At 71.9% G+C, this 57,671-nt stretch carries 48 protein-coding genes (2 of these 48 only partly in view); 19 read left to right on the plus strand and 29 right to left on the minus strand.

The window, feature by feature from the left end:
• From sigM to murJ, 3 genes are all read right to left on the minus strand, one after another.
• On the minus strand, positions 1–349 hold the 5' end (the start) of the coding sequence (gene sigM / locus Q2K19_RS11345) for an RNA polymerase sigma factor SigM (RefSeq protein WP_302770275.1). It extends 350 nt beyond the left edge of the window; the window shows 349 of its 699 coding nt (coding positions 1–349); its start codon is at positions 347–349; its stop codon lies off the left edge, out of view.
• Between the two features lie 4 nt (positions 350–353).
• Positions 354–1,967, minus strand: coding sequence for a protein kinase family protein (locus Q2K19_RS11350; protein WP_302770277.1), 1,614 nt, complete (start codon positions 1,965–1,967; stop codon positions 354–356).
• Positions 1,968–2,394: 427 nt separating this feature from the next.
• Positions 2,395–4,140 (minus strand): murein biosynthesis integral membrane protein MurJ, encoded by a 1,746-nt coding sequence (gene murJ, locus Q2K19_RS11355; RefSeq protein WP_302770280.1) that lies wholly within the window; start codon positions 4,138–4,140, stop codon positions 2,395–2,397.
• A 129-nt stretch (positions 4,141–4,269) separates the two neighbouring features.
• On the opposite strand from murJ, the gene Q2K19_RS11360 reads away from it, so the two are divergent.
• Positions 4,270–5,730, plus strand: a complete 1,461-nt coding sequence (locus Q2K19_RS11360) for a CCA tRNA nucleotidyltransferase (RefSeq protein WP_302770282.1) — start codon at positions 4,270–4,272, stop codon at positions 5,728–5,730.
• A gap of 66 nt (positions 5,731–5,796) precedes the next feature.
• On the opposite strand, the gene Q2K19_RS11365 is transcribed toward Q2K19_RS11360, so the two are convergent.
• Together Q2K19_RS11365 and Q2K19_RS11370 are read right to left on the minus strand one after the other, a co-directional pair.
• Entirely contained in the window at positions 5,797–7,293 is a 1,497-nt protein-coding gene (locus Q2K19_RS11365; protein WP_302770284.1) for a flotillin family protein, read from the minus strand.
• 27 nt (positions 7,294–7,320) lie between these two features.
• Positions 7,321–7,866, minus strand: coding sequence for a hypothetical protein (locus tag Q2K19_RS11370; protein WP_302770286.1), 546 nt, complete (start codon positions 7,864–7,866; stop codon positions 7,321–7,323).
• Between the two features lie 105 nt (positions 7,867–7,971).
• Here Q2K19_RS11370 and Q2K19_RS11375 point away from each other — a divergent pair, with 105 nt between their 5' ends.
• Entirely contained in the window at positions 7,972–8,451 is a 480-nt protein-coding gene (locus Q2K19_RS11375) for a methylated-DNA--[protein]-cysteine S-methyltransferase (protein WP_302770288.1), read from the plus strand.
• Between the two features lie 62 nt (positions 8,452–8,513).
• Here Q2K19_RS11375 and Q2K19_RS11380 read toward each other — a convergent pair whose 3' ends face one another.
• Both Q2K19_RS11380 and Q2K19_RS11385 read right to left on the minus strand, forming a co-directional pair.
• Complete coding sequence (locus Q2K19_RS11380) at positions 8,514–9,593, minus strand: inositol-3-phosphate synthase (protein ID WP_302770291.1); 1,080 nt, start codon at positions 9,591–9,593, stop codon at positions 8,514–8,516.
• A 23-nt stretch (positions 9,594–9,616) separates the two neighbouring features.
• Positions 9,617–10,255 carry a PadR family transcriptional regulator gene (locus tag Q2K19_RS11385; protein ID WP_302770294.1) on the minus strand — a complete coding sequence of 213 codons (639 nt, stop codon included), beginning with the start codon at positions 10,253–10,255 and terminating at the stop codon, positions 9,617–9,619.
• Positions 10,256–10,429: 174 nt separating this feature from the next.
• Here Q2K19_RS11385 and Q2K19_RS11390 point away from each other — a divergent pair, with 174 nt between their 5' ends.
• From Q2K19_RS11390 to Q2K19_RS11405, 4 genes are all read left to right on the plus strand, one after another.
• Positions 10,430–10,894 carry a DUF5318 domain-containing protein gene (locus Q2K19_RS11390; RefSeq protein ID WP_302770297.1) on the plus strand — a complete coding sequence of 155 codons (465 nt, stop codon included), beginning with the start codon at positions 10,430–10,432 and terminating at the stop codon, positions 10,892–10,894.
• A 194-nt stretch (positions 10,895–11,088) separates the two neighbouring features.
• Positions 11,089–13,899, plus strand: coding sequence for a transglycosylase domain-containing protein (locus Q2K19_RS11395; RefSeq protein WP_302770299.1), 2,811 nt, complete (start codon positions 11,089–11,091; stop codon positions 13,897–13,899).
• 120 nt (positions 13,900–14,019) lie between these two features.
• On the plus strand, positions 14,020–15,543 hold the full coding sequence (locus tag Q2K19_RS11400; RefSeq protein WP_302770302.1) for a glycosyltransferase family 87 protein: 1,524 nt from the start codon (positions 14,020–14,022) through the stop codon (positions 15,541–15,543).
• Between the two features lie 63 nt (positions 15,544–15,606).
• Positions 15,607–16,140 carry a DUF2690 domain-containing protein gene (locus Q2K19_RS11405; RefSeq protein WP_302770303.1) on the plus strand — a complete coding sequence of 178 codons (534 nt, stop codon included), beginning with the start codon at positions 15,607–15,609 and terminating at the stop codon, positions 16,138–16,140.
• 361 nt (positions 16,141–16,501) lie between these two features.
• On the opposite strand, the gene Q2K19_RS11410 is transcribed toward Q2K19_RS11405, so the two are convergent.
• The 5 genes from Q2K19_RS11410 to Q2K19_RS11430 all read right to left on the minus strand — a co-directional run bounded on the left by Q2K19_RS11410 (position 16,502) and on the right by Q2K19_RS11430 (position 22,852).
• Positions 16,502–17,320: an AfsR/SARP family transcriptional regulator gene (locus Q2K19_RS11410; RefSeq protein ID WP_302770305.1), complete on the minus strand. Its 819-nt coding sequence runs from the start codon at positions 17,318–17,320 to the stop codon at positions 16,502–16,504.
• Between the two features lie 516 nt (positions 17,321–17,836).
• Positions 17,837–20,704, minus strand: coding sequence for a carbohydrate-binding protein (locus Q2K19_RS11415; RefSeq protein ID WP_302770307.1), 2,868 nt, complete (start codon positions 20,702–20,704; stop codon positions 17,837–17,839).
• Positions 20,695–21,309 carry a hypothetical protein gene (locus tag Q2K19_RS11420; RefSeq protein WP_302770309.1) on the minus strand — a complete coding sequence of 205 codons (615 nt, stop codon included), beginning with the start codon at positions 21,307–21,309 and terminating at the stop codon, positions 20,695–20,697. Before Q2K19_RS11420 ends, Q2K19_RS11415 begins: the two co-directional genes overlap by 10 nt.
• A gap of 344 nt (positions 21,310–21,653) precedes the next feature.
• Positions 21,654–22,553 carry an IS3 family transposase gene (locus Q2K19_RS11425; protein ID WP_302770355.1) on the minus strand — a complete coding sequence of 300 codons (900 nt, stop codon included), beginning with the start codon at positions 22,551–22,553 and terminating at the stop codon, positions 21,654–21,656.
• A complete protein-coding gene (locus Q2K19_RS11430; RefSeq protein WP_446839671.1) occupies positions 22,550–22,852 on the minus strand; it encodes a transposase in 303 nt (100 codons plus the stop codon). The genes Q2K19_RS11425 and Q2K19_RS11430 overlap by 4 nt, the downstream gene beginning before the upstream one ends.
• A 299-nt stretch (positions 22,853–23,151) precedes the next feature.
• On the opposite strand from Q2K19_RS11430, the gene Q2K19_RS11435 reads away from it, so the two are divergent.
• Complete coding sequence (locus Q2K19_RS11435) at positions 23,152–27,102, plus strand: SGNH/GDSL hydrolase family protein (RefSeq protein ID WP_302770359.1); 3,951 nt, start codon at positions 23,152–23,154, stop codon at positions 27,100–27,102.
• Complete coding sequence (locus Q2K19_RS11440) at positions 27,099–27,593, plus strand: hypothetical protein (protein WP_302770361.1); 495 nt, start codon at positions 27,099–27,101, stop codon at positions 27,591–27,593. The genes Q2K19_RS11435 and Q2K19_RS11440 overlap by 4 nt, the downstream gene beginning before the upstream one ends.
• Positions 27,594–27,643: 50 nt before the next feature.
• On the opposite strand, the gene Q2K19_RS11445 is transcribed toward Q2K19_RS11440, so the two are convergent.
• Complete coding sequence (locus tag Q2K19_RS11445; protein WP_302770364.1) at positions 27,644–29,854, minus strand: hypothetical protein; 2,211 nt, start codon at positions 29,852–29,854, stop codon at positions 27,644–27,646.
• The gene (locus Q2K19_RS11450; protein ID WP_302770367.1) at positions 29,851–30,633 is read right to left on the minus strand and encodes a deoxyribonuclease IV; all 783 of its coding nucleotides are present in this window, start codon (positions 30,631–30,633) and stop codon (positions 29,851–29,853) included. Before Q2K19_RS11450 ends, Q2K19_RS11445 begins: the two co-directional genes overlap by 4 nt.
• 674 nt (positions 30,634–31,307) lie before the next feature.
• Here Q2K19_RS11450 and rpsF point away from each other — a divergent pair.
• The 4 genes from rpsF to rplI all read left to right on the plus strand — a co-directional run bounded on the left by rpsF (position 31,308) and on the right by rplI (position 32,949).
• Positions 31,308–31,598: a 30S ribosomal protein S6 gene (gene rpsF, locus Q2K19_RS11455; RefSeq protein ID WP_302770370.1), complete on the plus strand. Its 291-nt coding sequence runs from the start codon at positions 31,308–31,310 to the stop codon at positions 31,596–31,598.
• 81 nt (positions 31,599–31,679) lie between these two features.
• Entirely contained in the window at positions 31,680–32,207 is a 528-nt protein-coding gene (locus Q2K19_RS11460; protein WP_198940427.1) for a single-stranded DNA-binding protein, read from the plus strand.
• A 41-nt stretch (positions 32,208–32,248) separates the two neighbouring features.
• Entirely contained in the window at positions 32,249–32,488 is a 240-nt protein-coding gene (rpsR, locus tag Q2K19_RS11465; RefSeq protein WP_013289355.1) for a 30S ribosomal protein S18, read from the plus strand.
• Positions 32,489–32,502: 14 nt separating this feature from the next.
• A complete protein-coding gene (gene rplI, locus Q2K19_RS11470; protein ID WP_302770410.1) occupies positions 32,503–32,949 on the plus strand; it encodes a 50S ribosomal protein L9 in 447 nt (148 codons plus the stop codon).
• A gap of 83 nt (positions 32,950–33,032) precedes the next feature.
• Here rplI and Q2K19_RS11475 read toward each other — a convergent pair whose 3' ends face one another.
• On the minus strand, positions 33,033–34,580 hold the full coding sequence (locus Q2K19_RS11475; RefSeq protein WP_302770412.1) for a hypothetical protein: 1,548 nt from the start codon (positions 34,578–34,580) through the stop codon (positions 33,033–33,035).
• A 392-nt stretch (positions 34,581–34,972) separates the two neighbouring features.
• Here Q2K19_RS11475 and dnaB point away from each other — a divergent pair, with 392 nt between their 5' ends.
• Positions 34,973–36,376 (plus strand): replicative DNA helicase, encoded by a 1,404-nt coding sequence (gene dnaB, locus Q2K19_RS11480; RefSeq protein WP_302770414.1) that lies wholly within the window; start codon positions 34,973–34,975, stop codon positions 36,374–36,376.
• 21 nt (positions 36,377–36,397) lie between these two features.
• Here dnaB and Q2K19_RS11485 read toward each other — a convergent pair whose 3' ends face one another.
• The 5 genes from Q2K19_RS11485 to Q2K19_RS11505 all read right to left on the minus strand — a co-directional run bounded on the left by Q2K19_RS11485 (position 36,398) and on the right by Q2K19_RS11505 (position 42,168).
• Positions 36,398–37,081 (minus strand): maleylpyruvate isomerase N-terminal domain-containing protein, encoded by a 684-nt coding sequence (locus Q2K19_RS11485; protein ID WP_302770417.1) that lies wholly within the window; start codon positions 37,079–37,081, stop codon positions 36,398–36,400.
• Between the two features lie 79 nt (positions 37,082–37,160).
• Positions 37,161–37,547 (minus strand): TFIIB-type zinc ribbon-containing protein, encoded by a 387-nt coding sequence (locus tag Q2K19_RS11490; protein WP_302770420.1) that lies wholly within the window; start codon positions 37,545–37,547, stop codon positions 37,161–37,163.
• A 23-nt stretch (positions 37,548–37,570) separates the two neighbouring features.
• Complete coding sequence (locus Q2K19_RS11495; protein ID WP_302770423.1) at positions 37,571–38,203, minus strand: phosphoribosyltransferase; 633 nt, start codon at positions 38,201–38,203, stop codon at positions 37,571–37,573.
• Positions 38,204–38,260: 57 nt separating this feature from the next.
• Positions 38,261–39,550 (minus strand): glycosyltransferase 87 family protein, encoded by a 1,290-nt coding sequence (locus Q2K19_RS11500; RefSeq protein WP_302770426.1) that lies wholly within the window; start codon positions 39,548–39,550, stop codon positions 38,261–38,263.
• A 77-nt stretch (positions 39,551–39,627) separates the two neighbouring features.
• Positions 39,628–42,168, minus strand: coding sequence for a putative bifunctional diguanylate cyclase/phosphodiesterase (locus tag Q2K19_RS11505; RefSeq protein WP_302770429.1), 2,541 nt, complete (start codon positions 42,166–42,168; stop codon positions 39,628–39,630).
• A 536-nt stretch (positions 42,169–42,704) separates the two neighbouring features.
• Here Q2K19_RS11505 and moaC point away from each other — a divergent pair.
• From moaC to Q2K19_RS11525, 4 genes are read left to right on the plus strand one after another with little or no spacing between them, the layout of a single operon-like run.
• Complete coding sequence (moaC, locus tag Q2K19_RS11510) at positions 42,705–43,196, plus strand: cyclic pyranopterin monophosphate synthase MoaC (RefSeq protein WP_302770432.1); 492 nt, start codon at positions 42,705–42,707, stop codon at positions 43,194–43,196.
• Positions 43,193–43,663, plus strand: coding sequence for a MogA/MoaB family molybdenum cofactor biosynthesis protein (locus Q2K19_RS11515; protein ID WP_302770435.1), 471 nt, complete (start codon positions 43,193–43,195; stop codon positions 43,661–43,663). The genes moaC and Q2K19_RS11515 overlap by 4 nt, the downstream gene beginning before the upstream one ends.
• A gap of 37 nt (positions 43,664–43,700) precedes the next feature.
• Positions 43,701–44,960: a molybdopterin molybdotransferase MoeA gene (locus tag Q2K19_RS11520; RefSeq protein ID WP_302770438.1), complete on the plus strand. Its 1,260-nt coding sequence runs from the start codon at positions 43,701–43,703 to the stop codon at positions 44,958–44,960.
• The gene (locus tag Q2K19_RS11525) at positions 44,957–45,388 is read left to right on the plus strand and encodes a molybdenum cofactor biosynthesis protein MoaE (protein ID WP_302772426.1); all 432 of its coding nucleotides are present in this window, start codon (positions 44,957–44,959) and stop codon (positions 45,386–45,388) included. The genes Q2K19_RS11520 and Q2K19_RS11525 overlap by 4 nt, the downstream gene beginning before the upstream one ends.
• Before the next feature lie 3 nt (positions 45,389–45,391).
• Here the strand turns inward: Q2K19_RS11525 and Q2K19_RS11530 are convergent, their stop codons facing one another.
• Positions 45,392–46,828 carry a glycosyltransferase 87 family protein gene (locus Q2K19_RS11530; RefSeq protein ID WP_302770441.1) on the minus strand — a complete coding sequence of 479 codons (1,437 nt, stop codon included), beginning with the start codon at positions 46,826–46,828 and terminating at the stop codon, positions 45,392–45,394.
• Positions 46,829–47,032: 204 nt separating this feature from the next.
• The gene (locus Q2K19_RS11535; RefSeq protein ID WP_302770444.1) at positions 47,033–47,578 is read right to left on the minus strand and encodes a DoxX family protein; all 546 of its coding nucleotides are present in this window, start codon (positions 47,576–47,578) and stop codon (positions 47,033–47,035) included.
• Positions 47,579–47,713: 135 nt separating this feature from the next.
• Here Q2K19_RS11535 and Q2K19_RS11540 point away from each other — a divergent pair, with 135 nt between their 5' ends.
• Positions 47,714–48,259, plus strand: a complete 546-nt coding sequence (locus Q2K19_RS11540; RefSeq protein WP_302770447.1) for a GNAT family N-acetyltransferase — start codon at positions 47,714–47,716, stop codon at positions 48,257–48,259.
• A 10-nt stretch (positions 48,260–48,269) separates the two neighbouring features.
• On the opposite strand, the gene Q2K19_RS11545 is transcribed toward Q2K19_RS11540, so the two are convergent.
• On the minus strand, positions 48,270–49,505 hold the full coding sequence (locus Q2K19_RS11545; RefSeq protein ID WP_302770450.1) for an ATP-binding protein: 1,236 nt from the start codon (positions 49,503–49,505) through the stop codon (positions 48,270–48,272).
• Positions 49,506–49,643: 138 nt separating this feature from the next.
• Entirely contained in the window at positions 49,644–50,171 is a 528-nt protein-coding gene (locus Q2K19_RS11550; RefSeq protein ID WP_302772428.1) for an LppU/SCO3897 family protein, read from the minus strand.
• Between the two features lie 280 nt (positions 50,172–50,451).
• On the opposite strand from Q2K19_RS11550, the gene Q2K19_RS11555 reads away from it, so the two are divergent.
• A complete protein-coding gene (locus Q2K19_RS11555; RefSeq protein ID WP_302770452.1) occupies positions 50,452–51,471 on the plus strand; it encodes an EamA family transporter in 1,020 nt (339 codons plus the stop codon).
• Here the strand turns inward: Q2K19_RS11555 and Q2K19_RS11560 are convergent.
• The 5 genes from Q2K19_RS11560 to Q2K19_RS11580 form a co-directional block, all read right to left on the minus strand.
• Entirely contained in the window at positions 51,453–54,644 is a 3,192-nt protein-coding gene (locus Q2K19_RS11560; protein ID WP_302770454.1) for a UvrD-helicase domain-containing protein, read from the minus strand. The two genes, Q2K19_RS11555 and Q2K19_RS11560, sit on opposite strands and share 19 nt — an antisense overlap.
• Positions 54,645–54,738: 94 nt before the next feature.
• On the minus strand, positions 54,739–56,085 hold the full coding sequence (locus Q2K19_RS11565; RefSeq protein ID WP_302770456.1) for a metallophosphoesterase: 1,347 nt from the start codon (positions 56,083–56,085) through the stop codon (positions 54,739–54,741).
• A 20-nt stretch (positions 56,086–56,105) separates the two neighbouring features.
• The gene (locus Q2K19_RS11570) at positions 56,106–56,351 is read right to left on the minus strand and encodes a MoaD/ThiS family protein (RefSeq protein ID WP_302770458.1); all 246 of its coding nucleotides are present in this window, start codon (positions 56,349–56,351) and stop codon (positions 56,106–56,108) included.
• 3 nt (positions 56,352–56,354) lie between these two features.
• The gene (moaA, locus tag Q2K19_RS11575; protein ID WP_302770460.1) at positions 56,355–57,371 is read right to left on the minus strand and encodes a GTP 3',8-cyclase MoaA; all 1,017 of its coding nucleotides are present in this window, start codon (positions 57,369–57,371) and stop codon (positions 56,355–56,357) included.
• Positions 57,368–57,671, minus strand: partial view of a fructosamine kinase family protein gene (locus tag Q2K19_RS11580; protein WP_302770462.1) — the end only. 611 nt of this gene lie beyond the right edge of the window; 304 of the gene's 915 nt are visible here — the last part of the coding sequence; the start codon falls outside the window, past its right edge; the stop codon is at positions 57,368–57,370. Before Q2K19_RS11580 ends, moaA begins: the two co-directional genes overlap by 4 nt.

Raw genomic sequence — 57,671 nt, forward strand, 5'->3', positions numbered from 1 at the left:
TGTGCCGGCCGGGTTCCCCGTCGGTGTGCACGCCGTCCGGCAGCGGCACCGTGGCGTGCGTCTGCCGCCGCCGCATCCGGTCCACGCAGGCGTTCACCACGATCCGGTGCAGCCAGGTGGTGACCGCCGAGTCACCCCGGAACCGGGCGGCCGCGCGGTGCGCGGAGAGCAGGGCGTCCTGGAGGGCGTCCGCCGCTTCCTCACGATCGCCGAGGGTACGCAGGGCCACCGCCCAGAGGCGGTCCCGGTGCCGGTGGAACAGCTCGGTGAAGGCGTCCCGGTCGCCGGCGACGTGCGCCCGCAGCAGGTCCAGGTCGGACCCGCCGGCCACCGGGCCGTCCCCGGTCACCGGTTCACGAGCCCTGGACCGTGATTTCCTGGACACCGATCTTGTAGCCGCTGCCGTCGTCCTTCTTCGGCAGCTCGGTGATCCAGAAGAGCAGGTACTGGTACTTCTGCTCCGGGTCGAAACCGTCGAACGTCATCTTGACGCCGTCGTGCTCCTCGATCGGCTGCCCGATCGCGGTCTTGTAGGCCGTGAAGAGCTGCTTGTCACCCGAGGAGGTGGACGGGAACTCGGCGCTGCCGGCGACCAGCCTGGCCGAGGCGCCGGGGGCGGAGAGCACCGCCTGCAGCGACTTGACGGTGTGCGGGGAGCCCAGGTCGATCCAGACCCCCATGCCGCGCTTGAAGTTGCCGAAGTTGGCCTTGGTGTAGGTGTCGGTCTCCCAGCCCTCGTCGAAGCTGCCGTCGATCACCTTCTCGGCGTCGCCCAGCTCGTCACGGCTCCGGCTGTCCGGGTCGATGATCCGGACGTCCTCCACGTGCAGCTGGCGGACCGCCGGCGCGGCCGGGGTGGCGTCGTTGGACGCGGGGGCGCTGCTGGAGGGGCGGGCCACCGGCTCGGGGTTTTCGCCCTTGTCGTCGCCGCCCAGCGCGCTGATCCCGATGAGCAGCCCGACCAGGGCCACCGCCAGCAGGCCGGCGATGCCCAGGGTGACCTTGCGCCCGCCGGTGGAGGCCAGCGGCGAGGGCTCGTCCCCGGTGTCGGCGGTGAAGCGCAGCGGGCCGGCCTGCTCCAGGAAGTGCTCGTCGGCCGGGATGTCCAGCCGGCTCAGCTCCGCCGCGAGCACGTCCGACGACGGCGGGGCGATCTCCGGGTCGAGCAGGTCCATGGTGAGGTCGTCCAGGTACGCCGGCACCCCGGCGCGCACCTGGCGGGGGGCGGCGATGGCGCCGCTGGCGTCGCGGACCGCGTCCGGGAGGGCGGCCCGGCCGTGGCCGGCGGTGGCGCCGTGCAGCGGGGCCTCGCCGTGCGGCCAGTGACCGGTCAGCGCGAAGTAGAGCACCCCGCCGACCGCCCGGACGTCGTTCTCCTGGCTGTCCGCGCCGTCGGTGCGGGCGTCGGCCAGCACCACCCGGCCGTCATCGCTGATCATGGCCGTGCCGGGGTGGACGTTGCCGTGCACCATGCCCGTGGCGTGCACCGCGGCGAGGGCGCTGGCGACGGCGTTGCCGATGGCGGTCGCCCGGGCCGGGTCCAGCGGCCCGTCCTCGGCCACCAGCTCGCGCAGGGACTGGCCGTCCACCCACTCGCGGACCACGTACGCCCGGTCGGCCTCGTCGATCGCGTCGTAGACGCCGACCAGGTTCGGGTGGATCACCCGGCTGGCCGCCACGGCGGCCTGGAGCATCTCGGTGGCGGAGTCGCCACCCGGGTAGCGGAGGACCACCGCGACGGGACGGCGCAGCACGACGTCGACCCCGCGCCAGACCAGCCGGCCCGCGCTGTCGTTGTTGATGTGCTCGACCAGCTCGTACCGCTCGGCAAGGACCTCACCGGCCGTGGGAGCACCGAAGGTCATGACCGGAGGTGCACTTTCCTCCGCCTCCTGACCCTCGCCGACCTGGGTCACCCGTCCTCCCTCGGTGATCGTGTCGATCGATGGACCCGTGCTGCTGGGCATGTGGCTTCCCGCTCTGCCTTCGAAGGAACCGGCAGACCGGTGTAGACGCCCGCGTCGACACCTGCCGTACCCGTCGAGAGCGACCTTACCCGGGATGCCCGGTTCTCCGACATGTCATCTTCCCGCCGCAACCGCCGGTACGCCAGTGACCACGGCGCCCGGCCGGGCCTCGGCCGGGTCCTGCCTCGTCACTGACGACACGCTCCAGCCAATCTAGAGGTTGACGGCAAGTAGTCGGCGCAGGGGCGCACCGGTGTGGCGGCCGCGCGACCTGTCTGCAGGTTCCTCCGGTCGGGTCAACCAGCCCTCGTACTTACGGTTGGTTGTCCACAGGCCGAGGGGCTGCACTGGGCGGTGAAAGCCGGAGTTATCCACAGCCGTATCCCCAGGCTGGTGATCCTCGTTCACCGTCCGTCATCGCGGCCGGTCAGCGGCCAAGCCGGCGGCGCACCATGCCGACCACCTCGGTGATCTCGCCGATCCGCAGCACCATGGCCAGCCCGAGGTACGTCGCGCCGATCACGGCGCCGCCGATCACCAGTTGGACGGCGGCGGCGAGCCAGCTCAGGTTCGCCGGATCGCCGGGCAGCAGCTTGACCACCAGCAGGCCGACCAGGGCCGCGCCCAGCGCGGCGACGACCACCCGGCCCATGGTCCGCATGATGCCGCCCAGCCCGATCCGGCCGACCCGGGGCCGCAGCAGCAGCGCCGAGATCACCGCCGCCGCGACGTACGAGATGGCGTTGCCGAGCATCATCCCGGCCGCCGCGAAGGTGGCCGAGAAGGCGAGGAAGAGGCCGACCTGGAGGATCACCCGGAGCACCACCACCGGGATGTTGACCAGTGCCGGCGTCCGGGTGTCCGGCAGCGCGTAGAAGGCGAAGGTGAAGAGCTGGCTGATCGCGAACGGCACCAGGCCGACCGCCGCCACCAGCAGCACGGTCGAGGTGGCCACCGCGTTCTCCCCGGTGAAAGCGCCGTACCGGAAGATCACCACGGCGATCGGGCCGGCCAGCACCGCGTAGCAGACGGCGACCGGGGCGAGGACCGCGGTGACCATCCGGGTGCCCCGGGACAGGTCGGCGGTGACGTCGCGGAACCGGCCCTCGGCGGCGGCGGCGCTCATCCGGGGCATCAGCGCGGTGATGATCGAGACGGCGATGATGCCGTGCGCCATCATCAGCAGCAGGAAAACGTTGTTGTAGATCAGCAGGCCGGCGTTCGCGTTCTTTCCGCTGGCCGCCCGCGTGAGCAGGTTGACCACCACGAAGAGGCCGAGCTGGTTGACCCCCACGTAGCAGAACATCCAGCCGCCGAGCCGGGCCAGCTCGCGCAGGCCCAGTTCGCGGAAGTCGAAGCGCCACTTCCACCGGAAGCCGACCTTGCGCAGCGCCGGCAGCAGGCCGGCGGCCTGCACCGCCACGCCGAGCAGGGTGCCGCCGCCGACCAGCAGGATCCGCCCGGCGGTCATCTGGTCCGGCCGGAGCGCTTTGGCCCCGTAGACCCCGATGTAGAGGCCGAGGACGCCGACGACCACCAGGTTGTTGAGGATCGGTGCCCACATCGGGGCGGCGAAGTGCCCCCGGGTGTTCAGCACCGCCGCGATCAGCGCGCTCACGCCGGTGAAGAAGAGCATCGGCAGCATCAGGTAGGACAGGTCGTTGACCAGTCCGGTGTACGCGGCGTCCTTGCCGCTGGCGTAGATCGCGGTGATGACCGGGGCGAGGATCACCGCGATCAGGGCGGCGGCGGCCAGGGCGAGCACGGCCAGGCTGAGCAGCCGCTGGGCGTACGCCTCGCCCCGGTCCGGGTCGGTCTTGCGGCGGCGGACCAGCACCGGGATCAGCACGCTGGTGAGCACCCCACCGAGCAGGAACTCGTACACCTGGTTCGGCAGGAACTGGGCGGTGGTGTACGCGTTGCCGACCGCGTTGCCGAGGGCGGCGCCGATCATCAGGTTGCGGACGAAGCCGGTACCCCGGCTGACCAGGCTGCCGATCGCCATCACCGCGCTGTTCGCGGCGGCGCTGGTCTCCGCGACCACCTCCTGCGGCGGCGCCGTGGCCTCGACGCCCGGCTGGTTCAGCGGCTCGGCGGAGATGAAGGTCGCCTCGTCGTCCGGCGGCTGGCCGCCGCCGTGCGCGTTGGCGCTGCGGTAGAGCCCGCCGCTCATCTCCAGCCTCCAAGGGGTACGTCGGAGCCGGACGTCCGGGCCCGCACACCCGAGACACTAGCCAACCTCGACCGCGTACCCGCGCCCGGCGCAGTTCCACCCGTCGAGGCCCGATAGGCTGGCGATCCCATGTCCGAAGCCTCCGCATCCCACGCCGCCGACCGCCGTGAGCTGACCACCGCCCAGCGCAACGCCGTCGCCGAACTGCTCCGCGTCTCGCCGGTCGCCGACGAGCTGGGCCGGCGCTTCGCCAGGGCCGGTCACGAACTGCACCTGGTGGGCGGCTCCGTCCGGGACGCGCTGCTCGGCCGCCTCGGGCACGATCTCGACTTCTGCACCGACGCCCACCCCGACCAGACGCTGGCGGTCATCCGGGGCTGGGCCGAGTCGATCTGGGAGACCGGGCGGGAGTTCGGCACCATCGCCTGCCAGCGCGACGGGCTCACCCTGGAGATCACCACCTTCCGCGCCGAGGCGTACGACCAGGTGAGCCGGAACCCGATCGTCGAGTACGGCACCAGCCTGGTCGACGACCTGAAGCGCCGGGACTTCACCGTCAACGCGATGGCGGTCAGCGTCCCCGAGCATCGGTTCACCGACCCGTACGGCGGCCTGGCCGACCTGGCCGCCAAGGTCATCCGTACCCCGGGCACGCCCCGCGAGTCCTTCGGTGACGACCCGCTGCGGATGCTGCGCGCGGCCCGGTTCGCCGCCCAGCTCCGCTTCACGGTCCACCCGGACGTCCGCGAGGCGATGACCCGGATGGCCGCCGACCTGGACCGGATCACCGCCGAGCGGATCCGGGACGAGTTCACCAAGCTGCTCTGCGGCGCCGATCCGGTCACCGGGCTGCGGCTGCTGGTCGACACCGGGCTGGCCGAGCACTTCCTGCCCGAGCTGATCGGGCTGAAGCTGGAGATCGACGAGCACGCCCAGCACAAGGACGTCTACGAGCACACGCTGACCGTGGTCAGCAACGCCGTGTCGATGGAGGAGGACGGCTGCGACTTCGTGCTGCGGATGGCCGCCCTGATGCACGACGTCGGCAAGCCGGCCACCAAGGCCGTCGGCGCGGACGCCCGGGTCAGCTTCCACCACCACGAGGTGGTGGGCGCCCGGCTGACCAAGGCCCGGATGAAGGCGCTGCGCTACCCCAAGGACGTCACCGCGCAGGTGGTCAAGCTGGTCGGCCTGCACCTGCGCTTCTACGGGTACGGCCGGGGCGAGTGGACCGACTCGGCGGTGCGCCGGTACGTCACCGACGCCGGTGACCTGCTGCCCCGCCTGCACAAGCTGACCCGGTCGGACTGCACCACCCGCAACCGGCGCAAGGCGGCCCAGCTCGCCGCCGACTACGACGCGCTGGAGGAGCGGATCTCCCGGATCGCCGCCGAGGAGGACCTGGCCCGGGTCCGCCCCGACCTGGACGGCAACGCGATCATGGAGCTGCTCGGCGTACCGCCGGGGCCGATCGTGGGGAAGGCCTGGCAGCACCTCAAGGAGCTGCGGCTGGAGCGCGGCCCGCTGGACCGAGCGGAGGCCGAGGCGGAACTGCTGCGCTGGGCCCGGGAGCAGGGCATTCCCTCCTGACCACGGTTGAGAAGGCCCCCCGGTACAACGCCAGGCGTTAACCGGGGGGCCTTCCTCACCTGCCGGTCAGGCGTCGACGGCCGGCTTGGTGGCGCCGTTGCGGTGCGCCCCGCCCAGCTTGGCGAGCAGGCCGGCCAGGTCGATGCCGGTGAGGTCGCTGCCGAGCTGGAGGCCCTGCGCCACGTTCCCGGCCACCGACTTCGTCAGCGAGGACGCACCGTCGGTCGAGATCACCGTCATCTTGTCGATGGCACCGATCGGGGCGCTGGCCGCCTCGACCACCTGCGGCAGCACCTTGACCAGCAGGTCCAGCACCGCCGCCTCGCCGTACGCGGCGAACGCCTCGGCCTTGCGGGCCATCGCCTCTGCCTCGGCCTGCCCCTTGGCCAGGGTGGCCGCGGCCTCGGCCTGGCCCTCGCGCTCGATCGCCTCGGCGATCGCGCTGCGCCGGCGCTGCTCGGCCTCACCCTCCTTGGCGCCCTCGATCGCGTTCGCCTCGGCCAGCGCGGCCCGGCGGGCCCGCTCGCCCTCACCGGTGAGCCGGGCCTGCTCGGCGGCGGCCTGGGCGGCGGCGATGGTGGCCTGCCGCTGCGCGTCGGCGGTGAGCACCGCCGCGTTGCGGGACGCCTCGGCCTCCTGCTCGACCTTGTAGCGGGCCGCGTCGGCCGGCTTGCGCACCTCGGTGTCGAGCTGGCGCTGCTTCAGCTCGGCGTTCCGCTCGGCCACCTTCTGCTGCTCGGTGAGGATCGCCTGGTCCCGCTCCGCCTGGGCGAGCGGGCCGGCCGCCGCCGACTTCGCCTTGGCCGCGTCGATCTCCGCCTGGATGGCGGCCTGCTTGAGCGCCAGGTTCCGGTTCGCCTCGGCGATGGCCTCCTCGGCGAGCAGCCGCTCCTGCTCGGCCTGTTGCCGGGCCCGCGCCTCGGCGATGGCGGCGTCCTTGAGCACCCGGGCCGCCTCCGGCCGACCCAGGTCCTGCAGGTACGAGCCCTCGGCCAGGATGTCCTGGAGCTGGAAGGTGTCCAGCACCAGGCCCTGGTTGGTCATCGAGTGCTCGGCCTCCTCGGCGACCGCGCTGGCGAACGCCGCCCGGTCCCGGATGATCTCCTCGACGGTGAGCCGGCCGACGATCGAGCGGAGGGCACCGGCCAGCACCTCCCGGGTGAAGTTGTCGATCTCGTCCTGCTGGTGCAGGAACCGCTGGGCGGAGGCGCGGATCGCGTCCTCCGTGCCGCCGACCTTGACGATCGCCACGCCGTGCAGCTCGGTGCGGATGCCCTGCTTGCTCACCGCGCCCTTGATGCCGACGTCGATCCGGCGGCTGGACAGGTCGAGCGACTGGAGCTTCTGCACCACCGGCAGGACGAAGACCGAGGCGCCGAGCACGACCTTCTGCCCGGACATGTCGGTGGAGCGGCCGCCGTCGGCGGTCTGGGTGGTGCGGCCCTTGCGGCCGGTGACGATGAACGCCTCGTTCGGGCCGGCCACCTTGATCCGGGAGAGCACGAAGAGGACGAGGAGGACGGCGAGGAGGACCGCGCCGCCGATGGCGACGAGCAGGGGCATGGGAGTTCCCGTCTGTGCGAAGGGGGTTCAGTAGGTCTCGACGTGCACGCTGGTCTCGCTGAGGGCTTCGACCACGAAGATCCGGGCGCCGACCGGCAGCGGACGGTCGGCGCGGGCGTTGAGCTTGACCGGCTGGCCGGCCAGGCGGATCCGGACCTCGCCGTAGCCCTCGGCGGGGACCGGGGTGACCACCAGGCCGGTCGCGCCGACCAGGTGGTCGCGGGTGGGGGTGGCGTCGGTGCGCATGTTCCGGGCCGCCCGGCTGAGCCGGGCCGCCAGCCACGCGGTGGGCGCCGCGGCGAGCGCGCCGCCGGCCGCCGCCGCCGCGATCATCCCCGGGGTACGCCCACCGACCAGTTCGTTGACGATCGCGGCGCCGAAGCCGAACGCGCCGGCGAATCCGGCGACCGCCTCCAGCGACACCGGACCGTCGACGTCCGGATGGCCGATGTGGAGCAGTCCTCCGCCGACCAGGGCGAGGGCCAGCACCCCGACCCCCGCCCCGCCGATGATCAGAAAGATGAGCGTCCCCGTGGCCACGACCTGCACGGTATCGACATCGTGCAACGTCACGGGCCGGCCGAACGGTCAGCGTGGCGCGACGGTCCACCCAAGATCGACCAGCTCGCTACCCGGGCGGTGCGGACTTCGTCGCACCGCGGGAGAAGAATGGGAACCATGCGTTGGACCGTGCTCGACTCGCCGATCGGGGAGTTCTCCGTCGCCACGGACGGCGAGGCCGTCCGTGCGGCGCACTTCGGCCGGGTGGAGTCGGCCACCGAGCAGCCCGGCGACGCGGTGGCCGGCCGGGCGCTGGCCGAGCTGCGTGCCTACTTCGCCGGGGAGCTGACCGAGTTCACCGTGCCGGTCGGGGTGACGCGCGGGTCGGAGTTCGAGCGCGCGGTGTGGCGGGAGATGACCCGCATCCCCTACGGCGAGACGCTCACCTACGGCGAGGTGGCGAAGGCGGTCGGTGACCCGGGGGCGGCCCGGGCGGTCGGGGTGGCCTGCAACCGCAACCCGGTGCCGGTGATCGTGCCCTGCCACCGGATCGTCGGGGCGGGCGGCAAGCTGGTCGGCTTCGGCGGCGGGCTGCCGCGGAAGGTGACGCTGCTGGAACTCGAAGCGGCGGTGGCGCTCCAGCGCGCCTGGTCCTGACGTAGGCCGACGAAAGAGGCCGGGTCCGCACGGACCCGGCCTCTTTCCTACGTGTCAGCGCGTCAGCGCTCGACCTCGCCCTTGATGAACGCCTCGACGGCGGCGTGCGCGTCGTGGTCGGCGTACTGCTTCGGCGGGGACTTCATGAAGTACGAGGAGGCGGAGAGGATCGGGCCACCGATCTTCCGGTCCAGTGCGATCTTCGCGGCCCGGACGGCGTCGATGATGACACCGGCCGAGTTCGGCGAGTCCCACACCTCGAGCTTGAGCTCGGCGTTGAGCGGGGTGTCACCGAAGGAACGGCCCTCCAGGCGGATGTACGCCCACTTGCGGTCGTCGAGCCACGGCACGTGGTCGGACGGCCCGATGTGCACGTCGCTCTTCTGCATCTCGTGCGGGATCTGGGAGGTCACCGACTGGGTCTTCGAGATCTTCTTGGAGACCAGGCGGTTGCGCTCCAGCATGTTCATGAAGTCCATGTTGCCGCCGAAGTTGAGCTGGTACGTGCGCAGCAGCTCGACCCCGCGGTCCTCGAAGAGCTTCGCCAGGGCGCGGTGCACGATGGTGGCGCCCACCTGGCTCTTGATGTCGTCACCGACGATCGGCAGGCCCGCGTCCTCGAACTTCTTCGCCCACTCCGGGTCGGAGGCGATGAAGACCGGCAGGGCGTTCACGAACGCGCAGCCGGCGTCGATCGCGGCCTGGGCGTAGAACTTGTCGGCCTGCTCGGAGCCGACCGGCAGGTAGGAGACGACCACGTCGACCTGCGCGTCGCGCAGCGCCTGCGCCACGTCGACCGGCTCCGAGTCCGACTCTTCGATGATCTCGCGGTAGTACTGGCCGAGACCGTCGAAGGTCGGGCCGCGCTGCACGGTGACGCCGGTCGGCGGCACGTCGCACAGCTTGATGGTGTTGTTCTCGCTGGCCACGATGGCCTCGGCGAGGTCCATGCCCACCTTCTTGGCGTCCACGTCGAACGCCGCGACGAACTTCACGTCCGAGACGTGGTAGTCGCCGAAGGTGACGTGCATGAGACCCGGGACGCGGTCGTTCGGGTCGGCGTTCCGGTAGTACTCCACGCCCTGCACGAGGGACGAGGCGCAGTTACCCACACCGACGATGGCGACGCGGACGGAGCCCATAGCGTCTGCCTCCTTCTTCTTCATCACGGCCGCTCTTTCCTGGACTCTCCAGGCGGGGGCGGGCTGTCGTTATCTCGTCGGCCGCCGGCCGTCCCGGGTTCCGGGACCGTCGGGGCTCGGCCGGAGCGCTCGTTGGCGATGAGCTCCTCCAGCCAGCGGACCTCGCGCTCACAGGCGTCGAGCCCGTGGCGTTGCAGTTCCAGCGTGTACGCGTCGAGCCGCTCGGCTGCCCGGCCGAGCACATCACGAAGGCCTTCGCGACGTTCCTCGATCTTCCGACGGCGACCTTCCAGGATCCGGAGCCGGGTGGCCTGGTCGGTCCGGGCGAAGAACGCGAAGTGCACTCCGAAGCCCGTGTCGTCGTACGTCTCGGGCCCAGCCTGCGCTATGAGCTGGGCGAAGCGTTCCTTGCCCTCCGCGGTAATGGTGTAGACCACGCGACCGCGTCGGCTCGTCAGGGCGGGAACCTCCTCGGCGGTCGCGGGTGTCTCGGCGGCTTCGGTGATCCATCCCGCCGCCTGCAGCCGGCGCAGGGTCGGGTAGAGCGAGCCGTAGCTGATCGCCGCCCGGATCGCGCCGAGCTTGGCGGTCAACTCCTTGCGCAGCTCGTAGCCGTGCATCGGAGCCTCCTGCAGGAGGCCGAGGATGGCGAACTCGAGCACGGGCCACCCCTTCTTACCCCCGGCGCGGAGCCGTAACCGCCGCGATGTATCGGACCGATACATCGCACGTTAGCGGAGACCGATGATCAGGGCAAACCCCCGGTTTCGAGAAGGTGTCATCACGGATCGTGACGGTGGTCGCCTCGTCCCGCCGGACCGCGTACCCTTTGCCGCATGCGTACGCAGCGCCAGGTCGTCGACTACTCGCTCCAGAAGCGAGCGGTGCTGCGTGAGCTCCTCGCCGGCCGGACCGGTACGTACGACGTCTGCGACGCCTCGCCGTACCTGAAGAACGCCGCTCGCTTCCATGGCGAGCCGACCGAGGAACGCTGCCCGATCTGTCGCAGCGAGAACCTCATCCACGTCCACTACATTTACGGAGACGAACTCAAGCAGTCCGCCGGCCAGGCGCGTACCCGGGCCGAGTTGCCCGTCCTGGCGATGACGCTGCGTGAGTTCCAGGTCTTCGTGGTGGAGGTGTGCCCCGGGTGTGCCTGGAACCATCTCGTCGAGCAGTACCTGCTCGGCCGGGACGGGCTGGCCGGCGGCGCGGAGGACGGGTCGGAGCAGGAGGCGGTGAGCGGCTCGTCCGCGCCGGCAGGTTCGACCCCTCGTCGAAGGCGAGAGGCGCAACGGTGAATTCGGCTGTCCCGGTCGGCCCCCGCTCCTCCGGCGGGTGGCATACCCGACAGCTGCCAAGTCTGATTGGTCCGATTAGCTCGGATTTGACGGCTGCGCCCCGGCACGCCCAGGGTGTAGCGTCTCGTGTTCCATCTCACGGCAACCCGGTGGCGGCGCGACCGCGCCCCACCGCGACCGGCAGGGTGTGAGGAATGAACTACGGCGATCCCAGTTCTTCGCGTGGGCGGGCCCAGATCCCGGGCCCGAACGGTGACCCCGGTTCCGGAGGGAGCCCGCGCGGGAACGGTTGGTCATCCGGGTCGGAGCACGGTGCCTCGGCCCGCGCCTCCGCGACGCCGCGTGGCGGATCGGGCGGGCGCGCCTCCGTCGGCGGTTCCGCCCCGGCACCGCACGGCGCCGCCGGCTCCGCCTCGGTCGGTCGAGCCGGCCCGGGCCGCGCCTCGGTGCCCGTCTCGCCGGCCCCCGGTGGCGCCTCCGGCCGAGCCGGTGCCGGCCGCGCCTCGGTTCCGGTCTCCCCGGCAGGTCCCGCCGGGCGCGCATCGGTCGGTGCGGCCAGCGTGGGTACGGCTGGCCGGGCGAGCGTCGGCTCGGCGGCCGTCGGCGGCCGGGCCACGGTGGCCCGTGCCGGTGTCCCCGGCATGGCGGGCGGCGGTCCGGGTGGCCCCGGTGGCCCGAGCGGCCCGGGCCGGGGTGGTCGCGGCGGTCGCGGTGACGACCCGAACGCGGCGGCCCGCGCGAAGAAGCGCCGCCGGATCAACATCCTGATCGCCGGCTTCGCGGTCTTCATCATGCTCGCCGGCATCGGCGTGGTCGGCTTCACCTGGTACTCGACCAACGTCATCCTCCCCGAGGACACCATCCCGCCGCTGTCGACCACCATCTACGACAACACCGGCAAGGTCGCCATCGCCAAGATCGGCGACCAGAACCGGCAGCTGGTCACCATCAACCAGATCCCGGAGTGGGTCCAGCACGCGGTGGCCGCCGCCGAGGACCGCAACTTCTACCGGCACTCCGGGGTGGACTACAAGGGCATCGTCCGGGCCGCCTGGAACAACTTCACCGGCGGCGACAAGCAGGGTGCCTCGACCATCACCCAGCAGTACGCCCGCAACGCTTTCGACAACCTCAACCAGGACACGTACGGGCGCAAGGTGAAGGAGGCGATCCTCGCCTCCAAGCTGAACGACAAGTACGACAAGCCGACGATCATGCAGCACTACCTGAACGTCGTCTATTTCGGCCGCGGCGCGTACGGCATCCAGGCGGCGGCGCAGACCTACTTCAACAAGGACGTGTCCAAGCTGACCGTGGCGGAGGCCGCGGTGCTCGCTGCGGTGATCAAGCAGCCCGAGCCGAGCGCGACGCACCGTGGCTACGACCCGGCAATCAACCCGGAGGCCGCGCTGGACCGGTGGAACTACGTCATCAACGGCATGATCGCCGAGAAGTGGCTGGATGCGCCCAACATGCCGACGCACCCCACCGAGTACCCGACGAAGACCCTCAAGAAGCCCACCAAGAACAACGGCGCGGACTTCGGCGTCAACACGCCGTACGGCAACGTGATCAACTACGTCTCGCAGGAAATGCGCGAGATGAACCTGTGCACGAGCGATGAGGCCGCGGCCACTCCGGAGAAGCCGCTCTGCTCGCAGGCGTTGAGCCGGGGCGGTTACCGGGTCACCACCACCATCGACACGAAGACGCAGGAGGCGGCGCTCGACGCGGCCCAGCGGGCCAGGAAGGGCTCCGAGCTCTACAAGCAGCCGGGGAACCTGATGGCGGCTGTGGTGTCCATCGACCCCAGGAACGGTGAGGTACGCGCGTACTACGGCGGTGACAACGGCACCGGCACGGACTTTGCCGGCAAGAACGTCGATGGCGGTGTGGTCAGCGGTGGTCACTCCCCGGGTTCGAGCTTCAAGATCTATACCCTGGCAGCGGCGCTCGAGAATGACATCTCCATCAAGTCACGCTGGAAGGGCAAGTCGTTCAAGCCAGAGGGCTTCGATAATCCGATCAGCAACGCCGGCCACGACGCCTCCTGTGGCGACTCCTGCACCCTTGAGCAGTCGACACTGAAGTCACTCAACGTGCCGTTCTACTACATCACCGAGCAGATCGGCCCGGACAAGGTGCTCGACATGGCCAAGAAGGCCGGTGTCACGATGATGTGGGGCGACAACCCGGTGAAGGAATACGACCTCACCAAGGCCGACCCGAAGAAGCTGGCGCCAGCGCCCTTCTACCACGTGCTCGGCTACGGCCAGTACCCGATCACCGTGCTGGACCACGCCAATGGCGTCGCCACCTTCGCCAACCGTGGTGTCTACAACAAGGCGCACTTCGTCAAGAAGGTGCAGAAGCAGGACCCGAAAACGGGCAAGTGGGTGACGGTCGGCGGTGCCACGCTGAAGCCGCAGCAGCGGATCAGGAAGGACGTCGTCGCGGACGTCACCTCGGTGCTGGAAAAGTACCCGGCCGCCGTCAACCGTCGGCTCGACGACGGCCGCAAGGCCGCCGAGAAGACCGGTACCTGGGAGCTCGGCGACCCGAAGCAGCCCTTGGCCAACGGTGACGCCTGGATGATCGGCTACACGCCGCAGCTCGCCACCGCCGTCTGGGTCGGCAACAAGGATAATCGCAAGGCGATCAAGGACAAGAACGGCAACAACATCAGCGGCGCCAGCATGCCGGGCGCCATCTTCCAGCGCTTCATGAACGAGGCTCTCAAGGGCCAGGAGAAGATGGACTTCCCGGACGCTGCGCACGTCGGCAAGGACGACACCGGCAACGGTGAGATGCCGCAGCCCGAGCCGACGTTCCCGCCGCAGCAGCCGGGCTGCGACCCGCTCGGCCTGTTCTGCCCGGGCGGCGGTAACAACGGCGGCAACACCGGACCGGGCACCCCGACCGACCCCCGTGGGCCGGGCGGCGGCGGCAACGGCGGCACCGGTGGGGGCATCCTGCCCAGCGAGCCACCACGCCAGACGTACTGACGGCAGCGCCGGACGGCGGCGGTCGGGCCCCTTGGCCCGGCCGCCGTCGCCGTTTCCGGGTACCGGAATCTCCCGCCGGGACAGGACGGGGAGGCCCGACGTACGGCAGGATGCCTCTCCATGAGCACCCAGTCGACCGGGACCACCGACCACCCGTCCCGCTCGGACGGCTTCGTCCGCGGGGCCTCCGAGTTGATCGGCGGTCCGCTGGGCGACCACGCGGTCGCCCTGGATCGGCCGGCCGGCCGCGAGGGCCGGTTCTGGACCGCCGCGCGGATCGTGCTGGCCCTGGCCTGCCTGACGCTCGCCCTGCACTGGGTGCAGAAGTCGCCCTGCCAGGACGGCGCCTGGCAGAACAACACGCAGTACACGCGGATGTGCTACACCGACGTGCTGGCGCTCTACTACGCCGAGGGACTCAACAAGGGCAAGGTGCCCTACGCCGACCACCCGGTGGAGTACCCGGTGCTGACCGGCTACTTCATGGGGGCGCTCGGGCTGCCGGTGCACGCCCTCGGCGCGGACGACCCGAGCATCAACCAGGGGCAGTGGTTCTACAACCTCAACGCCCTGGTGCTCAGCGCGCTCGGCGTGGCCACCGTGGCGGTGATCCTCGCCCTGCGCCGACGGCGACCGTGGGACGCGGCGCTCTTCGCGCTCTCCCCCGCGCTGCTGCTCACCGCCACCGTCAACTGGGACCTGCTCGCCGTCGGGCTGGCCACGCTGGGGCTCCTGGCCTGGGCGCGGACCAGAGCCGACCTGACCGGTGCCGTGCTGGCCGCCCTGGCCGGGGTGCTGATCGGACTCGGCGGCGCGGCGAAGCTGTGGCCGCTGTTCCTCCTCGGGCCGATCCTGGTGCTCGCGATCCGCGCCGGCCGGGTCTGGGCCGCCCTGCTCTCCATCATCACGGCCGCGGCGACGGTGGTGCTGGTGAACCTGCCGGTGGCGATTCCCTACTGGCAGAGCTGGTACCGCTTCTTCGACCTGAACACCACCCGCCCCATCGACTGGGGCACCCTCTGGTACATCGGCCGGTACCTGGACGGCAAGATCAGCCCGTCGAGCCCCGGTGACCTCGGGCCCTTCGAATGGCTGAACGCCAACATCCCCACCCTGAACTGGGTGTCGTACCTCCTCTTCGGACTGGCGTGCCTCGGGGTGGCCGCGCTGGCGCTGTTCGCGCCGCGCCGGCCCCGGCTCGCGCAGCTCGCCTTCCTGGTGGTCGCCGCCTTCCTGATCTTCAGCAAGGTGTGGTCCCAGCAGTTCGTGCTCTGGCTGCTCCCGCTGGCCGTCCTCGCCCGGCCGCGGTGGGGCGCGTTCCTGGCCTGGCAGATCGCCGAGGTCTGCTACTTCGCCGCCTTCTACGGCGAGCTGCTCGGCACGGCCACCAGCCGGCCGGTGTTCCCCGAGGGCGTCTTCGTGCTGGCCGCCAGCCTCCGGCTGATCACGGTGGCGGTGCTCTGCGGCTTCGTGATCCGGGACATCCTGCACCCCGAGCGGGACGCGGTCCGCACCACCTATTCCGACGACCCGGACGGCGGCGTCCTCGACGGTGCCGAGGACGTGGCGTGGCACCCTCGCCGGCGCCACGGCCGTTTCGGCAGCCCGGCTGGTCCGGACGAAGTGCCGATGATGAGCAGGTGATGATACTTCGATGACTTCCTACAGCAGGCTACCGGCATCCCCTTGAGCTAGCCGGAGGTTGTAATGCTGAAGAAAAGACTCGTCGAACTCGGTGCGGCGCTGGCGTTGTGCCTCTCCGCCGCCGTCGCCGCCCCGCAAGCCGCGTCGGCGGCCCCGGCGCCCACGGCGACCGGTTCCGCCACCACGATCCGCGCAGCGGATCTGGATCCGGCGAAGGCCACCATGATTGCGGCGAGCACGCTGGCCACGTCCGGCTGCGGGTCGTCCTGTGATGGCAGGAACCCCGCCACCTACAAGATCTACTACAACGGCTCCGACTACTACACCTGCGCTGAGGACGCCATCACCGCGGCGCAGAACACGAGTGGCATCAACCTGGAGCTGCGATACAGCCCACGTTGCCGTACCGCCTGGGCCCGGGTCAGCTCCGACTTCTACTACCCGACGGTCCGGAGCTACTACTCCGACGGACGGGTCCGAACCTCGTACAGCGGCTTCGCGGGCTCCTATTACACAATGATGGTCAACGACGCGGGCCTGCTGGCCCGCGCGGAGGCGACCGCCGGTTCTGGGACGTGGTACACCTCCAAGTACTGAGCCCGGCGGCAGGGCCGGGCACACCGGCCTGCAGGGCAACACCGCGGAGTTGAGCGTTCTGGCCGGGGCAAGCGGATCGCCGTACCCGGCGTGGTGGAGTGAATGGCAACGGGACCTCTGGGAGATCGGGTTAGCTCTTCACGAGCTTTCCGTTCACCAGAGGTCCCGTTGTCGACTCAGTACCTACATTTCAATGCGTCGATGACGTGCTGGAGTAGACCAGAACCGTTGCAGCGCCCCGCAGACGCGGCAGACCTGCTGAGGCAGGGCCTGCCGACGGCGGTCGAGTCACTGGTTCGGCCGCCGCCGTCGTCGTCTCGGGTGTAGCCCCAATGGCGGACCCTGCCGCAGATGGCTTCGCTCAAGCCAGGGCCGTGGTCAGGATGGACAGCGCGCGCGTCGTCTCCGTCAGGGCCCGACGCAGCGCCTCCGCTGCCTCCCGGTCGAGCTGGACGCCGGCTTGCGGCGTCATCTCTTGGCCGACGAGGGTCCGCCGCTCGAGTTCGTTGACTGCGGCGCCGGGTGCGATGCCCAGGTCTGCGTCGAGCCGATGCCGTAGATCACGGATGACGGCGAGAGCCTCCGCCGTCCGTCCTGCCTCATGCAGCGCCTCTGACAGTCGGCAATGCAGGCCCTCATGATAGGGGTGACCGGCGATCCAGGACTGTAACTCCGGGATGGTCGCCACGCAATTCCCCCGGCCGAATTCGAGAGCCACCAGGCTCTCGATCGCGCGGAGACGGGATTCCTCCCAGTGAACCGCATCCACCTGTAGGGCGGTGGAGTGGACGTCCTCCATCGCGTTTCCGCGCCACAACATCAGGCCTTGCCGAAGGATGGCGATGGCATGTGCCGTTTGGCCGCGCCGCCGGGCGACCTCCGCCTCGGCGCAGAGCCGCCGAAACCTCAGGCCGTCCACGTGCTCCTCGGCAGACTCCAGCTGGTAGCGGTTTCCGTGCCGCACGATCCGTTGGTCGACGGCGTTTCGGGACACCACGAGCCGGAGGCGCCCGAGACGGTTCTGGATCTGCTGGCGGGCGGTTACCGGTGAATCGTCACCCCATACGATGTCAATGAGACGGTCAATAGTGACATCGCGGTTTGTTTCGACAACAAGCCCGGCGAGCAATTTCTTGCTACGCTCCCCGGAAATGTGGATGGCGGAATTGCCGGAACGCATGACCAATGGGCCAAGAAACTGAAACTCCAAAACTGCCCCCGTTGCGCTGTTCCCCGTTTTCAGCGGGTGCCGCCCAGCATAGCCGCTCCTCGATATCCGTCAAGCATGACGAAAGCACCCAGATGGAATGAAAGGTGCATCTCCGTGTGTAGCGGCCGCCATAGTGCCCGCGGCCATCGCTCGCGGGGATCCGGGCCGTCGCTTTTGGACCCGGCCGGGATCGTCCTGGTGCTGGTCTGCCCCACCCTCGCTCGGCGACGTCCGTCGGGCGCCATCCAGGCCCGGGTCACGGGCATGGGCCGTGCCGTCAGCTTCCGCTGGGCCACGCGCTCGGCCGGGGCGGACCCGACCATGCCGCATCCGGCGGCTAGTTGTCGCTCTCGGCCACCGCGATGGACCCGGGCTCTCCAGGTGATACAACTCGCCACCCGGCGGGGTGCGCTGGCTCGGGCGCAGCCGGGGGGCGGGCGTTGGACAACGCCCGCCCCCCGGTGGACCGCGTACGGTCGGGCTACGTCACCAGGTGGTGCCGCAGTTCTTCGCGGTGCCACTGGCCGGCACGAAGGCCATCGCGTCCCAGGCGATGTCCACGTCACCGGTGCTTCCGGCGATCATGTTGCTGAGCTGCACCCGGGCACCCGGGCCCAGGGTGTAGCGGCCCAGGCTCACCCACCGGTCGACGCCCAGGGTCTCGGCGTCCTGGTTGATGGGGCACTCCGCCGGGTCGCCAGCGACGCCTCTGCCCCGTTCGATGTAGTAGCTCGCCCCGGTCTCGTTGGCGCCGTGCGAGGGCAGGTGCACCACGATGTCCCAGCTGCTGGTGCCGCTGCGGATGTTCGGCGTCCAGGTGCCGACGATCTTGTGCAGGCCGGCATAGTCCGGGTCCATGCTGTGGCTGAACCACATGTGGCCGAGATACCCCGCGCCGAGCTGGTGCAGGTCGATGTCCGCGTGGAAGCTCATCAGGTCGCCCGCGGGTGACCCGAGACGGAGCGTGAACTTCCCGCCCCAGCTCTGCCCCGCACAGCCCAGCGGGTTCATCGAGGAGTCGGCCAGGTCGTCCACGATCAGGGCGCCGGTCGCCGAGAACGGGGTGCAGACCTTCGGATAGACCCGCTTCGCCGCGGGTTCCGCCGAACCGACCGCGTACACCAGCTTCTCGGTGCTCAGCGGATTGGCCTCGGTGACCCAGCTGGTGTCGCTGTGCCACCAGCAGGACTCGTCGCAGCTCGAGTTGTCGCCGAACGGCGAGCAGTTGTTGGCCGCCTGGCAGAACTGGTACATGCCGGGCAGGCTGAGCTGGTTGCTCGTGGAGCCGAACGTCGGCGTCGAGTACTTCGTGTACGGGTCGATCCACTGCCACTGCGGCACCTCCGCCCAACCCATGATCCGCTCCGGGTACGACCAGTCGGAGGGGTGGCTGGCGTCGTTCTGGTCGAGCCGCAGGAACGGCGCGCGGTTCGCCGGGTACGACGGGTTCGCCGGGTTGTTGTACCAGCCGAGACCGTAGTTGCCCAGGGAACCGGGCTCATCGGCGGTGTGTACGCCGCTGTTGTAGGCCCAGACCGCGAGGAACCAGTTCTCGATGTACCGGGGGTCATTCGTGTTGACCGAGATACCCAGCGACTGCACCTGCTGGAACTTCTCCACCAGGATCTGCAGGCCGGCGGCGATGTTCGCCGTGTAGTCGGTGGCGATGGCCACCCGCTGGAGCTCGGTCCAACCGGGTCCGCAGACGGCACAGGTTTGGTCCTCCCGCATTCCGTCGGTCACCTGCGAGATGCCGTAGCCACAGTCGCTGCTGCTGTAGTCGATGTAGTCCCAGCCGGCGCTGCTGCGGGTGCCGTAGTAGTCGGATACGAGCGGGTTGCCTCCATCGCCCGGCGAGGCGTGCCAGGAGGCCTGCGCCATGTTGGTCTCCTGGGCCAGCACCGCCAGCATCACCTGCGCCGGCACCCGCGGATCGGATGACGACCAGGGGAACAGCCCCTGCGGGGTGTACGACGCCATGCCGGTCTTCAGGTAGTTCGCCGGCCGGGTGATGGTCAGCTTGCCCTGCACGGCGAGGTCCACCGCCCATTCCACCTGGTTGGCGCTCGGCTGGAGCACCTGTCGGCGGATGTCGTTGCGGGGGATCGCACACGTCGGCCAGTAGGCGGGATTGCTGATCACCTCCCCCGCGGCGATTGATGCCTGGGGCGTCTGAATCCGCCCGGCACGCGGCGGCGCGACGTCGGCCGGCGGCTTGGCGGTGGCCGTCACCGTACGCCGGCTGACCTGGCCACTGTCGGTGGCCCGCACCGTGACGGCGAGGCTGGACCGGTGGTCCGCCCGCCCGGTCTCGACGGGAAGCACCGACATCGCCAGCAGGTGACCCTGCCGCGACGCCACCCGGGTCTTGCCGGCAGCCGGCAGCATTACCAGGTCGGACGGCCGCTGGCGGATCCCGCCGAGGTCACCGACGAGGGCGTTGCGGCCGCCGGAGAGCCCGACCAGCTCCAGGCCGGTCGCCGGCGCGGTGCCGAGCACGGTGTGCCGGCGGCCGACGTACCGGTGGGCGGTCGCGCGGTCCGCGACGCCCTGCTTTGGCGCGTCGACGGTCAGCACGTCGATCGCGCCCGCCGCCGTCGCCCGCACGGCGAACGGACGGCCGCCCGGATCGGCGATCTTGGTGAGCTTGCCGGCCCGGAGCCGGTGTAGACCACCGCGGAGGATGCCGTAGTCGCCGTCGGCCGCGGGAGCGGCGTTGGTGAACTGTCCGGCCAGCCGGACGGTCGACGTCACCCGGCCCGCCGCCGCATCGATGGCGAGGACCTCGGTGGTCTGCTGACCGACGTCGGTGGGCCGGGTCACCAGCACCCGCTCCCCGGTGCCGCACGACGGGTTGTAGTAGGCGAGCTGGACCCGTTCCCGCAGCGGGGTGGCCTTGCCGGTGGTCAGGTCCACCACGGCCACGTAGGCGCCCTTGGTGGCCAGCTCCGGCTTGTTGGTGTAGGACACGGGCGCGTAGACCGCCACCGCCCGCTTGCCCGAGCCGGTGACGCACACGCTACCCGTCCAGGCACCGGCATCCGGCAGCCCCGCGTTCAGCGTGGTGAGCATGGACCAGGCAAACGCCTCCCGCTCCCTGGCGAGGTAGACGTGGAAGCCGTTGCGGTCACCCGCTCCGGTGACCAACTGGTCGGTGGAGGTTGTCCACTTCGGGCCGAGGGCCTGGTCCGGGTCGGCCAGCGCGCCGCGGCTCAGCGTCTCGGCGGGCACCGGCGTGTCCGGTCGGGCGGCGACCGGCTGGGGAGCCACCAGGGCCGAGGCGGTGATCGCGACCGCCGTGCCGAGGGCCCGCAGAACGAGCCGTCGCGCCGGCCGTCGCCGCGTCAGTTCCATGGCGTGCACTGATCCTCCAGCTCGCCGTACGGGTCGTTGTTCGGAGTGGGCTCGTCCTCGCCCACGTACCAACACGCCATCACCGAGTTGTTCCAGTTGGTCATCGCCGACCGCCACAGGTCGACGCCGGCCGTGGTGAAGTTGACGTACGTGCCGGGGAAGAGCGGCGACTCGGCCAGCGGCTTCCGCATCTCGTTGGCGCCGTACTGGGTGAGCTCCCAGAACTGGAAGTTGGCCTCCCAGCTGGTGTCAGGACTCTGGTAGGTGATCTGGTAGTCGACCCAGGTCGACTGGCAGGTCGGCGAGTAGTAGAGCTTGCCCTGCCCCTCGATCAGCCGGGTGGCGGCGTCGTCCCTGGTGGTGACGTAGATGTGCTGGTTGCGGTCGTCGACGAGCACCTGGTCGGCGGTGCAACCCTGCTCGCCGGCCCACTTGCCCTCGCACGTGTCCGCCTTGCAACCAGCCGCCTTGGCGACCTGCGGCGTGCTCACCGCCGCTCCTCCGGCGGTCATCGCCACCGCCAGCGCGCCGGCCGAGGCCAGGATGCGCAACCACCTGGACCGGCCGGCCCGGGGGGACGAGGCGAACCTGCTCCAGCTACCCATCGGCCGCCTCCACTTCCAGCGGCATCTCTCTGAGTGTCTTCATGGTCGGCGATGGTGCCGCCAGCCATCACCGTTCGATCACATCCCGCCATCACGCTGCTGTCGCGCCGATGCCCACCAAAGCCCGGCGGCGCAGCCTGAGGTTCACCATGGCGTGGAGGCCAGGCCCCAAGTTCAGCGCTTTCACGACGGGCAGGTCGGCGTTGCTTCCATGTGTAGGGGCCGCTTCGACACCCGGGCCAGCTCAGGTAGGGCCGGCAGCCACGGGCTCCACGACCGTTCTTCATGAACGGATCACCGGCTGGGCTTGACCCGTTTCGACGGACAGGGTCGATGTGTTGATCTCACGCTACCTTGCTGGCCGGTAGCGGGTTGATGTTGGCGTTGGCTTCGTAGGCGGCGGGGCTGAGGTAGCCGAGGCTGGAGTGCCGCCGACGGGTGTTGTACCAGCCTTCCACGTACTCGAATATCGCCTGTCGGGCGGCAGTGCGGGTCGGCCACGGCTGGCGGTGGATCAGTTCGGTCTTGATCGTGGCGAAGAACGACTCGGCGACGGCGTTGTCCCAGCACTGCCCGCGCCGGCCAAGTGATAAGCGGATCCCGTGGCGCTTGGCGAGGCGGGCATGCTGGGCACTGGTGTATTGACAGCCGCGGTCGGCGTGGAAGATCAGCCCCGATGGTGGCCGCCGGCGGCGGATGGCGTTGGTGAGGGCGGCGTCGACCAGGTCGGTGCGCAAGTGGTCGGCGACGGCCCAGCCGACGACCCGCCGGGAGGCCAGGTCGATGACGGTGGCCAGATACAGCCAGCCCTCCCACGTGTTGATGTAGGTGATGTCCCCGCACCAGCGGGTGTCGACCGCGGCCGCGTCCGTGCCGAAATCCCGGCCGACCAGGTCAGGGCGCGCTTCGGCGGACGGGTCCGGCACGGTGGTGGTCCGCCACCGGCGCGGGCACTTGCCGACGATCCCAGCGGTGCGCATCAACCGTGCGACGCGTTTACGGCCGTGCCGCAGACCGGCCGCCGCGAGTTCGGCGTGCACCCGCGGCGCCCCGTAGGTGCCCTTCGAGGCCGCGTGCACCGCGGTGATCTTCTCGGTCAGTGCCAGGTCGACGCGCTCCCGCTCGCTCTGCCGGCCCCGGCTGTGCTGGTAGTAGGCGGACCGGGAGACCTGCATCAGCTCACACGCACGCTTCACGCTGCGCGAGCCGGCCTGCTCCGCCTCGATGAACGGATACACGTTCACCGGGTCTCCCTCACGAAGAAAGCCGTCGCCCGCTTCAAAATCTCCACGTCCTCACGCAGCCGCCGGTTCTCCCGCCGCAACCGCGCCAGTTCCGCCCGCTCATCGCTGGTCGGCCCGTCGCTACGAACGCCGGCGTCGAGCTCGGCCTGCTTCACCCAGTCCCGCACCGCCGTCTCAGTCAGGTCGAAGTCCTTGGACACCTGCCCGACCGTTCGGTCCCCGCGCTGGCACAACTCCACGATCTCGGCCTTGAACTCCGCCGTGAACGACCGCCGAGGCCGAGGCCGTTTCCTACCCATGCTCTCCATGATGCTGGACATCCTCCCGGGACCTCCCGGCCCCTGATCTCGGATGTCCGTCAAAGCGGGTCAGGCCCACGGCAGCCACCCGACCACATCCATACCAGCCTGGCCTCGGTCCTCACCGCCGCGCCATCGACCGCTCATCGGCTCCACCGCGGCGACGACACCGCTGGGGCAGCTCACCAGCCCACGCATCCCTCCGGAATGACGTCATACGACGCGCGCCGGTGACGGGCCTGTGGCCGGAACCGCCATCGTCCGTTGGTCCCCGTTCCTCGAAGAGAGGTAGGAAGGCCATGGACCGAAGACGGGCCGCCCTCGCGGCGGTCGCCGCCATCACGATCTCGATCATCCCGGGGCTCCCGGCGAAGGCCGCAGCGCCTGATCCGGGCCCGCCGTCGCGGGTCGACCGGGCGACCAATGCCAACACGGTTCCACCCGCCCAGCGGGACCGGGTGCTGCCGAGGGGCTGGCGTAACTCCGCCGACCTCGCCTGGACGACGTCGGGGGACGCCGAGGGCTTCCATGTCCTCGCCGCCACCGCACGCGACGGATACACCTGGCGTACGGTCGCCGACCTGGCCGTGCCGGGTGTCGAAGCCGACCAGTGGATCGGCAACGCCTGTCTGACCGCGTCGGGTCGCCGGCTCGTTGTCGTTTACGGGCCGCGCACCTTTACCAACAAGGCGGATCTCTTCGACCGAGGCGGCTTCACCGCGACGGTCGACCTGAAGACCGGCGAGGTCACCCGACTGCCTATCCGATCATCGCTGGCCTACTTCAATCCCAGCTGCGGAGCCGGAGAGTCTGCCGTGCTCACCCAGCTCAACGGCCAGCGCGTGGAGAAGGCAACCGACCGTCCGCGTACTCGCCTGACCACGCTCGACGTCGCCACCGGAAAACTGTCCCGGTCCACGGTCGTCGAAGCCGAGCTCACCTCGGCGGTGCTCACCTCGGCGGGCGTCGTCGCCGCTGGTGGCTCCCGGCTCGTCCGGGTGGAGAAGGGCGGGCGGCTGGTCCCGCTGGTCCGGACCGCGGGCACCCCGTTCGGGCTCGCCACCGACCAGCAGGGCAATGTGGTCTTCATCGACCGCCCCGGCAACGAAGCGCGGGTGGGTTACACCGAGCCGCGACCCGGGGCGGCGGTCCGGACCCTGGCGAAGGCACGGGTCGGCGAGGTGTCGGTCGAGGCGGGGGCCCGCCGTCGACTCTTCATCACCGGACGACCCGCAGAGCTGCAGGCGCTGCCGGCCGGTATCGGACGGCTGGACGTGCCGGCCGCGGCGGAAGTGTCCTCGGAAGGGAAACTGGCGCTGACTCGGGTGCAGCGCACCGAGCAGGGCTCTGCTCCCCCGGCGGCCACCGACATCAATCAGGTCGCCATCCAGGCGCGGGTAACCGGCACGGGCCATGACGTGGACTTCCGGGTGGTCCCCCGCTCCATCGCAGCAGACCCGTCCGCGAGTCTGCCGTCCGGCGCCGCATCGGCTGACGGGCAGCGTTCGACCGGTGCCGACACGACGCTCAACGGTTCGACGACGGACCCGCTCGAGGACGAGCGCTGGTGTTCGGTACCCCGCAACGATCCTCGCAACCAGGCGTTGCAGCCCAAGCCACGCCAGGTGGAGTGGGCCATCGACCAGGCCATCACCGACTCGCTGTACGTGCAGCGGCCGGCCAACTGGAAGAACCTAGGGATGCCGGCGTACACCCCGCAGGGCCTGTTTCGCCCGAACGACCTGCTCGGTGGCGGGCGGGTACCGGCCCAGGTCATGTTGGGCGTCGTCGCCCAGGAGTCGAACATGTGGCAGGCGTCGCGCAATGCCCTGCCCGGAGTCACCGGCAACCCGCTGATCGGCAACTACTACGGGCGGGACATCTACAACGAGAACCCGGACGACGACTGGGACGTGCACTGGGAGGACGCCGACTGCGGCTACGGCGTCACGCAACTCACCGACGGCATGCGTCGCACCGGTCACGCGAAGATCGGGGAGACGTTGCTGCCGTACGACTCGCAAAGGGCCGTGGCCCTCGACTTCGCCACGAACGTTGCCGCTGGTCTTCGCGTACTGCAGGACAAGTGGAACCAGACCCGGGCCGCGAACCTGATCATCAACAACGGTGATGCGGCCGGCCTGGAGAACTGGTTCTTCGCCCTGTGGGCGTACAACTCCGGTCTGCACCCCAATCTGGGCACCGGGGAACCCTGGGGGCTCGGCTGGAGCAACAACCCCGCCAATCCCAGATTCAAGCCGGACCGTCGGTCCTTCTTGGAAGACACCTACAGCGACGCCGCCCATCCCCAGGACTGGCCATATCAGGAGAAGGTGCTTGGCTTCGCCGGGCATCCGCCGAACCTGTTGGAGGGACCGGACACCTTCGTGGCGGGCTTCCGGGCCGCCTGGTGGACGTCGGTCGACGACCGCGTCAACGTCAAACCCCCGACGAATCTGTTCTGCGACGACTCCAACGACTGCCATCCAGGAGAGCTGTACACGCCGGACGATCCCGACGTGGTGGGCGAGCCCGCGGGTCCCTGCGCGCACCAGAACGCCGCCGGCAGGTACGACCTGGTGTGCTGGTATCACCAGTCGGCGACCTGGAAGGGTGACGGACAGCTCGGCAACGAGGTGCTCCGGTTCGATCCGGGGTATGCGTACCAGGACGACGCGGTCACCTACCCGCCGAAGTGTGACCTGTCCGGGCTGCCCTCGGGAAGCCTGGTGGTCGACGACGTTCCCGCTGGAACTCCCGTGGTGCGAACCGGCTGCATGAACAACTGGACCAATTCCGGGACTTTCGGGCTGACCTTCGCCAGTGACTCGGCCGGCCAGTTCCCGTCCAAGGTCGACTTCCATCAGATCGGCGGTGGCTTCGGAGGACACTTCTGGTTCGCCCACACCTGGCTGTCAGGTGATCTGGGCGGCAAGATGAAAGTGACCGGCACCTGGACGTTGAACCAGGCAGTCAACGGCTGGGCCCGGGTGATGGTGCACGTCCCGGACCACGGCGCGCACACCCGGCAGGCCGCGTACGAGATCGACCTCGGCACCGGCTTCGCCAACGACAGGAAGCGCGTGATCCTGCAACGGGTACAGCGCAACCAGTGGGTGTCCCTCGGGGTCTTCAAGTTCGCCGGCACGCCCAGGGTGCGGTTGACCAACGAGACGTACGACGGCACCGGCGACGAGGACGTGGCCTGGGACGCGATCGCGGTCCAGAAGCTGACCGCCAAGCCGCGGCACCAGGTCGTCGCGCTCGGCGACTCGTACTCCTCCGGTGAGGGGGTTTCCAGCCTCGACGGTGCCGACTACTACCCGGAGTCCAACTACAAGGAGATCACCAACAACAAGGTCTTCCACCAGGACGTCTGCCACCGATCGCCGTACGCCTGGTCTCGGCTGGCGGTGCTTTCGGACAGCACGTCGAACATCGGCAGCCGGGCGGACAGTTGGGACCCGAACATGGACTACCAGTTCCTCGCCTGCTCAGGGGCGGAGACGGAGAACCTCCTCCCGGGCTACACCGTGCCGGACGGGCAGCCGGCGCCGCAGAACGCGTGGAACCAGACCGCCGCTTACCACTGGGGAGAGCTGCCACAACTCGACCGAGGCTTCCTCGACGACAACACCACCCTGGTGACCCTGTCCATCGGCGGTAACGACGCCCGCTTCGCCGATGTGCTGCAGTTCTGCATCATGCACAGCTACCAGTGCGACACGGACACCTATCCGGGTGATGCGGAGCCGCTGGCGGCGAAGGTGCAGAAGGACATCGAGGGGCCGGTGAAGCAGTCCATCAAGACCGTGCTGCGGGAGATTCACCGGAAGGCGCCGCACGCGCAGATTCTGCTGATGGGCTATCCGAAGCTGTTCGAGGAGGGCAGCGTTTTCTGCGTCAGCAACATCAACGACGGGGAGCGGAGCTGGCTGAACGAGACGGCGTTGCTGCTCGCCACCGTGATGGGACAGGCGACCACGGAGGCGAGCGCCGAGGGCATCCCCACCTACTTCGGGGATCCCACCGTCGCATTCGACGGTCACGGGGTCTGCGGTGACCCGGAGGCCCTCAACAAGATCGTCACCACTCTCACGGCGGGTGAGAACGGCCCGATGCCGGATTACCTGCCGGAGAGCTGGAACAAGTACGGCGCTTCCCAACAGTCCTTCCATCCCAACCTGGACGGATCGAACCGGTACGCGTCGGTCATGAACCATGTGACCGTCAATATGATGGGCCTGTGACCGGAGCCGTCCGGGTGACGCCCGCGAGGAGACTACCTCTCCTCGCGGGCGTCGCCCTGCTGTGCCTGGCCGGCTGCGGCCTGGTCGACTCTGAAGGGCAGGCGACCGAGGCGGCGACCGAGGCGGTACGCTCCCGCGCGGCACTGGCTCGGCGCACGGCAACCGCCGTGCTCGCCGATGCAGACACGGCGAAGCTCGACACGAGCGGGCGGCTCGACGCGCTCGCCGAAGCCGCGGGTGCTGCGGACCGCGACGGCACGGTCTTCGGCCGCCGTGCGACGCCGGATGGTCGGTACGAGGTGGACGTCGCCTACGACGGCACCGGCAACGGCGGAGGCTACGTGGCCGCTGAGGTCCATGTCCGGCTATGCGTACGGCTGGCCGGCGCGCTCCGTTCAGACCCGCAGGTCACGATGACCGATGTGGCCTGCGCGGAGTCGCTCGACCAGCAGCCCGGCCGACCCGACCGGGTGGTCAGATTGGCGGACTGACCCTCCAGCGGGCCCGGGACTGCCGGAATGCCAGGGCTTCGCGTGGACTCTCAGAGGTGGAACACCACCGCGTCGCCGACCTCTTCGCGGGTCACCCCCAACCCGTCGGACGGCCGCTCCAGCATCCCCTCCCACGGGGTGCCGCCGAGCTGGCCCCGGAGCACGACGACGTTCTTCACGCCGAGCTGGCGCAGGTAGTCGATGCTGGCCTGGTCGGGGAAGCTGACGACCGCCTCGCGGACCCGGGCCTGGGTCTCCGGCGTGAAGCCGCTGCCGCCGTTGACCATGTCCGGGAACCGGCTGGTCGACCAGACCATCACCGGCTGGTCCAGGTTCTGGCTGGTCGGCAACACCAGCATCGGCCCGTCCACGGTCCGCATCGCCACCGGCTGCTGCGGGACCACCGGGTGCGGCGTGACGTTCAGGCCCTCCACGATCACCAGCAGCAGCGGCACCAGGGTGGCCAGCCGCAGCCACGGCCCGGGCCACGGGGGGACCCGCTCGGCGGCGAGTTCGCGTACCCGGGCGCAGAACGCGGTGACCGCACCGGCGGCCAGCAGGCCGAGCAGCAGGGTGGCCCAGAGCATCATCCGGCCGGGCGTCCGCAGGCCGTTCCAACCGGGCAGGTACTCGAAGAGCGGAACGTAGCTGAAGGTGCCACCGAAGAACCGGGTGCCCATCGCCAGGATCATCGTGACCAGCACCCCGGCCAGCAGGTAGAGCCGGTGCCGGACCCGCCAGACCGAGAAGAACAGCCCGCCGGCGGCCAGGGCGTAGAGCACGAAGCCCGGCAGCAGGGTCATCTCGGGGTGCCAGGGCAGCGCGGCCCGGGCGCCCTCGTGCAGCGGACCCCAGACCCGGGACTCGGCCGGCGCGGTGAAGAACCCGCTGACCGGCGGCGAGTAGATCTCGATGTCGCCGAGCGTCCGGGCGGCGTTCGGGTGCAGCTCCGCCACCTTGAAGTACGGCACCGCCAGCAGCGCCCCCACCGCGGCGAAGAGCAGGCCACCGAGCACGTCGGCGAGGAGCAGCCGGCGCCCGAACGGGCGCTTGACCGGCCGGACCACCCAGCGCCGGGCGAACCAGACCACCGCCGACACCAGCACGACGCCGGCCACCAGGTACGCGAACGGCAGCCCGACGCCGAAGCCCAGACTGAGCTGCCACGCCGCCACCAGCCAGCCGGCGAATGCCCAGCCGGCGTGGCGGCGCCGCGGGCGGTAGCCGTACCGCAGGGACCAGCCGTGGCCCCGGGCGAGCATCGCCAGCGCCAGCGGGATGCCGCCGTTGGAGACGATGTGCAGGTGCCCGGCCTGGGCCAGCAGCCAGGGGGCGTACGTGTAGCTCGCCCCGGCCACCGCGGCCCCGATCCGCCCCGCGCCGAGCTGGCGCGCCAGCGCGTACGCCCCGAGCGTGGCGAGCGCGTGCGCCAGCACGAAGATGATGTTGTAGCGCAGCACGGCGGCCTCGGGACCGTGACCGATCATGCCGGCCGGCGCGTAGCCGAGCAGGGTGTCGGAGAAGGCGAAGCTCCACCGGTCGGGGAAGAACGTGTTCGAGTTCCAGAGCTGGGCGGGGTCGGTCAGCAGGATGTGCCCGGACCAGGCCATCTGCCACGACTGGAGGCTCGGGTCCCAGTAGTCCTGGGGCAGCGTGTAGCCGGGGTAGCGCAGGGTCGGCCAGGTCATCAGGGCGGCCAGCGCCAGCGAGGCGACGGTGGCCAGGGTCCACTCGTGGACGAGGAAGCGGCCCACCGCGCGGACCGCCCGGCGGGGACGGGTGAGCACCGGATCCGGGGCGGGGCCGAACGCGGTGAACGGGTCGTCCGGCTTCGTGCCCTCGGCGGGCGCGCCCGGGTCGTCGGCCTTCGCCGCGTCGCTGCCGGCGCCCGGCTTCGCGGCGGGGCTCGCGTCCGCGTCGGTCCGCGCGGCCCCCTCGGTGTCGGTCTTCGCGCCGGCGCCGCCCGCCCGCGTCCCGCCGGCGGCCTCGTCCGAGGTGGCCTCGCGGCCGGCGGCGTCCGGCCGGCCCGGCGCACCCGCCGAGTCGATCCCGCGACCGGCTTCGCCCGGTTCGCCGGGCCCGCCCGTGGTCGACCGCTCGCCCCGCGTCGACTGCTCACCCCGCCCGGCCGGCGCCGGCCCCGCGCCGGGCTCGCTCGCGGTCGCCCTCGCGCCGCGGTCGCCCGCGTCGACGTCGGCGCCGGCCCCGGTCGGGTCGGACTTCCCGCCCGGGTTGGTCGCGTCAAACTGCTCGGTGGTCATGCCGCCGCACCCAGCTGATCGCGGAGGAACGCGATGTCGGCGGCCTGGCCCTCGGCCCCGCCCGGGGTCTCCACGATCACCGGCGCGCCGGCCGCCCGGATCACCGCCACCACCAGCTCCGGGTCGATCGTCCCGCCGGTGAGGTTGTCGTGCCGGTCCTGGCCGGAGTTGAACGCGCCCTTGGAGTTGTTGGCGTGGATCAGGTCGATCCGGCCGGTGATCGCCTTGACCCGGTCGACCAGCCCGAGCAGCTCCTCGCCCCCGGCGTACGCGTGGCAGGTGTCGAGGCAGAAGCCCACCTCGTAGTCGCCGAGCGCGTCCCAGAGCCGGGCCAGCGCGTCGAGGTGCCGGGCGCAGGCGTTGCCACCGCCGGCCGTGTTCTCGATCAGCACCGGGAGCGGGAAGCCGCCCGAGTCCGCCGCGTACGCGAAGGTCTTGCGCCAGTTGTCGAAGCCCACGGCCGGGTCGTCGCCGGCGTTGACGTGGCCGCCGTGCACGATCAGGCCCTTGGCCCCGACGGCGGCCGCGGCGCTCGCGTGACCGAGCAGCAGCTTCCGGCTGGGGATGCGGATCCGGTTGTTGAGGGTGGCCACGTTGATCACGTACGGCGCGTGGACGTAGAGGTCGACGTCGGCCTCGCGCAGCTGCTCCGCGTCCTCCCGGGGCTTCGGGGCCTTCCATCCCTGTGGATCGGCGAGGAAGAACTGCACGGCTTCGGCGTCCCGGGTGGCCGCCTCGGCCAGCGGGTCGGTCGGATCGACGTGGGCTCCGATTCGCATGCAGGGCAGCCTACGTCGCGGCTCCGACGGACGGGGTGACCGCGGTGGGCCGGTTCGCGCGTCCGGACCGGGCCGCGCCGCGGCTTCGCCGGCGTCGGCGTCACCGGGCGGCCCGGCGATCGTTGTCCGAGGTGGGATCGATGGTCAACGCTCTGCCCGGGCCTGGTCCACAGCGGGTCCGGGTGAGGGGAGGCCCCCGGTAACGGGGCGCCCCGTTGTGCGGCCCGGCACGGCGGGGCGGGTTCCGACTCGTCACACCGGACGCCTGCTCGGCAGGATGTCCCGGCAAATTCCTCCATTTCCCCCAAGAGGTGACGAGAGCCGTTGTATGGTCAGACCAGGTGACAACACAATAAAGCTCCGCGGGGCGTCCTCGATCCAACCTCATCGGTGTGGTCGTTCCTCCCCAGGTCCCACCCAAGGAATGCGGACGGGACGCCCCGCGGCCCCGTGGACAGGGGTCCACCTCCGACGCGCGACGCCGGACGGTGGACCCCTGTCGCCGCGCCCGGGTGCCCGCCCCGACCGGCCCAGCCATGATCGTCCGGACCGGGTATCCTGGTCCGGTTGTCCGCGTCCGGCCGGGTTCCCCCGGCACCGGTCACGGGCCACGACGCACGACCTCCTGCCACGGAAGGACCGTGGCCGCTTAGCCCACAGGAGGTGAGCACGTCTTGCGTCATTACGAAGTCATGGTGATCCTCGACCCCAGCCTCGAGGAGCGCACCGTCGCCCCGTCGCTCGACACGTACCTGAACGTGATCCGGACCGCGGGTGGCTCGGTGGAGAAGACCGACGTGTGGGGCCGCCGGCGCCTCGCGTACGAGATCAACAAGAAGGCCGAGGGCATCTACGCCGTCGTCGACCTCCAGGCGTCGCCGGAGGCCGTGGCTGAGCTGGACCGTCAGCTCCGACTCAACGAGTCGGTGCTGCGCACCAAGGTCATCCGTCCGGAGATGCGCTGAGCATCTAGACCCGGCACGTCCGGATCAAGCCTCATCGACGCTGTCACAGGGCTCTGAGAACCTGTGCGGGCGAAACGATGAGTGCGCGAGGAGATGGTCATGGCAGGAGACACCACCATCACGGTCATCGGCAACCTGACCGATGACCCCGAGTTGCGGTTCACCCCCTCCGGGGCGGCGGTCGCCAAGTTCCGGGTCGCCTCGACGCCCCGCTTCATGGACAAGGCGTCCGGCGAGTGGAAGGACGGCGAGCCGCTGTTCCTCTCGTGCACCGTCTGGCGGCAGGCCGCCGAGAACGTCGCCGAGTCGCTGCAGCGCGGCGCCCGGGTGATCGTGTCCGGCCGGCTGCGTCAGCGGTCGTACGAGACCCGTGAGGGTGAGAAGCGCACCGTCATCGAGCTGGAGGTCGACGAGATCGGCCCGTCTCTGCGCTACGCCACGGCGAAGGTGCAGAAGATGTCCCGCTCGGGCGGCGGAGGCGGCTTCGGCGGTGGTGGTGGCCAGGGTGGCGGCGGAGGCAACTTCGACGACCCCTGGGCCTCGGCTGCCCCGGCTCCCTCGCGCGGTGGTTCGGGCGGCGGAAACTTCGACGAGGAGCCCCCGTTCTAATGGCGCCGAGCGCCCGCGATCGCAAACCAGGAGCAAGAGCAATGGCCAAGGCTGCGGCACTTCGCAAGCCGAAGAAGAAGGTGAACCCGCTCGACAAGGACGGGATCACCTACATCGACTACAAGGACACCGCGCTGCTGCGCAAGTTCATCTCCGACCGCGGCAAGATCCGCGCTCGGCGGGTGACCGGCGTGACCTCGCAGCAGCAGCGGCAGATCGCCCGTGCGGTCAAGAACGCCCGCGAGATGGCGCTCCTGCCGTACACGGCCACGACCCGCTGAGAGGAGGCACCGACATGAAGATCATCCTGACTCAGGAGGTGTCCGGTCTCGGTGCCCCGGGCGACATCGTCGAGGTGAAGGACGGCTACGGCCGTAACTACCTGCTGCCGCAGGGCTTCGCGATCGCCTGGACCAAGGGCGCGGAGAAGCAGGTCACGGTCATCCAGCGGGCCCGCGCGGCCCGGGAGATCCGCGACCTTGGCCACGCCAACGAGGTCAAGACCCAGCTCGAGGGCCTGAAGGTCAACCTGAAGGCCCGCGCCGGCGACGGCGGCCGGCTCTTCGGCTCGGTCACGCCGGCCGAGATCGTCGACGCCGTCAAGGCGGCCGGCGGGCCGACCCTGGACCGTCGTCGGCTCGAGCTGCCCGCGCACATCAAGTCGCTCGGCAGCTACCCGGTCAGCATCAAGCTGCACCCCGAGGTGACCGCCAAGTTCGACCTGAACGTGGTCAAGGGCTGACACCCACGGCACGACCGAAAGGCCCGCACCGGATCCCGGTGCGGGCCTTTCCGCTTCTCGGGCTCGTGCCCGGCCGGCGTCGCTCAGCCGATCGGCTGGCCGGTCACCGCGCTGATCATCACGGTCGACAGACCACCACCGACCACCGCCGCGGCCAGGGCCACCGTCGCCGACCGCCAGGTCGTCCCGACCCGGCGCAGCACCACGGCCACCACCAGACTGCTCACCAGCGCCAGCCCGAACCGTGGCGCGCCGGCGATCAGCGAGGCGAGCGCGTGCGTGCGCGGCGAGTCACAGCCGCCGCCGGTGATGTCCGTGACGCAGCCCGCCGGCGGCTGCCCGTTGAGGAACAGCAGCCCGATGAAGAGCAGCAACGCCGGCACCAGGTAGCAGGCGGCGGTGTAGAACAGCGGCCGCAGCGGCCCGCCCGGATCCGGGTCGAGCAGGTCGTCCTCCAGGCGGCGGCCCCACGACCCGCCGCCCGCCGTCTCGAACCGCCGGCGCAACGGCGACGCCCCGTCCCCACCCGCGCCCACCGGCGCCGCCGTCCGACGAACCGTCGTACGCGGCCGCGGGGCGGTGTAGGCGACGATCGGCGACCGCGGCGCGGACGGCGGCGTCTCCATCCACCGCGGATCGTCCCCGGCCAGCCGGGTCCCGGACCAGAACTCCTCGGCCTGCTCCGCCGAGGCCCAGCCCTCGCCGGCCGGTGCCGGCGGCGCGGTGCGGTCCCGCGGGTCCGCCTCGGCGTAGCGGCTCCACTGGCCGGTGTCGGCGTACCCGTCCCACCGGCCGGTCCCGGGGTAGCGGTCCCACCGGCCGGTGTCCGTGATCCGGCCCAGTTCGCCGGTGTGCTCGGTCCGGTCCCAGCGGCCCGTGCCCTCCGCCTGGTCCCACCGCTCGCCGGTGACGGCACGGTCCCAGGCGTGCACCCCCGACGCGTCCCACGGGTCAACCGCCGGCTGCTCCGCCGGATCCGGCCCGGCCGACCGGCCCCGGCTCCACGGATCCACCTCCGGCCCGGACCAGGAGCCCGACCCCGCCCGCCAGCCGGTCCGGGCGGACTCCCACCGGTCGCCCTCCCCGCCCGACGACGTGCTCTCCTCGAGGTCCGACCAGGTCACCTGGGGCCGGCGGGTCGGCGCGCGACGCGGCCGGCTCCGCGGGGCCGACCCGGAGACCGGCTCCTCCTCGATGGACTCGGCGCGCCGGCTCCCCACGTACCCCTGGTCCTGCGGGGTGTCGAAGGTCCACTCGGCGGTGTGCTCGCCGGCCGGGCCGGCGCCGATCGCCCTGACCTCGCGGCGGTCGTCGTCCCGAAGCCACGCGCTGTCCGTGCCGGCCCGCCAGCCACCACCCGAGTACGGCGGCTCGACGGCGTCATCGTCGGGGGCGGCGTGCCGGCCGCCGCCGTCCGCCCGGCGGACCCCCGACTCCACCGCCCAGCGGGGAAGGTAGGCGTCGACCGGCTCGGCCTGGCCGCGCTCGACGGCCCGGCGCCGGCTCGGCGTGCCGTAACGCCCGGACTCGTACGCGTCCACCGGGAGCGGCTCGGCGGGATCGTCCCACGGAGCGATCGGCTGGCGCTCGCGCGCGCTGCCCTCCCCGCTTCCCCAGTCCCGGTGTCTCACGGCCGGAGCGTGACCCTTCTCAACCGAAAGTGCAATCCGCTGTCCAGGTGTAGCCGTTCGCAGAGATAGTACGGGACGATCGGCTTTCAAGCTCCACCCGAAATCTGTCGTCCACAGGGTGGGGATTGCATATTCGCAGGTCAGGGCCTTTCGGGGTGGCCTTCCCCATCACCTGTCCACATCCTGTGCACACGCTGCGCACACTTCTTCCCCCCGGCGTCCACAGGTTGTCCCGAGGCTCGTCCACCGGCATTGTTGAGGGGCTGACCTCGGGTTCCGTATCGTGGGCCCCCGACCGTCCGGGCGGTGGCCCCCGATCGACCGGAGGGTCGTCGGAGCTGTCAGACCCCGGCGGTATAGCTGGACTGGATCCGACGCAGCGAGGGGGCACGGTGTCGGTCACCGACGACACGCGAGCGGAACGGGCCGGCGGGCAGCCGCCCGCGCCGGCGCAGCGCGACGCGCAGTTCGAGAAGACCCCGCCCCAGGACGTCGCCGCCGAGCAGTGCGTCCTCGGCGGCATGCTGCTCTCCAAGGACGCCATCGCCGACGTCGTCGAGATCCTCAAGTCCAACGACTTCTACCGCCCGGTGCACGCCACCATCTTCGACGCGATCCTCGACATCTACGGCCGCGGCGAGCCCGCCGACCCGATCACCGTCGCGGCCGCCCTGGCCGACTCCGGCGACCTGGCCCGGATCGGCGGCGCCCCCTACCTGCACACGCTGATCGCCAGCGTGCCCACCGCCGCCAACGCCGCCTACTACGCCCGCATCGTCGGCGAGCGCGCGGTGCTGCGCCGGCTGGTCGAGGCCGGCACCCGGATCGTCCAACTCGGCTACGGCACCGGCCAGGGCGGCACCCGGGACGTCGACGACGTCGTCGACCTCGCCCAGCAGGCCGTCTACGAGGTCACCGAGAGGCGGGTCAGCGAGGACTTCGCCGTCCTGGCCGACATGCTCCAGCCGACCCTCGACGAGATCGAGGCCGTGGGCGCCCAGGGCGGCGTGATGACCGGTGTGCCGACCGGCTTCAGCGATCTCGACCGGCTGCTCAACGGCCTGCACCCGGGCCAGCTCGTGATCGTGGCAGGCAGGCCCGGTTTGGGGAAGTCAACGGCATCTATGGACTTTGCCCGAAATGCGGCTATCCGCGCCAACCAGGCGTCGGCGATCTTCTCGCTGGAAATGAGCAAGGTCGAGATCGTCATGCGACTCCTCTCGGCCGAGGCCCGCGTACCGCTGCACGTGCTCCGCAGCGGTCAGCTCTCCGACGACGACTGGACCAAGCTGGCCCGCTGCATGGGGGAGATCAGCGAGGCGCCGCTCTTCGTCGACGACACGCCGAGCATGAACCTGATGGAGATCCGGGCCAAGGCGCGGCGGCTCAAGCAGAAGCACGACCTGAAGCTGATCGTGGTCGACTACCTCCAGCTGATGACGTCGCCGAAGCGCACCGAGAGCCGGCAGCAGGAGGTGGCCGACCTTTCCCGTGGCCTCAAGCTGCTGGCCAAGGAGGTCGAGTGCCCGGTGATCGCGGTGAGTCAGCTGAACCGTGGCCCGGAGCAGCGCACCGACAAGCGACCGCAGCTGTCCGACCTGCGGGAATCGGGGTCAATTGAGCAGGATGCGGACGTTGTCATCCTGCTGCACCGCGACGACTACTACGACAAGGAGTCGCCGCGCGCCGGCGAGGCGGATTTCATCGTTGCGAAGCACCGAAATGGTCCGACGGACACGGTGACCGTGGCCGCCCAGCTGCACCTGTCCCGCTTCGTCGACATGGCCATCGTCTGACCAGTACGGCTCGGGCCGGTCCTAGCCGAGCAGCGGGAACCAGCCGGCGGCCTCGCCGAGTTCCCGCCGGTCGCGGTCGGTGAGTGGCACCCGGCCGGTGGCCTTGATCAGGTATTCCCGGTCGTCCCAGCCGGTGGGGCGGACGGCCTCGTCGCTGAGCAGGCCGTCCACCGTGGCCACCGCGACCCGGGTGGGGGCCTCGGCGGGAAGCGGGGCGTCGGGCAGGTCCACCACCAGGTCGAGGTGGTGGATGACCGCCTCGGTGGTCAGGGTGGCGAGGAAGTCCGGTACGCGCAGCACGTGCCCCTGGGTGGTGACGTGTCCGTCGGAGTCGGCGGCGGCAGCCGCGCGGGCGGCGGCGGGGGCGGTGTCCGTCCAGATCCGGACGACGCCGCTGGGCCGTTCGAACGCGGCGGCCGACCGGCGGACCCACCAGGCGTGCTTCACGCTGGCCCCGTCGTTGCCGCCCGGGGTGAACGCGCGCCAGTAGCTGACGTCGTCCACGTCGGCCGGGCCGGCGGCCGGGCTGGCCAGCGCGACCAGGGCACGCTGGGCGTCGCAGAGGACATGGAACAGCAGGTCCGCGACGAGCCAGCCCCGGCATCCGGTCGGCCGTTGCAGGGCGGCGTCGTCGAGCCCGGCGACGACGGCGGTGATCCCGTGGTACGCCTGGGCCAGCGCTTCGTGCTGCCGGATCGCGGTCATGGGCAGCAGCCTGCCACGAGCGCACCGGACCGGCACGCGGGGCCGGGCCGGCGGTGCCGACCCGGCCGGAGCGTGCCGTTCAGTCGAAGAGCTCGCCGAGGAAGCCGCCGTGGTGCTTCTTGCGCTTGTAGTGGCCGTGGTAGCCGTAGTGGCCGCCGCCGTGCCCGTACGCCGGCTGGGCGTAGCCGTGGCCGGGCGGCGGCGGGGGCGGCGGGACGGCGCCGTAGCCGGGCTGGTGCGGGGCGGCGCTCGGCGGCGGAGGTGGGGGCGGCGGGTAGCCGCCGGCTGCCGGGGCCGCCTGCGCGCCGGCGTGCTGCCGGTTCCAGTTCGCCTCGGCCTCGAACAGCTTCTCGAGCTCGCCGCGGTCGAGGAAGATGCCGCGGCACTCGCTGCACTGGTCGATGATCACTCCGCTGCGCTCGTACTGGCGCATGTCTCCGTGACACTTGGGACAGGTGAGCTGCATGGGACCGACGGTACCCGGTGGGGTCACGCGGTGGCGGTGAGCGCTTGCGTCACCTCGTCGTCGGAGACCTCGTGGAAGTCGTCGTAGTAGGCGCCCACCGCGGCGAAGTCGGCCGGTGTCTCCACGATGACGACCTGGTCGGCCTCGGCGGCGAGCATCTCGTACGCCTGGTCGGAGCCGACCGGCACGGCCACGACGACCCGGGCGGCGCCGAGGTGGCGGGCCACCTGGACGGCCGCACGCGCGGTGGCCCCGGTGGCCAGCCCGTCGTCGGCGATGACGGCGGTCTTCCCGGCCAGGTCGAGCTGCGGGCGGCCAGCCCGGTAGCGGCGCTCGCGGCGCTCCAGTTCGGCCTGCTCCCGTTGCCGCACCTCGGCCCGGTCGGCCTCGGCGAGCCGGTCGGCGACCATCTCGTTGAGCACCTGCACCCCGTCGGGCCCGAGCGCCCCGTACGCCACCTCGGGCGCCCAGGGCACGCCGAGCTTGCGGACCACCAGCACGTCCAGTGGCACGCCGAGCCGGTCGGCGATCACCCGGGCGACGAGTACGCCGCCGCGGACCAGCCCGAGCACGATGGCGTCCGGCCGTCCGGCGAGGTCGGTGAGGCGTTCGGCGAGCACCTGGCCCGCCTCTTCCCGGTCGCGGTAGGTGGTCATGTCCTCAGGTCTACGCCCTGCCGGGGGTGCGTGCCGGGGAGTTGGGCGGAAAGCCGGTCAGGTGGCGACCTCCGGCCGGCGTTCGGCGTGCGCCAGCGCGGGGGCCAGGACCAGCAGGGCGACCGGGTAGAGCAGGTAACCGAACCGGGTGGCGGGCATCAGCAGGATCGCGGCGAGCAGCCCGTACCCGCAGATCAGCGCGGTGGTGGCGGCGGTGCGTGGCGGACGGCGCAGGAGCCGGACGGCGATCGCCACCCCGACCGCGGCGAGCAGCGCGGCGGCGACGATCCGGCCGGCGGGCAGCGCCCCGGCGATCAGGTGCCCGGGGAAGGGGGACTGCGCGGGGCTGGTCACCAGCCCGTGCCCGAGTGGGAAGCGCAGCACGTTCTCCACCAGGGCGTCCCGGTCGACCAGGAGGACGGGGAGCAGCGCGACGGCGGGCAGGCCGAGGGCGCCGAGGGCGGTGCGGAGGCCGGCCCGGCGGGTGGCGGCCCAGCAGACCAGCACGACGGCCACCGGCCAGGCGAAGAGCTTGAGCGCACCGGCCACGCCGACGGCCACGCCGGCCCGGCCGGGCCGGCCGGCGGCGGCGAGGGCCAGCGCGAGCAGGCAGAGGGCGAGTACGGGCAGGTCGTCGCCGCCGGTCGCCAGGGTGAGCGCGCAGATGGGCAGCACGGCGACCGCCTGTACGCCGCGCAGCAGGGCGGCGGCCCGACCCGGCGTGTCCGGGCCGGGCGTGCCCCGCAGCGTGGCCACCACCCCGGCGAGCGCCACGGCGGTGACCAGGGCGAACCAGACCCGCGCGTCGGTCCACCAGGCGTCGACGGCGGCCCGGGGCAGCCCGAACAGCGCCATCCCCGGCTGGTAGGGGGTGTAGCCGAGCAACTGCTCCGCCGGCGGCAGTGCGGCGATCGCGTCGTGCCCGAGGTAGGGGGTGCCGTGCTCGGCGAGCCGTGCGCCGGCCTGCTCCACCACCACCACCTCCTCCTGGGCCCGATCGGTGCGGCCCGCCGCGCGCTGGATGCTCTGCGCCACGACCGGCAGCAGCGCGGTGGTGGCCCAGGCGACGCCGGTGACGGCCCAGCGGGCGGGCAGCCCGGCGAGCGGGGTGCCGGCGTGTCGCCGGCGGGCGAGGAACTGGCCGGTGGCAGCGAGCGCCGCCAGCGCGTACCCGACGGCGGCGAGCGCCCCCCAGGCACGGTGCGGCAGCAGGGTGGAGGTCGCGGCGGTGACGCCGGCGAACACCGCGGACACGGCGTAGAGGCCCAGGTCGAGGGCGAGGCCGCCGGCGGCGGAGTCGACCGCCTGCCAGCGCCGGGCGGCGGGGGCGGTCCGGTCGGGGATCACGCGGGCCAGTCTGGCAGACGGCCGCCGCGCCCCGGCCTGCAGATCTTGGGCGGTTGCCGTCCGGGGCGTGGTCCGGATCAGGAGCGCCGGGGCTCGTCGGCGGTCTGGCCGGTGCTGGCGGGCGAGGTGCCGGTCCGGCCGCGCCCGCCGGTGCGGCGGCCGGGCAGGCGGATCACCGCGCCGGCGTCGTGCAGCGGTGGCGCGAGGATCCCCGGTCGGCCGCCGGCACCCCGCTGGAGGGCGGCGAGCAGCGCGCCGGCCGGCAGGGGCCGGGCGAAGAGGTGGCCCTGCCCGGCGGCGCAGCCCAGCTCCCAGAGCGCCCGCCGCTGCGGTTCGCTCTCCACGCCCTCGGCCACCACCGTGAGGTCGAGGCTGCGGCCGAGGTCCAGCGTGGAGCGGATCACCGCGGCCGCCTCGGTCGCGGTCTCCATCGTGCTGACGAAGCTGCGGTCGATCTTCAACTCGTGCACCGGGATGCGGGAGAGCAGGGAGAGCGAGGAGTAGCCGGTGCCGAAGTCGTCGAGGGCCAGCCGGACGCCGGAGTCGCGGAGCCGGCTGAGCACCTGGTCGACCACGTCGAGCTGACTGAGCGTCAGGGTCTCGGTCAGCTCCAGGACCAGCCGGTCCGGCGGCAGGTCGTGGGCCCGCAGCCGGGCCAGCACCGCCCCGGGGAAGCGGGGGTCGAGGAGGCTGCGCGGCGACATGTTCACCGAGACCGGCAGGTCGAACCCGGCGGCCCGCCAGGTGCCGGCCGCGATGAGCGCCTGGTCGAGGATCGCCTCGGTGAACGCGGGCAGCAGCCCGGAGCGTTCCACCGCCTCCAGGAAGTGCAGCGGGTCGATCATGCCGTGGGTCGGGTGGTGCCAGCGGGCCAGCGCCTCCGCGCCGATGGCCGCGCCGCTGCCCAGGTCGACGATCGGCTGGAAGGTGACGGTGAACTCGTGGTCGGCGACCGCGCGGGGCAGCTCGCCGCCGAGGGTGAGCCGGCCCAGGTCGGCCGTGTCGCGGGCCGGGGCGTACGTGGAGACCTGCTGGCCGGCCCGTTTGGCCTGGTACATCGCCACGTCGGCGCGGCGGAGCAGCTCGGCCATGCCGCCGCTGGCAGGGGCGACGGCGATGCCGCCGCTGGCCTCCACGCTGATCCGCATGCCGTCCAGGTCGAGCGGCTCGTGCAGCGCGCCGAGCAGCGACTCGGCGCGGTGCGCCGCGACCGCCGGGGCGGGCAGGCCGCGCAGCAGGACGGCGAACTCGTCGCCGCCGAGCCGGGCCACCAGATCGTCCGGGCGGGCCGCCGCCCGCAGCCGGTCGGCCACCTGCATGAGCACCCGGTCGCCGGCGCCGTGCCCGAGCGTGTCGTTGACCTCCTTGAAGTGGTTGAGGTCGATCAGCACCAGGGCGGTGACGCCCTCGGCGTGCCGGTTGGTGAGCTGCTCGGTGCCCTCGTCCAGCAGGTGCCGCCGGTTGGAGAGCCCGGTCAGGGCGTCGTGCGTGGCCGCGTACGCGTGCTCCGCGGCGATCCTGGCCAGCTCGGCGTAGGCCTGGGCGTTGCGGACGGCGGTGCAGAGCGCCGAGGCGAAGGTCCGCAGGGTGTACCGCTCCCGTTCGGACAGCTCGACCGGGCCGGCGAAGCGCAGCCGGAGCACGCCGAGGTCGGCGGTGTGGTCGTGCCCCTCCAGCGTGACCGGAAGGACGGTGCCGTCCACCCGGCTGGCCTCGGGAGCCTCCCCGTCGTACGCGATGCCGCCGGTGCCGCCGCGGACCGTGCGGCGTCCGTCGCGCAGCTCGATCTCGACCTCGTTGGCGGAGAAGAGCTCGGCGGCCTGGGTGACGGCGGTGGTGAGCACCTGGTCGAGGTCGACGACGTTAAGGGCGTCGGTGGTCCGGGCGAGCCGCTGCCAGGCCTGCTGTTCGGTGCGTGCCTTGACCCGGTTGGAGTAGAGCAGGTGCAGGCTCAGTACCAGCGGCGGCACCGCCAGCAGGAATCGGCCGTCCGCCTGAAGTATGAAGACGGTTCCGATGATCACGAGGAGCCGGGCCAGGGCGGCCGCCACCCGCAGGCCCCAGTCCTCCTTGAACAGGGTTGGTAGCCGCTCGCCGGTCGCCATGGAGATGACGGGAAGGGTGATCGCCTCGTCCAGCACCACCGCGGCGGCATAGGCGATCGTGAACGGCAGGGCGGCCTGGGTGATGTCTTCTCCGAGCCGCCAGCCGGCGAGCTGGAGCACCCAGCCCGCCGTCGTGGCGACCAGCATGTTCTTTCCCACGCCGAACGCCGTCTTGAACGGCGTCACCCGAGTCAGGATCATGGCCAGCGCGATGCCGCAACCCGTCGCCAGGGTGACGGTCGACGCGGGCGCGACCGCGAGACCGATCATGATCGCTGTCTCGGTCCACGCGAAGGCGTGGTTGGTGGCCCGGACGCGGATCCGCACCTTCACCGAGAAGCCGACCGCGATCAGGGAGACGAGGGCGATCCAGATGGCCGGGGAGGTGGCGGGGCCGCCGGTGCTGAGCTTGACGACCGAGGCGGCTGCCGAGGCGATCGCCAGAACGACGACGAGACCGACTAGCGACGTCAGTCGCCGATCGGTCTCGGTGCGTCGATCTTCGGAAGCCACCCATCGTCCTTGTGCGGTAACCGATGGCTATCGGGCCTCCGAGCGTACCGCGCTTCGCGTCGCGGTAGAAGATTGCTCAGAGCCACTCGTGCGACTTCATCGCGACCCCCAGTCACCGATGCTGCTTATTGATAGGGGGAGCCTAGGTCAGTTAGTCGATGACTTGTACGCTTATTTGTCTTTATGCGCAACATCAGAGAACTCGATGTCATTTGTGACGTCCTGTCCATCATTCAGATGCGGAGCGCTCGACCGCTTGCGGCCTGCCCCGTAAGGGCCGCACACAGTCTGCGCTTCAGTTAAGTGTGTAGCCGACCGGGTCGGTGGTTCCATCCGTAGTTCGGACCCCTGCTGATGGAAAGAATGGCTGGCCATTGTCGGGCCCGGTGATCGTTGTCCGGCGGCTACTGAAACACGCCGGATCCGGAGCGTGAACACGCGGATACGAATTGCCCTGCGTAATTGATTCGCACCTTGCGAAGGACCGGCCGCGCGGCACGGGGCGCTCGTCGTGCCTGCGGGATAGGCTCGCGGCCGTGACCGATCCCGCGCAGCTCACCCACGTCGATTCGGCCGGCGCGGCCCGGATGGTCGACGTCTCCGCCAAGCCCGTCTCCGGGCGGCTCGCGGTCGCCGCCGGCCGGCTGCGCACCACGACCGAGGTGGTGGAACTGCTGCGCCGCGACGGCCTGCCCAAGGGCGATGCTCTGGCGGTCGGCCGGCTCGCCGGGATCATGGGCGCCAAGCGCACCCCCGACCTGATCCCGCTCTGCCACCCGATCGCCCTGCACGGCGTCACCGTCGACCTGCGGCTCACCACCGACACCGTGGAGATCACCGCGACCGCGAAGACGGCCGACCGGACGGGCGTCGAGATGGAGGCGCTCACCGCGGTGGCCGTCGCCGGGCTCGCCCTGGTCGACATGGTCAAGGCGGTCGACCCGGCCGCCTCGGTGGACGCGGTCCGGGTGCTCCGCAAGGAGGGCGGCAAGACGGGCGAGTGGGTCCGGCCGGAGGGCCGGCCGTGATCCGGGCCCGGGTGATCGTCGCCTCCAACCGGGCCGCCGCCGGGGTCTACGAGGACACCAGCGGTCCCCTCCTCGTGGCCGGCCTGCGGCAGCTGGGCTGCGAGGTCGACGAGCCGGTGGTGGTGCCGGACGGCGAGCCGGTCGGCGTGGCGCTGCGGGCCGCCCGGGACGAGGGCGTCGACGTGGTGCTGACCAGCGGCGGCACGGGCATCACCCCGACCGACCGGACGCCCGACGTGACCCGCGCGCTGCTCGACTACGAGATCCCCGGCATCGCCGAGGCGATCCGGGCATACAGCCGCGACGCCGTTCCCGCTGCCGCCCTGTCCCGGGGGCTGGCCGGCGTGGCCGGTCGCATGCTGGTGGTCAACCTGCCGGGGTCGCGTGGCGGGGCGAAGGACGGGCTGGCCGTGCTCGGGCCGATCCTGCGCCACGCGGTCGACCAGCTCCGCGGCGGTGACCACTGAACCCGCACGACGTCCGGGCCGGCGATAGGCTCGCCGGATGAGCACGGAAACCGCAGCCGCCGTGGCGCAGGTCGCCGCGCCGCAGCCAGCCGCCTGGGAGGAGGCCCGCTCCCGCGTGTACGCCGTGGGCCTCGCCGCCGCACTTCCCGCGGTCGACCGGCCGCTCGCCGACGCCGACGGGCACACCCTCGCCGAGCCGCTGGCCACGCGTACCCACCTGCCGGCGTTCCCCACCTCCAGCGTGGACGGCTGGGCGGTGCGCGGGGACGGCCCGTGGCAGGTGGTGGGGCGGGTGCTCGCCGGGCAGACCCCACCCCCGCTGAGCACCGACGGCACCACCGTGGAGATCGCCACCGGGGCGATGGTCCCGGAGGGCACCGCCGCGATCCTGCGGATCGAGGAGTCCACCCGGACCGCCGACGGCCGGGTCGACGGTACGCCGCGCCCGAGCCTGGAGTGGCGGGAGCCAGGCGAGGAGGCCTCCGCCGGCGAGGAGTTGCTGCCGGCCGGCACCCCGGTCGACCCGGCGCTGATCGGCCTGGCCGCCTCCTGCGGCCACGACACGCTGCGGGTCCGCCGGCAGCCGCGGGCCGCGGTGCTGGTCTTCGGTGACGAGCTGCTGACCTCCGGCCCGCCCGGCGCCGGCCGGGTCCGGGACGCTCTCGGCCCGGCGGTGCCCGCCTGGCTGCGCCGGTACGGCTGCCAGGTGCGCCCGGGCGACGTGATCGGCCCGGTGGCCGACACCCTGCCCGCCCACGTGGCCGCCCTGCGCGGCGCGCTCGCCACCGCCGACCTGGTCTGCACCACCGGCGGCACCATGCACGGTCCGGTCGACCACCTGCACCCCACACTGGAGGCGCTCGGCGCGGACTACGTGGTCAACACCGTGGCGGTCCGCCCGGGCTTCCCGATGCTGCTCGCGCGGTTGGTGGACGACGAGGGTCGGGTCCGGTTCGTGGCCGGCCTGCCGGGCAACCCCCAGTCGGCGGTCGTGGCGCTGGTCTCGCTGGTCGCGCCGCTGCTCGCCGGCCTCCAGGGCCGGCCGATGCCGGTGTTGCCGCAGGTCACCCTGGCCGAGTCGATCCCCGGCCGGGGCGACTACACCCACCTCGCCCTGGTCCGGTGGGACCGGGTCGCCGGCACCGCTCACCCACTGCGCCACGTCGGCTCGGCGATGCTGCGCGGCCTGGCCGGGGCGGACGGTTTCGCGGTGATCCGGCCGGGCGCCAGCGGCGAGGTCGGGGACCAGGTGTCCGTCGTACCGCTGCCGCTGCTCCCCGGGGAGCGGGCGTGGTGAGCCCGGTCCAGGGGGTCACCGTCGGCGCGGTGACCGACCAGCCGCTCGACCTGGCCGCGCACGAGGCGGCCGTCGCCGACCACCGGGCCGGCGCGGTCGTCTCGTTCCAGGGCGTCGTCCGCGACCACGACCACGGCCGGACGGTGACCCTGCTGGAGTACGAGGGCCACCCGACCGCCGAGGCCGTGCTCCGCGAGGTGGCCGCCGAGATCGCGGCCGAGCCGGAGGTGTACGCGGTGGCCGTGTCGCACCGGATCGGCCGGCTGGAGATCGGCGACGTGGCCCTGGTCGCGGCGGTGAGCACCGCGCACCGGGCCGCCGCCTTCGCGGCCTGCGCCCGGCTGGTCGACGAGGTGAAGGCGCGGCTGCCGATCTGGAAGCGGCAGGTGTTCGGCGACGGCACCGAGGAGTGGGTGAACTGCCCCTGACGCTCAGCGGCGGGCGGTGAGCTGGGCGGTGCGTACCAGCCGGTCGTGGTAGAACGCCGGTTCCGCGCCGGGGCGCCACGGCAGCGCCGCGACCAGCACGATCAGGGCGATCGCCAGGGAGTTCTCCATCAGCGCGCCGAACAGGCCGTCCTGGTAGTGCGACACCTCGGGCAGTTGGTGCTCGTACGGCCAGATCGGCGAGATCAGGAAGAGCAGGTAGAGCGTCAGCGCGCCGACGCCGTGCCGCAGGCCGGTGAGCGTCGGATACCAGATCGGCGGGCGCAGCGGCGGCACCCCGGTGGCGGAGGGCGTCCCGTTGACCCGGGGTAGCAGCCCCCGGCTGGCCTCGCGGCGGCGTACCGCGGCGTCGGCCAGCACGATGATTGCCGGGATCACGAACACCAGGTGGTGGGACCAGGAGATCGGGCTGATCACGTTGGCGGTCAGCCCGACCAGGGTGAACGCGGTCAGCTCGTCGCCGTCGGCCCGGGCGCTGGCCGCGCGGGACAGGCCCAGCGCCAGCACCAGCACCGAGAAGGCCAGCCAGAGCAGGCCGGGCGTCTCGATCGAGTCGTAGAGCCGGGCCAGCAGGCCGGCGAGCGACTGGTTGGCGGTCATGTCCGCCGCACCGACCCGCTCGGTCTGCCAGAGCACCGCGCTGAAGTACGTCCGCGACTCCTCCCCGACCAGTGCGAACGTCCCGAGGGTCACGGCGATCGTGGTGCCGATCGCGGTCAGCGCCGCGCGCCACTGCCGGGTGATCATCAGGTACGCGACGAACAGCGCCGGGGTCAGCTTGACCGCGGTGGCCAGGCCGATGCCGACCCCGGCCCAGGTGCCGCTGTAGACGAAGCGGGCCAGCGCCGAGTCGGCGATGTCGTGGTGGGTCCCCCGCTTGGCCCGCCAACGCAGCCCGACCATGTCGGCCATGATCAGTGCGAAGAGCAGCAGGTTGACCTGGCCGTAGCCGAGCGTCTCCCGGGACGGCTCGATGGCGACGGCCATCGGCGTGGCGATGCTGACGGTGAACCACAGCGGCCAGCCGAGCCGGTCGACGATCGGGCGCAGCAGCGCGGCCAGCACGACGGCGAGCGCGGCGATGCTGGCCAGGGCGTTGAGCCAGCCGGCGGCGTCGACCGGCAGCCAGGACATCGGCAGCATGACCAGCCCGGCGAAGGGTGGGTAGGTGAAGCCCAAAGTGGTGGAGGGCGCGATGAAGTCGTACAGCTCGTGGCCGCTCGCCCACCACACCACGGCACCGTGGTAGATCTTCATGTCGAAGAAGTTGTACGGCCGCCCGAACGCGCCGATGGCGAGCCATGCGGCGTAGGCGACGGCGGCCACGATGCCGGTCCGTACGACTGTCCTGCGATCGATCCCACGCGTCCCGCGGTGGACTGGGGCGAGGCGGTCCAGGCGTCTACCGACGGTCGCCGGCATGGCGTGGCCACCCCCGTACCAAGCTCGTCCTACCCGTCCAGGTCCCGCACGGAGCCTAAGACGGCGCCTCACGTTGCTGCCTCCCGCGTTATGCGACCGTGTCCGATCCCACACATGTTTTTGACATTTCCACCGCGTTAACGGGTGTCGGACGGTTCAGGTGATTAGTGGCCTTGCGGGGGGTGGTGGCCGTATTGATGCAGGTCAGCCCGGAAGTCGGCGGGCGGTGGCCGCCGACCGGGCGGCGAGCTTCGCCTCGCGGCGGGCGGTCCGGACCGCGCGCTGCACCGAGTGGCGCGAGTGGTTGATCCGGTGACTCGCGCGCCAGCGCAGTCCGGGCTTGCCCTCGGTGTCCGCGGCGGCGAGGAGCAGGCCGCCGAAGAGCCCCAGGTTCTTCAGGAAGTGGACCTGGTTGTTGTTCTTCGCCGCCGGGTCGTCGTTCTTCCAGAAGGGATGGCCGGCGATCGTCACGGGCACCAGGGTCCCGGCGAGGACGAGCGCGACGGGCCGGGTGAACCTCCCGGTCGCCAGCATCAGCCCACCGACGAGCTGGGTGGCCGAGTTGGCCCGGATCAGCGTCTCGGTGTCGGTCGGGATCCGGGGATGCAGGTTCTGGAGCAGTGGGGCGGCCCGGTCGGTGACCGGCTTCGCGGCCGCCGCCAGCCGGCCGGGGTTCTGCAGGTTACGGGCGCCGCTGACCACGAAGATGCCGCTCAACATGACGCGGGCGAGGGAGCGCACGGGTTTCATGGCTCAGTCATACCCCGTCGCGACGATCGTCACCCCTGTAACGCCCGAAAGGGATCGGCCGACGTGGACGTCCGTGCGGTACCGATTTCAGCGACCGTCGCGGATGGACCGGTCGGGGGCGGTAAGGTCGCGCGGGTGACGACGCTGCGACTCCGACCCGAGGATCCGGCGGACGAGGCACCGGTCGCCCGGGTGCTGGCGGCCGCCTTCGCCCGCCCCGATGTCGCCACGCCACCCGAGGTGGGGCTGGTCGATGAGCTGCGGCACAGCGACGCCTGGATTCCCGAACTGGCGATGGTCGCCGAGTACGGCGGCGAGGTGGTCGGCTACGCGTTGCTGACCCGGGTCCGGGTGTGCTCGGACGGGGGCGCGTATCCGGCCCTGGCGCTCGGCCCGGTGGCGGTCGCCCCGCACCGGCGGCGGATCGGGCACGGCACCGCGGTGGTGCAGGCGGCCCTCGACGCCGCGACCGAGCTGGGCGAACGGCTGGTGGTGGTGCTGGGCGACCCGGCGTTCTACCGCCGGTTCGGCTTCGGCCCCGCCGACCGCCAGGGGCTGACCAGCCCCTGGTCGGGGCTGGGGGAGCCGTGGCAGGCGCTGGTGCTGCCGCCGGTCACCAGCGACGAGGCGCCCCCGGCGGCCGGCGAGGTGATCTTCCCGCCGCCCTGGTCCAAGGTCTGACCGGCCGGCGTCAGGCCGGTTGGGTGCGCAGGTACCGGCCGAAGTGCGGGACGGTGAAGGCGACCGTGCCCCGCTCGCCGGAGTAGATCAGCCCCTTCTTGATCAGCGCGTCCCGAGCCGGGGAGAGGCTGGCCGGCCTGCGGCCCAGCGCGCGGGCGATCTCCGCGGTCGGCACCGCCGCGTCCATGTCATCCCGGCCGCTCTCCTCCCCTGCCACCAGGGAGAGCGTCGCCATCGCCCGCATGTACTCGCGCTCGGCGGGGGTGGCCCGCTCGAATCGCGAGCCGAAGAAGCCGACCGCCAGTTCGGCCTCCGCCTCGGGCGCGGCGACCCGGACGTCGGCGGCGGTGATCGGTGAGCGCGGGGCGTGGTCCCAGGTGGCCTTCCCGTACGCCTGGACGAAGTAGGGGTAGCCGCCGGACTTCTCGTAGAGCAGGTCGAGCGCCTTCTGCTCGTACTCCACCTCCTCCCGCTCGGCCGGCGCGCAGAGCGCCTGGTCGGCGGCGATCCGGTCGAGCCGGTCGATCCGCTGGTAGCGGAAGAGCCGCTCGGAGTAGGACTTGGCGGCGCTGAGCACGGCCGGCAGGTGCGGCAGCCCGGCGCCCACCACGATCAGCGGCGCGCCGAGCTGGGACAGCTCGTGACAGGCGGCGCAGAGCGCGGAGACATCCTCCGCGCCGAGGTCCTGCATCTCGTCGATGAAGATCGCGATGCCGGTGCCCACGTCGGTGGCGACCGCCGCCGCGTCGCTGAGCAGCTCGACCAGGTCGATCTCGATGTCCCCGGAGTCGGCCCGGCCGCTGCTGGCCGGCACGTCGATGCCCGGCTGCCAGCGGTCCCGCAGCTTCGGCCCCGCCCCGCCCCGCCCGGTCGGCGCGGAGCGCTGGGCGAACGCCTTGAGCACCCCGAGGAAGGCGTCGATCCGGTCCGGGGCGCGGTGCCGGGGCGCCAGCTCGCGGACCGCCATGTGCAGCGCGGCGGCGATCGGCCGACGCAGCGACTGGTCGGGCCGGGCCTCGATCTTGCCGGTGCCCCAGAGGTGGTTGATGGCCTGCGACCGGAGGGTGTTGAGCAGGACGGTCTTGCCGACCCCGCGCAGGCCGGTGAGCATCAGGCTGCGCTCGGGGCGGCCCCGGGCGACCCGCTCCAGCACCACGTCGAAGACGTCCAGCTCCCGCCCCCGCCCGGCGAGTTCGGGCGGGCGCTGGCCGGCGCCCGGGGCGTACGGGTTGCGGACCGGATCCACGAATCGCAGAGTATCGGGCCGTCTAGCTGGGAGGCTAGACATCCGTAGATGGGGCTACCGGCGTGTCGACTTCCCTCGACCGAAAACTAGGGCTGTCTAGCGTCCACGCTAGACAGCCCTAGTTTTTGCTACGACGGGTCAGCGCTGCTTCAGGCAGAGCACGAAGTCGAGCGTGTCCAGCTCGCTGTCGAAGAAGTACCAGTCGGTGTAGCCGGCCACCTTAGCGCACTTGGCCTCGGCGTCCTTCTTGCCGTTGGTCGCGCCGTCGATCCGGCGCAGCACCTGGTAGGTCTTCGCGCCGCACGCACTGATGAGCAGCTCCGGCCGGCTGGCACTCCCGTCGTTGCGGACGCACTGGCCCTCCTGCACGAAGCGGGGATCGGTCGAGGACGCCGGGGCCGGAGGGGACGCCACCGGACCGCCCGGCTCGCCGGCCCCCGCGCTCGCGTCGGCGGGCCCGGACCCGCTCACCGGCGCCGGCTCGTCCCGACCGAGCACCCAGAAGGCCGCCGCGCCGCCGAGCACCAGCACCGCCACCACGGCCAGCACCGCGACCAGCCGACCCTTGCCGCGCTTCGGCGGCGATTCGCGGTACGACGGGCCGCCGTACCCGGCGTATCCGGGCTCCGCCGGAGGCTGCGGCTGCCCGGTGTCCCAGCCCGCGATCGGCTCGTACCGCTGCCCGGGCGGCTGGTACGGGTGACCGGTCGGCTCGTACCGCTGCGCCGGGGGCTCACCCCAACCGCCCGGCTGCGGGGCGTACCCGGAGTCGGGTCGTTGCCCGGCCGGCGCGTACCCGTCCCCGGTCGGGCCGTCCCACCGGTCCGGTGCCGCACCGCCCGGTGGTCCGAAATTCGACATGGAACGCCTCCTGGTACGCCAGTGCTGAGAGGCCGGCCACCAACCGGGGACGGCGACGCCGTGGTCACCGTAGCGTGGTCCACCGATGAGCTCACGCCCCGCGAGTGCGACGCCGCTCGCCCACCCCACCACCGCCACCACCCGGCCAGCCCTGATCTGGACCGCGCTGATTCTCGTCTACGTCCTCTGGGGCTCGACCTACCTGGGCATCCGGGTGGCGGTCGAGTCGCTGCCGCCACTCACCTCCGCGGCGATCCGGTTCGCCGTCGCCGCCGCGGTGCTCGCCCTCGTGCTGCGCGCCCGCCGAGGGCCTGGCGCGCTCCGCGTCGACCGCCGGCAGCTCGGCTCGGCCGCCCTCATCGGCGTGCTCCTGCTCGCCGGCGGCAACGGGCTGGTCGTGCTCGCCGAGTCCGGCCCGCCCGGGGTGGCGGTGCCCTCCGGCATCGCCGCGCTGCTGGTGGCCACCGTCCCGCTCCTGGTCGTGTTGTTGCGGACGCTCGTCGGCGACCGTCCCAGGCTGTGGACGTTCGCCGGGGTGGGCCTCGGCTTCGTCGGCCTCGTCCTGCTGGTGCTGCCCACCGGCGGGGCGGGGACGGTGCCCGTGGTGGGCGCCCTGACCGTGGTCGCCGGGGCCATCTCCTGGTCGGTCGGCTCCTTTCTGTCCGGGCGCATCCGGATGCCCGCCGACCCCTTCGTGGCCACCGTGTACGAGATGGTGGCCGGCGCGGTGGTGCTCGTCGGGGTCGCCGGCCTCCGGGGCGAGCTGGGCGGCTTCTCCCCCGCCGAGGTGACCGGCCGGTCCTGGGCGGCGTTGGCGTACCTGATGGTGGCGGGCTCGCTGGTCGCCTTCACCGCGTACGTGTGGCTGCTGCACCATGCGCCCATCTCGCTGGTCGCCACCTACGCGTACGTGAATCCGGCGGTCGCGGTGGCGCTCGGTGCGCTGCTCGCCGCCGAGCCCGTCACCGCGCACGTGCTGCTGGGCGGCGCGGTGATCGTCGCCGGCGTGGCGGTCGTGGTGAGCACCGAGCGCCCGCGCCGGGCACAAACTGCGAGATCGCGGGGGCGGGGCGGGGTGGGGACGGGTCAGATCAGGCGGAGCTGACGGTCCTTGGGGCGGCGGGGTTCGGTTTCGCCGAACCGTTCGAACAGGCCCGGGTCGATCACGTCGAGGAACGGGGAGGGGCGGCAGTCCCGTTCCGCACCGTGCCGGCTGCGCCGCGCCGCGTGGCTGACGTAGAGCCGGTCCTGAGCGCGGGTGAGTCCGACGAAGAAGAGCCGGCGCTCCTCGGCCACCGCGTCGTCGTCCGGCTCCTGACCGGGCCAGCGCAGCGGCAGCAGCCCGTCCTCGGCGCCGACGAGGAAGACCACCGGGAACTCCAGGCCCTTGGCCGCGTGCAGAGTGAGCAGGGTGACCGCCTCGGCGCGCGGGTCGAGCGCGTCCACCTCCGCGCCCGTGGCCAGTTGGGAGAGGAAGAGCCCCAGGTCGTCGCCGCAGCGCCGGGCCAGCGGGGTGAGCAGGTCCACCGCCGCCCGGATGTCCTCGGGGCGCACCGAGCCGGAGCCGTCGAGGGTCGGCACGGCGAAGCGTTCCGCCAGGATCTGCCCGGCCAGCCGGACGCGGGCGGCCACCGAGCCGTCGAGCCCGGCGTGCCGCAGCTCGCGGGCGATCGCGGTCACCCCGGGCCGGTCCCGGAGCCGGTCGTGCGAGCGCTTCTGCACCGGGATGTTCGCCCGGGCCAGGGCGTCCACGATCGGGGCGGCCTGCGAATCGGTGCGGTAGAGCACGGCGATGTCGGAGAAGGACAGCGCGGTCGACCGGCCGTCGATCCGGCCCGAGTCGAGGGAGCGGTGGGAGAGGCCGCCGACGAGCTCGTCGATGGTGCGTACCACGAAATCGGCCTCGTCCGCGACGGAGGTCGCGGCGTAGCGACCGACCAGCGGCGCCTCCGGGTCGAGCCGCGCCGGGTCGAGCCGGCGGCCCCGCACCAGCGACGACGGCGCGATGGCCTGCACCGCGGCGGCCAGGATCGGCGCGGAGGAGCGGTAGTTGCGGTTCAGCCGGACCAGCCGGGCGTCGGTGAAGTCCTGCGAGAAGCGCAGGAAGTAGCCGACGTCCGCGCCCCGGAACGAGTAGATGGCCTGGTCGGGGTCGCCGATCGCGCAGAGGTTGCCGTCGGCGGGGCTGAGCAGGCGCAGCAGCTCGTACTGGACCGCGTCGACGTCCTGGTACTCGTCGACGAAGATCCACTTCCAGCGTTCGCGGTACTCGCGGACCAGCTTCTTGTCGGCCTTCAACAGCGCGACGGGCAGGGTGAGCAGCTCGTCCAGGTCGACCAGGTCCCGCTTGCGCAGCAGCCCGGTGTAGCGGTCGTCGTCGTCACCGGCCTCGGCGCGGGCCGCCGCCCGGTCGGCGTCGTCGGCGATGCGGAAGTCCGGCGGCAGGCCCAGGGCCCCGGCGTTCTCCCGCAGGATGGTCAGGCCCAGCGAGTGGAACGTGCCGACCGTGACGTCCTCGGCCACCGGTCCGAGCAGCCCGTCGAGGCGGTGCCGCAGCTCCTCGGCGGCCCGCCGGGTGAAGGTGATCGCCAGGCACTGCTCCGGGAAGACGTTCAGCTCCGCGCAGAGGTACGCGATCCGGTGGGTCAGCGTCCGGGTCTTGCCGGTGCCGGGCCCCGCCACGATCAGCAGCGGACCCCCCGGCGCGGACGCGGCCACCCGCTGCATCGCATCGAGCCGGTCCAGCAGGCCGGTGCCGACCTCCTCCATGCCGGCGAGCATCGGCTCGAACGGCTCGTGCGGGGAGGGCGCCGGCGCGATCGGTGGCGGGGGCGGCGGGGCCGGCCTGCGCTTCGGCTCCGGCTTGGCCGCCGCCGGGCGCTTCGCCTTCGGCTTCGGCGCGGGCTCGGTGGGCTTCCGCGGCGCGGGCACCGGTACGTCGAAGAGGGTGTCCTGCCCGGTCGAGCCGCCCGAGGCACCCAGCTCGGCCGGGTCGAAGAGGGTGATGACGCCGTACTCGCCGTCGTAACCGGGAACCCGGCGTACCTCGCCCCGGCGCAGCCGGCCGATCCCCTCGGCGAGCAGCTCGCCGCCGACCCGGCCGACCTCGTCGAGCGGGGTACGGGTGAGGATCTCCAGCTCCGGGCCGAGCGCGGCGATCAGCTCGTTGAGCTTCCCCTCGACCTTCTTCGAGCGGGCGCCCACCCGGTTGAGCTCACCGAGGATCTCGGCCAGCGGCACCAGGTGGGTCACCTCGCGGGCGTGCGCCGGCCGGTGCCCCTCGGGCCGGTCGGCCAGCTCCTCGACCCGGCTGAGTACGCCCACCGTCAGCGGCTTGCCGCACTCCGGGCAACGCCCGCCGGCCTCGCGGGTCCGCTCTGGGGACCAGTTCACCCCGCACAGCCGGTGACCGTCGGCGTGGTACTTGCCCTCTTCCGGGAAGAACTCGATGGTGCCGGCCAGCCCGTCCCCGGTCCGCAGCGCCTCCCGGATCGCGAAGTAGTCGCGGGCGGAGCTGAGGACGGTGGCCTCGCGGGCCAGCGCGGGCGGCGAGTGCGCGTCCGAGTTGGACACCAGCTGGTAGCGGTCCAGGCTGCCGACCCGCCAGTTCATCTCCGGGTCGGAGGAGAGCCCGGTCTCCACCGCGAACACGTGGTCGGCCAGGTCCGCGTAGCAGTCGGCGATCGCGTCGAAGCCCGACTTCGAGCCGAGCGCGGAGAACCACGGCGTCCAGATGTGCGCCGGGACCAGGTAGCCATCCGGGCTGGCCTCCAGGGTGATCTCCAGCAGGTCCCGGGAGTCCAGGCCGAGGATCGGCCGGCCGTCCGAGCCGAGGTTGCCGATCCGGCCCAGCGCGGTGTTGAACCGGGCCACCGCGTCCAGGTCCGGCAGGTAGATCAGGTGGTGCACCTTCCGGGTCCGGTCATCCCGCTTGTAGATGGTGGAGATCTCCACGCTGAGCATGAACCGGACCGGGTCGGCCTCCGCCTCGCTGGCCAGCCGGGGCGGCAGCCGCCGGGCGATGTCCCGTTCCGCCTCCGGGCTGAGCCGGAACAGGCCCGGCTCGGCCGGGCGCAGCGTCTCGCGGAGGTGGTCGTACCAGGCCGGATGGGTGAAGTCGCCGGTGCCGAGGACGCCGATGCCCTTACGCCGGGCCCACCAGCCCAGGTTCGGCAGGGTCAGGTCGCGGCTGCACGCGCGCGAGTATTTCGAGTGGATGTGCAGATCCGCGACGAACGGCGGGAGGCCACCGGGGGGTGCGGCGCTGAACGGAGGCACGCCGCATCCTGTCACGCCCGGTCCCTCGGTCGCCCGCCGCCACGCGTACGCGTGACCTGAGCAATGCCGCCCTGGACTGTGCGGCCGGGGCGCGCTATTGGGCGCGGAGCTCGACCAGGGTCACCTGAGGCGGCGCGCCCACCCGGACCGGCGGGCCCCAGAAGCCGGCGCCGTTGGTCACGTAGACCTTGGTGCCGTCCACCTCGCCGAGGCCGGAGACCACCGGCTGCTGGAGCTTGACCAGCAGGTTGAACGGCGCCATCTGGCCGCCGTGGGTGTGCCCGGAGAGCTGGAGGTCCACGCCGAACTTCGCGGCCTCGTGCGCGGCCACCGGCTGGTGGGCCAGCAGCACCACCGGGCGGCTGGGGTCGCGGTCGCCCAGGGCGGCGGCGTAGTCGGCCGGGGCGGCCAGCCCGGTGCCGGCGGCGGTCACGTCGTTCACCCCGGCCAGGTCCAGCACGCCGCCCCGGGCTCGGATCTCCTGACGCTCGTTCTGGAGCACCCGCAGGCCGAGCCGGTCCACCTCCCGGACCCACTCCTCGACGCCGGAGTAGTACTCGTGGTTGCCGGTGACGAAGAAGCTGCCGTACCGGAAGCGCAGGTCGCGCAGCGGCTCGGCCGCCGTGCCCAGTTCGGCCACCGAGCCGTCGACCAGGTCGCCGACGACCGCCACCAGATCGGCGTCCATCCGGTTGATCATGGCGACGATCCGCTCGGTGTGCGACCGACCGCGCAGCGGCCCGAGGTGGATGTCGGAGACGGTGGCGATCCGCAGGCCGTCCATGCTGCGCGGGAGCTTCGCCAGCGGGATCTGCACCCGGTCCAGGCGTGGCGGTCCCATCGCCGTACGGACGCCGTACCCGGTGACCCCGGCGGCGGTGAGCCCGGCGAAGATCGCGGCGCCGCGGGCCAGCAGCAACCGCCGGGAGGGATCGTGATCCGGCGCGACGGTCGGCGGGTCCCCGGCCGGCGGCGCGGTGCGCCCGGCGGACGGCGCCGCTGACGGCTCCGCCAGTGCGACGGGTGACGCCGGCGCGACGGCCCCTGGTTCCGCCGCGCCCGCGGCCGAGGGGTCCATCCGGATCCCGGCAGACCCGCCGGCCGGTACCAGCGACGGCTCGGGAGGCGCGCCGGGCGTGGCGACCCGCTCGCGGCGGCGCAGCACCAGCTTGGCCACCGCCATCGGCACCTCCAGCACCAGCAGCAGCACCAGCAGGTAGAACATCAGCGCCAGCCAGAGGTAGCCCGGCCAGGCCAGCCAGTGCAGGCCGTTGCGGGTGCCCGCCATGGTGGCCGGCACCAGCAGCGCCAGCAGCAGCACGGCGAAGCCGCCGATCCGCCGCCGGCGGCCGGGCCGGGCGGTGTCCCGGACCAGCCGCTTCCACAGGTAGAGGTGGATCAGGGCGGTGACGAGCACAGCAGAGCCCAGGAACGTCGCCATCGCCAACACGGGAGCCCTCCTCAGCCGCCCGCGAACGGCGGCAGCACGTCGACCGTCACGCCGGCCGGCAGCGGTGTCTGACGATCATGACAGGCCACGCCGTCGACCAGGAAACTCGCCGCCTTCAGCACCACGGCGAGCCGTTCGCCGTGCCGCGCCGTCAGCTCGTCGAGGAGCGCGTCGAGGGACCGACCGGCGGGGGCGGTCTCCTCGGACCGGCCGGCGGCGGCGCGAGCCCCCGCGAAGTAGCGGACGGTGAGCTGCACCGGTCAGCCTCCGATCGCCGACATCGGGCGGGCGGGTTGCAGGAAGGTGGGGTCGTCGATGCCGTGTCCGGCCCGCTTGCCCCACATCGCGGTACGCCACCGGCGGGCCAGCTCGTCGTCGTCCGCCCCGGCGCGCAGCGCGCCGCGCAGGTCGGACTCCTCGGTGGCGAAGAGGCAGGCGCGGACCTGACCGTCGGCGGTGAGCCGGGTCCGGTCGCAGTCACCGCAGAACGGCCGGGTGACGCTGGCGATCACCCCGACCCGGGCCGGCCCGCCGTCCACCAGCCAGGTCTCGGCGGGCGCGGCGCCGCGCTCGGCCGGGTCGGCGTTCAGCGCGAACTCGGCGCGCAGGGCGGCCAGGATCTCCTCGGCGGTGACCATGGTCGCCCGGTCCCAGCCGTGCTGGGCGTCCAGCGGCATCTGCTCGATGAAGCGCAGCTCGTAGCCGTGGGCCAGGGCGAACCGGAGCAGCGCCGGGGCCTCGTCGTCGTTGATGCCGCGCATCAGCACGGCGTTGACCTTCACCGGGGCCAGCCCGGCGGCCGCCGCGCCGGCCAGGCCGGCGAGCACGTCGCCGAGCCGGTCCCGGCGGGTCAGCGCGGCGAACCGGGCGCGGTCGAGGGTGTCCAGCGAGACGTTCACCCGGTCCAGGCCGGCGGCGCGCAGGGCGGGCGCGAGCCGTTCGAGACCGATGCCGTTGGTGGTCAGGGAGATCCGGGGCCGGGGCTCCAGCGCGGCCACCGCCGACACGATGCCGACCAGACCGGGCCGGATCAGCGGCTCACCGCCGGTGAAGCGCACCTCGGTGACGCCGAGCCGCTGCACCGCGATCCCGATCAGCCGGACGATCTCGTCGTCGCTGAGCAGCTGCGGCCCGGCCAGCCAGGGCAGTCCCTCGGCCGGCATGCAGTAGGTGCAGCGCAGGTTGCATTTGTCGGTCAGCGAGACCCGGAGGTCCCGGGCGACGCGGCCGTACCGGTCGACGAGGACCCCGTCGGTCGTCGTCGGGGCGGCGGTCACGTCTCGACCGTAGCGCGTCGGGCGCCCTTGAGCGCGGCGCGGGCGGCGGAGCCCACCGCGTCCCGGTAGGTCGCGCCGAACAGGGCGGTGTGCACCAGCAGCAGGTGGAGCTGGTGCAGCGGCACCCGCTCCCGCCAGCCGTCGGCCGGCGGCCAGGCCTCCCGGTAGGCCGCCATGATGCGGTCCAGGTGCGGCGGGCCGCCGAAGAGGGCGAGCTGGGCCAGGTCCGTCTCGCGGTGGCCGCCGTGCGCGGCCGGATCGACCAGCCAGACCCGGTCGTCCGCCCCCCAGAGCAGGTTG

The sequence above is a fragment of the Micromonospora sp. NBRC 110009 genome (assembly GCF_030518795.1).
In the GTDB taxonomy this organism is placed as follows: Bacteria; Actinomycetota; Actinomycetes; order Mycobacteriales; family Micromonosporaceae; genus Micromonospora.

Coding starts and splice junctions, on each gene's coding strand:
- Q2K19_RS11365 (WP_302770284.1), bottom strand. CDS start 7,293: ATGCCCCTGCTCGTCGCCATCGGCGGCGCGGTCCTCCTCGCCGTCCTC.
- Q2K19_RS11400 (WP_302770302.1), top strand. CDS start 14,020: ATGAGCACCCAGTCGACCGGGACCACCGACCACCCGTCCCGCTCGGAC.
- Q2K19_RS11445 (WP_302770364.1), bottom strand. CDS start 29,854: ATGACCACCGAGCAGTTTGACGCGACCAACCCGGGCGGGAAGTCCGAC.
- Q2K19_RS11410 (WP_302770305.1), bottom strand. CDS start 17,320: ATGCGTTCCGGCAATTCCGCCATCCACATTTCCGGGGAGCGTAGCAAG.
- Q2K19_RS11415 (WP_302770307.1), bottom strand. CDS start 20,704: ATGGAACTGACGCGGCGACGGCCGGCGCGACGGCTCGTTCTGCGGGCC.
- Q2K19_RS11430 (WP_446839671.1), bottom strand. CDS start 22,852: ATGGGTAGGAAACGGCCTCGGCCTCGGCGGTCGTTCACGGCGGAGTTC.
- Q2K19_RS11495 (WP_302770423.1), bottom strand. CDS start 38,203: ATGACCACCTACCGCGACCGGGAAGAGGCGGGCCAGGTGCTCGCCGAA.
- Q2K19_RS11390 (WP_302770297.1), top strand. CDS start 10,430: ATGCGTACGCAGCGCCAGGTCGTCGACTACTCGCTCCAGAAGCGAGCG.
- Q2K19_RS11450 (WP_302770367.1), bottom strand. CDS start 30,633: ATGCGAATCGGAGCCCACGTCGATCCGACCGACCCGCTGGCCGAGGCG.
- Q2K19_RS11435 (WP_302770359.1), top strand. CDS start 23,152: ATGGACCGAAGACGGGCCGCCCTCGCGGCGGTCGCCGCCATCACGATC.
- Q2K19_RS11375 (WP_302770288.1), top strand. CDS start 7,972: ATGCGTTGGACCGTGCTCGACTCGCCGATCGGGGAGTTCTCCGTCGCC.
- Q2K19_RS11485 (WP_302770417.1), bottom strand. CDS start 37,081: ATGACCGCGATCCGGCAGCACGAAGCGCTGGCCCAGGCGTACCACGGG.
- Q2K19_RS11520 (WP_302770438.1), top strand. CDS start 43,701: ATGAGCACGGAAACCGCAGCCGCCGTGGCGCAGGTCGCCGCGCCGCAG.
- Q2K19_RS11490 (WP_302770420.1), bottom strand. CDS start 37,547: ATGCAGCTCACCTGTCCCAAGTGTCACGGAGACATGCGCCAGTACGAG.
- Q2K19_RS11380 (WP_302770291.1), bottom strand. CDS start 9,593: ATGGGCTCCGTCCGCGTCGCCATCGTCGGTGTGGGTAACTGCGCCTCG.
- Q2K19_RS11555 (WP_302770452.1), top strand. CDS start 50,452: ATGAGCTCACGCCCCGCGAGTGCGACGCCGCTCGCCCACCCCACCACC.
- murJ (WP_302770280.1), bottom strand. CDS start 4,140: ATGAGCGGCGGGCTCTACCGCAGCGCCAACGCGCACGGCGGCGGCCAG.
- Q2K19_RS11395 (WP_302770299.1), top strand. CDS start 11,089: ATGAACTACGGCGATCCCAGTTCTTCGCGTGGGCGGGCCCAGATCCCG.
- rplI (WP_302770410.1), top strand. CDS start 32,503: ATGAAGATCATCCTGACTCAGGAGGTGTCCGGTCTCGGTGCCCCGGGC.
- Q2K19_RS11420 (WP_302770309.1), bottom strand. CDS start 21,309: ATGGGTAGCTGGAGCAGGTTCGCCTCGTCCCCCCGGGCCGGCCGGTCC.
- Q2K19_RS11565 (WP_302770456.1), bottom strand. CDS start 56,085: ATGGCGACGTTCCTGGGCTCTGCTGTGCTCGTCACCGCCCTGATCCAC.
- rpsR (WP_013289355.1), top strand. CDS start 32,249: ATGGCCAAGGCTGCGGCACTTCGCAAGCCGAAGAAGAAGGTGAACCCG.
- Q2K19_RS11535 (WP_302770444.1), bottom strand. CDS start 47,578: ATGAAACCCGTGCGCTCCCTCGCCCGCGTCATGTTGAGCGGCATCTTC.
- Q2K19_RS11350 (WP_302770277.1), bottom strand. CDS start 1,967: ATGCCCAGCAGCACGGGTCCATCGATCGACACGATCACCGAGGGAGGA.
- Q2K19_RS11405 (WP_302770303.1), top strand. CDS start 15,607: ATGCTGAAGAAAAGACTCGTCGAACTCGGTGCGGCGCTGGCGTTGTGC.
- Q2K19_RS11360 (WP_302770282.1), top strand. CDS start 4,270: ATGTCCGAAGCCTCCGCATCCCACGCCGCCGACCGCCGTGAGCTGACC.
- Q2K19_RS11530 (WP_302770441.1), bottom strand. CDS start 46,828: ATGCCGGCGACCGTCGGTAGACGCCTGGACCGCCTCGCCCCAGTCCAC.